This window comes from Microcoleus sp. N9_B4 (assembly GCF_036701635.1).
Taxonomy (GTDB): domain Bacteria; phylum Cyanobacteriota; class Cyanobacteriia; order Cyanobacteriales; family Microcoleaceae; genus Microcoleus.
In genome coordinates, this window is record NZ_JAUBRC010000026.1 from 19,776 (window position 1) to 77,446 (window position 57,671).

Sequence of the window (57,671 nt, forward strand, 5' to 3'; positions counted from 1 at the left end):
TGTAGCCGCGAATTTATTCGCCGGGATTGGTTTTCTTCAGTCCGCGAAGGCGGACTTTGCCTGTGTAGCCGCGAATTTATTCGCCGGGATTGGTTTTCTTCAGTCCGCGAAGGCGGACTTTGCCTGTGTAGCCGCGAATTCATTCGCCGGGAATATACGCCGGGGATTGGTTATCCGCCAGGGCTTTATTACCCTCTTTTTTTAGCCCGCAGAGGCAGACGATATCCTGTGCCACCGCGACTTACAATCGCCGGGGATTGGTGCGAATTGGCACAGGATAATTGAGCAATGCAGATTATCAATTCCACACCTCCTAGATATGAGAATTTCCTATCTACACACACCTTAACAACTTGACAGAGAAGCGGCAACAATTTTTAATAAATCTTCCGCAACACTTCTTTACAATTTTATCATACTGCCGATTTCCAAGTGCCGTGAAAGCCCAAAGGTATGACACCGGGCAATTCTAGCTGGCAAACAGGGGAATCAGAAAGTCCGTCGCTGTCAAATATCCAGACTTCGCTGCTATCAGAATTACCGTCATAAATAACTGTTACTATCCAACCTTTCTCCGAGGAAATATCTGGAACGTAGATGGGCTCTGTGGGATAGCGATTTTCGCCCAAGTCGGCAATTGTGAGATTGCGGCTTTGCGTGTCCAAACGGGCGATCGCACCGAAACGTTCCGGTACAATATCAACGTCAGGGCGATACATTGCCAGATAAATATATCGTGAGTCTTGCCCTAATTCTGAAGCAGGTACTACGGGAAATTCGCAAGGTTGATCCAGCAATTCTTCGGCTGCTGTCACTTTGCCAGTTTGAGGATTGAGATGCACCCGCCACAGAGTCCCCTCCGCATCAGTGCGAGTTTCACCTGCCGCTACTTCTTTGAGCCGCTGATTAGTTTGAAAGTCAGCGAAGCGCACAAAATCTACAGCCACCGAACTATCTTCCTTGACAAAACCATTAGCGAAATGCCACTGAAACCAAGGTTCGGTTTCCCCGCGACTAACTAAAGATAGAGTTTCTGAGTCAATAACTAATATCTGGGTTCCTAACTCCGGTTTCCATTCAAAAGACTCGCTGTAACTGCTAATTCCAGCTAACACTGGTAAAACTTTTAGTCGCATCGGCGGTACAAAAAATATTAAATACTTCCCAGCTAAAACAAAATCGTGGATCATGGAAATTCCATCTAAAGCCACAGTTGCTTTTTGCAGAATTTTGCCTGTAGCATCGCTTTTATAGAGATTCAACTTTGTAGTAGCACCAATGGTAACTCCAAAGTTGTAAATATTGCCCGTCATGGGATCGCATTTGCCGTGAGCAGAATAGGGAAATTCTCCTGCTGAATTTCCTAAATTATCGATGCCAATAGTTTCTAAAGTTTGCAAATCGAGGCTGTGAGGCGGGCCGGCTTCCCACAATGCTAAAAGTCGATCGGGCAAAGCTAAAACAGAAGTATTGGCAACATTTTTAACAGGTTTGCTCCAGCGCAGCCACACAGGCCCCGGTGCTGTCATGCCGTAATTAGGGTAGAGAAATTTATTAGCTTTTTCCTCAGCTTGATATCCCGCTGTCTGCACGTAGCGATAAACAGCAGCAGCACCGACATCGGTAAAATGTACTGCCAAAATTGCACCATCGCCGTCAAACCAATGTCCCGCATTCATGCCGCCGCGTTCCAAACGCCCGGGCCCGTTGCGGTAGAGAGTGCCGCGCAATCCTGCGGGAATTTTACCGCTTTTAACCAATAGCTGAGTCAGCGGAAACTCTGCAGCCGGACGGGCTAAAGCTTGAGCCCAAGATTTTTTAGCTGAGATTTTAGTGTCTGTTTTCATTGGAAAATGGCAATTTTTAACTGATCTGACAGAATTTTTGCTATACAATTATAGCAAAAATTAACTAACAGCTATGACTCTCCGCCGCCGTGTTCTGATCAGAACTTTTGGGCTGACTGCTATTGGTACTCAGCTTTTGCCACTCGCCCAAACCAACGTATCTCCCAAAACTGCGATCGAGCCGCGCCGCCTGCAAGTCGGCGATACTGTAGCTTTAATCAATCCTGCCGCTTTCAACTACGAAAAAGAAGTGCAGCCATTTTTTAAAGTTCTGGATAACCTGGGTTTAAAAGTTAAATTGGGAGAGCATTTTTATGACCGCTACGGCTATTTAGCAGGCAAGGATGCCGATCGCGCCGCCGATGTCAACGCAGCCTTTGCCGATGACTCAGTGCGAGCTATTTTTACCGGGATGGGCGGCTGGGGCTGCGGTCGGATCTTGCCACTCCTGGATTACAATATTATCCGCAACAATCCCAAAATTATTATGGGATTCAGCGATATTACGGCGCTGTTATTGGCGATTTATGCTAAAACTAATATAGTTACTTTTCACGGCCCTTTAGGTGTGTCAACTTGGAGCCCATTGACAGTAAATTACGTCAAAAAAGTTTTGTTTGAGGGAGGCTCTATAACCATGCAAAACTCCAAAAGCGTGCAAGTTCAAACAATTGAACCCGGAACAGCTAGGGGAAAACTAATCGGTGGCAATTTATCAGTAATCGCAGCAATGGTGGGTTCTGCATATTTACCGACATGGGAAAACAGTATTTTGTTTGTTGAGGAAGTTGGCGAAGAGGTTTATCGCATCGATAGAATGTTGACGCAGCTTAAATTAGCGGGGATTCTTGATCAAATATCAGGTTTTATTTTCGGGCAGTGTACCAAGTGCGAAGCTGAAAAACCCCAAGAGTCCCTAACCTTGCCTCAAGTCTTGTCCGACCACATTCGCCCTTTGAAGATTCCAGCGTGGTATGGTTCAATGGTGGGACACATTCGGGAGCAGTTCACTTTGCCGATCGGCAAACAAGTCGAAATTGACGCAAATTCTGGTACAATCAGATTGTTAGAATCCGCTGTCAATTAAGTCTTGAAGTCTTGTGGATATTACCGAGGCAGAGCCTCTGGATCTGCGTTCCCAGGCAGAGCCAGGGAACGAGAAATAAATTTAAACACAAAATCAGAAATATCGTGAAAAAAACAGAACAATTAATTAAACCCTTAACATTAATAATCTTCGCAATAATTTGCCTGTTGCCGCTCAATGCCTGTGCAGCAGCAAGTAAAACCGCCAACAGCGACTCCATTTATCAGCAGCGAACTGTCCACAATCCCGACGGAATCGGCAAATTTTACATGGGTCGAGAAATTGCCCAAGTCATGGGATATCAAGGGGCTAGTTGGCTGGAAAGACCGTCTCGCGGCATGGAAGAAAAATCTGCTCGATTAGTCAACAATCTCGATTTAAAATCAACCGATATTGTAGCCGACATTGGAGCAGGAACGGGATATTTTAGCTTTCGCATCGCTCCCTTAGTTCCAGAAGGAAAGGTTTTGGCAGTTGACGTGCAGCCGGAAATGATTAATTTTATTAAATTGAATAAACAAGAAAAAAATATCGCTAACGTTGAGCCAGTTTTGGGAAGTATCGACAATCCGAATTTACCGGAAAACAGCGTGGATTTAGTTGTGATGGTCGATGCTTATCACGAATTTGCATATCCCAGAGAAATGATGCAAGGAATTGTGAAAGCACTTAAACCGGGAGGCCGCACGGTATCGATCGAGTATCGGGGCGAAAACCCGCTGATTCCCATTAAAGGTTTGCACAAAATGACGCAGAAGCAGGTGAAAAAAGAAATGGCCGCCGTCGGTTTAGTATGGAAAGAGACAAAAGATATGTTGCCCCAGCAGCATTTGATGGTGTTTGAGAAAAAATCTCAAATTTAGCAGCCAAATAGAGCGATTATTTACCATTTTTACTGAATTTTGTCAAGGTACAAAAGACGTATTTTTGAGGCGCGCAGGCGATCGGTCAAAAATTCTAAGCCTTAAGTAACCCTTAAGAGAGACATTTTACTAAAAATACCATTTACAATTAAAAATTGATAACCCAGAGGCGCTTCCTTCATTTTTCAAGCGAAGAAGTGTCGCTATTAAGAAGTACCAGCGTGAACATTCCAAGTTCCATCCTCACCATGCTCGCAGGCATCGTAGTGACTCTGATCAGTCTCTGGTACGGGCAGAATCACGGTTTGATGCCGATCGCCGCCTCTGACGAAGCATCCGACATAGACGCACTTTTCAATACAATGATGACCATTTCCACTGGACTATTTATCATGGTCCAGGGAATTCTCATCTTTGCTGCAATTAAATATCGCCGCCGTCAAGGAGACAACACAGACGGGCCACCTTGGCATGACAACTTTCCCTTAGAAATTCTTTGGACAGCCGTGCCGGCGGTGATTATTTTAGGAATCGGAGTCTACAGTTTTGAGATTTACAACTCAATGGGAGGCCTCGATCCGATGGGCAATCACGACCACGGCACCATGCAAGCGCACTCTAAGATGCGAGGAAGTGCGATCGCAGCCACACTCTCAGATACACCCCAAAACGCCCCTCAAATTCCGTCTCAAAAACTCGTTGCTTTAGGCGTAGGCGCTTCCCCAGAAAATGAAGACAAACCAGCAGACTTAGTTGTAAATGTCACAGGTTTGCAGTACGCCTGGATTTTTAGCTATCCAGAAAGCGGCGTTAGTTCCGGCGAACTGCATATGCCAGCCAACCGCGACGTACAGCTAAATATCTCAGCTCAAGACGTGCTGCACGCATTTTGGCTGCCGGAATTTCGCCTCAAACAAGATGCAATTCCCGGCCGGCCGAGCGAACTGAGATTTACACCAACTAAAACCGGCGAATACCGGGTTGTTTGTGCTGAATTGTGCGGCGCTTATCACGGAGCGATGAAAGCTGTAGCAGTCGTTCATACGCCCGAAGAATTCGACAGTTGGCTGCAAGAACAGCAAGTTGCTAGCAGTCAAAACTTAGAGCAAGCAGTTGCAGTCAATCCTGGGGAATTGTCAGACGGAGAATTTTTGGCTCCCTACGTCAGGGAAATAAAAATTAATTCCGAAACCCTAGAACAACTTCACCCAACTCATCACTAAAAATAGTCATTAGTTCCGGCCACTGGGTATTTTATCCTTAGCTAATAACTAATGACTAATAACTAATGACTAATAACTATGACACAAGCACAGTTCCAAGAAAGTGCAAACACTGAGGCTCGCGGAACAGCGCCCGCCGATAGACATTGGCGCGACTACTTCACTTTTAATACCGACCACAAAGTCATCGGTATTCAATACCTGGTCACAACATTTATTTTCTATTTAATCGGCGGCGTGATGGCAACTTTGGTGCGAACAGAACTCGCCACCCCCGACTCCGATTTTGTCACCCCCGAACTCTACAACAGTTTATTTACTGTTCACGCGACGGTGATGATATTCCTGTGGATTGTGCCCGCCGGAGCCGGATTTGCTAACTTTTTGATCCCCTTAATGATTGGGGCCAAAGACATGGCATTTCCCAGGCTGAATGCCGTTGCCTTTTGGCTGATTCCCGTAGGCGGCGTGTTGCTGTTGAGCAGTTTTTTGGTAGGAGCTCCGCAGGCGGGTTGGACTTCCTATCCCCCTTTGAGCTTAGTTACTGCTCAAGCCGGGGAAGAAATTTGGATTCTGAGCGTTTTGATTCTCGGAACTTCTTCGATTTTGGGGGCGGTAAATTTTGCCGTTACCATCTTTACCATGCGCGTTCCGAGCATGAGTCTCAATGAAATGCCTTTGTTTTGCTGGGCGATGATTGCGACTTCAGCGCTGACTTTGATTGCTACTCCAGTCTTAGCCGCAGCTTTGATTTTGCTGTCGTTTGACTTGTTAGCAGGGACGGCATTTTTTAACCCGACAGGCAACGGCGATCCCATCGTCTACCAGCATTTATTCTGGTTTTATTCGCACCCGGCAGTTTACATTATGATTATGCCCTTTTTCGGGGTGATTTCAGAAGTTTTGCCAGTGCATTCCCGCAAACCAATTTTTGGTTATTTGGCGATCGCCTATTCTAGTCTCGCGATCAGCTTTTTGGGCTTGATCGTGTGGGCGCACCATATGTTTACCAGCGGTACTCCCGGCTGGCTGCGGATGTTTTTTATGATCACGACTATGATCATCGCCGTACCAACTGGGATTAAAATATTTAGCTGGTTGGCAACTATTTGGGGAGGCAAACTCCGGCTTGTTAGCGCCATGCTATTTGGGATGGGTTTTATCTCAACATTTGTCCTCGGTGGCATCACCGGGATCATGGTAGCTTCCGTACCTTTCGACATTCACGTTCACGACACTTATTTTGTCGTCGCTCACCTACACTACGTGCTGTTTGGTGGCTCAGTGTTTGGCATTTACGCTGCTTTTTACCACTGGTTCCCCAAAATGACGGGGCGGATGATTAATGAATTTTGGGGTAGAGTTCACTTTGTTTTAACCTATGTTGGCTTTACTGTAACTTTCCTGCCGATGCACGCTTTGGGGATGCAAGGAATGCCCCGGCGGGTGGCAATGTACGACCCGAAATTTACCACAATTAATGTCATTTGTACTGTCGGTGCTTATATGCTGGCAGTGTCTACAATCCCGTTTATCATTAATGTGATTTGGAGCTGGAGGTACGGCCCGAAAGCAGGTGACAATCCTTGGCAAGCTTTGAGTTTGGAATGGATGACGACTTCGCCACCCCCCATCGAAAATTTTGAAGGAGTGCCGGTATTGGCAACGGGGCCTTACGATTACGGCATGGAAAAAATTCAGCATACAGGGGAACGTCTCAGGCTCAAGCTGAGGGAAAATGCCACCCGCAACGCCCAGAAAACAGGTATTCCTATTGCGGAGGCTCAAGCTTCAACTTTCTTTGGCGGTACTGCCACTTTGGTCGCTCCTGAATCAGAGATAAATGTTGATTCTCCTGCTGATGAAAGTCAAGATGGCGAATAGTTATTAGTCATCAGTCATCAGTCATTGGGCATTGTTGACTGTTGACTGTTGACTGTTAACGGTTGACTGTTAACTAATGACTGATGACTAATGCCAACTGCCCACTGCCCACGGACAACTGACAACTGACTTCTTCATTACCAATTTCTTATGCAAATTCCCGCGATCGATCCGACAAAAACAGCCCTAAATTACCACCACGAGGGCGAAGTAGAAGCACACGGTGTCGAGCATCCCGACCACCGAATGTTAGGTGTAATTGTGTTCCTGTGCGCTGAAGGCATGATATTTTTCGGTATGTTTGCCGCGTATTTGATTTATCGGGCGATGGCCCCCGTGTGGCCTCCTGAAGGTACGCCGGGACGAGAGTTATTGCTGCCGGGAATTAATACGGTGATTTTGATTGCTAGCAGTTTTGTGATTCACAATGCTGATACTGCAATTAAAAAGAATGATGCCGCCGGAATGCGGAATTGGTTGCTCGTAACTATTGCTATGGGCGCAGTTTTCTTGGCAGGTCAGGTTTACGAATACACTCATTTAGAGTTTGGCTTGACGACTAATTTGTATGCCAGTTGCTTTTACGTTTTGACTGCTTTTCACGGCTTGCACGTTACGTTTGGAGTGCTGCTGATGGCAGGGGTGGTGTGGCGATCGCGCGTGCAAGGTCACTATTCTAGCGAGCACCACTTCGGCATCGAAGCGACTGAGATTTACTGGCACTTTGTGGATGTGATTTGGATTGTTTTGTTTCTGTTACTGTATATTTTGTGATCCCAGAGGCTTTTCAACCTCTGCCACAAGAGATTTGTATGACCCCCTATTGGGGGTTTTTTTATTGTTTGGAGAGTGCGATCGCCTTTCATTCACATCCTCAAAGCCGATCGCGCTAAACTAAAAGTAGCAATTCCCCTATCCAGGAGTATTGAGAAAATTATGCAGTGCGAATTGTGCGATCGACAAATGGAAGCATTAACCGCCCATCACCTCATCCCCAAACAAAACACCAAGCGCAAAAACGAAGATCCCAGCCCGACAATCGACATTTGCTCAGCCTGTCACCGCCAGATTCACTCTCTATTTGACAACAAACACCTCGCCCAAGATCTCAACACCCTGGAAAAGCTCAAAAATGACCCTGAACTCCAGAAATTTCTCTCTTGGATTAAGAAACAAAAAACCGACAAACGCATTCAAGTACGCGGCAAAAAAGCTTGATCGCAGGGCCAGAAATTAGGTATATACTCCTGGACGCAGTTACTGTCTGATGCCCGGTTTCTTCATTAATTTTTCGTTCCATAACCCAAAATTTTACAAATAGAACCCCGGTTTGTTTGCGTAAATCCTAGTATAGTGATTTACTTATTCGTAACAAGCTGCCAACTATTATCATGAACCTCACCTCCCTCGAACTCGCAAAAGACCGAGCCCGCATCTACAAAAACTACCTCCAAATGGAAATAGATGCCCAAGCTAACATAAACAAACTAGCTTTTTTAGACCGGGGCATTGAAAAATCCCCTTACCAACAACACATTAAAAACTATCCCGATTATCTCAAACAGAAACCCGACGGCTTAAAGGTAATTAGCTATATTCCCGGACCCAATAATCCCCTCAAACTTACCCCGTTTCCCAGCCTGGGAGAAGTACCTCAAATTAACTCTCAAGCTTTAAATTTTCTCCACGAAGACATCAAAGAAGCCTGCGTTTGCATTGGTAGTTTTGTAGACGGCAAAATTCAGGCGCAGTGGCTGGGGAAAAACGCCCTTACCAATGCTGAGCAGTGGAGTGCTACTAAAATTATCCCGCTCCTTAATATCGTCAGTCAAGTAAATAGCAAATATCCCGACTGCGACATAGACAACTGCGTTGTTAGAGATGGCAACGGGCAAAAACACGATTATTATTTTTACGATTTAGCAAAAGACATGATTAGCTATGCCTCAAATATAGCAAGTTCAAACTCCTTAGCCGCGATGTTCAAACGCTTCGATACTCGCATAGGACTAGAGCAATGGCTGAAGAGCGCTACTGGCAATAATGACCTAATTTTTCGCGGCGATTACGGGGAAAATCCTTATCACAACAACCCAAAAATATTCGACCTTACCAAAAAACAAGTGGTTTTAAGTGCCGCATTAAACAGTACCAAACAAAGTAATTCCGTATCTGCTTATGACTTGACCAGGCTGATTTCCATGTTAGGATGGCACTTCCACATCGAACAGCGATCGCGCCTGAAAGCATCTCAGTGGAACAGCTTAGAAAGCATTGTCAGAGCAATGGGACATGACAGCGCTCGATATGTGGACGTAGCAATTAAAACTTTGGGGATGGATGGCCTGATCACTTCTCCAGTAATTATCTCAAAATTGGGTTACGGACTGAGCTCGATCAGGGGAACCCTAGAAACAGTTTATGTGGCTTTAGTGCGGTTTGTTGACGAGCGACCGAAGGCGGCGGGAAAGCCGGCAAAACTCAGAACTTTAGCCATGAGTTTGCGGGCAGAAAAACCTGTAGGCGGTTCCAATGTCGATCGCTTGGCGATCGAACTCGACGCCAGATTTTGCGCCGAAGTCACGGAAATTCTCCGCCGGTTGTTTGCCGAAGAATTTTGAACGCGGGCGATCGACTAATGAGAAAGTCGGTGAAACTTGCGATAAAGCATCCTCTCTATCGGCTTTCCTCCCCGCAAATGTTGCTCTGTTATTGCCGCAACTTCCTCCTGACAAACACCGCTGTACCAAACCTCTTCTGGCAGCACCAACACCATCGGCCCGTTGCCGCACTGTCCCAAACAACTGCTAGCAACAACTTCAACTTCTGATGGCGACAATTTCTGAAAAGCTGCCAGTACCTTTGCTGAATTTTGCTTGCGACAAGTGCGGTTTTGGCAAACAAGAACTTGCCTAGAAGATTCTGTGATTTTCATGTTTTTTTACTTGACAATCTGCTACATATATGCTATTTTTGTATCATGGGAATAGGTGCGCGCATATATGCCCAGATTTTATATATACCCAGATTTTAAGGTGCGCCGCAACGCACCCTACGGTTAATCTGGTGACAAACCTTTGGAAGCCAACCATTGTCGATCGAACAAACGCGACTGATACCGAGCCCCGCCGTCGCAGAGTACCGTAACAATCGTATGTCCAGGCCCCATTTGCTTCGCTAAAGCCACCGCCGCCCCCACATTAATCCCCACAGAACCGCCCATAAACAGCCCTTCTTTCCTCAGCAGTTGGTAAATCACCCGGACAGCTTCAGTATCGTCAATTTGGATGGCGTCGTCTACCGGGGCATTCTCCATATTTCCAGTCACGCGAGTGGTGCCAATTCCCTCAGTAATCGAACTACCTTCAGTCTTAATTTCCCCTGTTTTGAAATAACTGTAAAGTCCGCTGCCCATCGGGTCTGCCAAGACAATTCTAATAGCCGGATTTTTTTCTTTCAAAAACATTCCTACCCCAGCAAAAGTGCCGCCGGTACCCGTTGCGGCTACCCAAGCATCAATTTTACCGTTTGTTTGTTCCCAGATTTCCGGGCCAGTTGTCTCGTAATGGGCTCGGCGATTGGCTAAATTGTCAAACTGATTTGCCCAGACTGCATTCTCCATTTCCGCAGCCAATCTTCCAGACAATTTGACATAATTATTTGGGTCTTTGTAAGGAACAGCGGGAACAGTCCGAACTTCAGCGCCCAAGGTTTTCAAAGCATCGATTTTTTCTTGAGATTGGTTATCGGGAATCACAATCAAACATTTGTAACCTTTAGCGTTGCAAATGTGGGCTAAACCGATGCCAGTATTGCCCGCAGTGCCTTCAACAACGGTACCGCCCGGTTTCAGCAAGCCTTTTTCTTCTGCGTCTTTGATGATGTATAAAGCAGCCCTATCTTTAACGGAACCGCCGGGATTGAGAAACTCTGCTTTACCGAGAATTTCGCAGCCAGTTTCATCGCTGAAGCTGTTTAAGCGAATTAGTGGTGTGTTGCCGATTGTGCCTACAAAGCCGTTTTTAATATCCATATTTTTTGCGTGTTTGCATCCTATTATTAATTTTTACAATAAGTTGATATTTATTGCTACCACTTTTACCAAATCCGGGTCATATTGAGTACAAATCCCGGCAAAACGGGGTCGCCGCTAACGGTAGCCGGATTCTCCAAACATTCTTCTGGCAAACCAGGACGGTAAATATAAACTCGGCGATTTTTGCGGTCAATTAACCAGCCTAACTGCACTCCTGGTTCTCTCATATATTCTTGCATTTTTTCTTGCAATGGCTTGAGATTGTCAGAAGCCGACCTGAGTTCTACTACAAAATCCGGGCAAATCGGGGCAAACTTTTGCTTTTGTTCGGGTGACAAAGCATTCCATCTTTCCAATTTTATCCAAGCAGCATCCGGCGACCTTTCTGCACCAGTTGACAGAGTAAATCCTGTACTCGAAGTAAACGTTAAACCAGTACCATTTTGTTCTGCCCAAACCCACAGCGGCCCAAATATATTACCTTCTCGGTTTCCCGTCTCCGAACCAGTAGGAGGCATAATTAGCAATTCTCCCGATTTGTTGCGTTCAATTCGTAATTCACTATTGATTTGACAGAACTCGAAAAACTCGTCGTCTGTCATTTGCAATTTGGGCGGTATTCGCAACACAATTGTTGATGACAGCATTTTGCCTTTCCTCAAATCTAAAGTGTTTACACAAGATTGCACAATTTATTTTTTTGTAGTGAGGACTAAAGTCCTCAAAAATCAGGATTAAGGACTCAAGTCCTAACTACAAGCTGGTTTGACGCGGGAATTATAGAGGTAAGGTGTGCACTGCACACCTTACATAATTAGGTTCTGCGTCCAGGAATGCTAAACCTATTTATTCGGCTGAGGAGTCATCCGCAAATAAGGCTTAACCGGCGTGTAGCCTTTGGGAAATTTCTCTGCCAATTCTGCGGGGTCGGTAATCGAAGGTACGATTACGCAATCGTCGCCATCTTTCCAATCAACCGGAGTCGCAACGCTGTATTTATCCGTAAGTTGCAAGGAATCAATTACTCGCAAAATTTCATTAAAATTCCGACCTGTGCTAGCCGGATAAGTAATGCTCAAACGCAATTTCTTTTCCGGGTCAATCACAAAAACTGTGCGGATTGTTAAGTTGTTTAGCGAGTTGGGATGGATCATGTCGTAAATGTCGGAAACTTTACGATCGCCATCTGCTAAAATCGGATAATTGAGGGTGACATTTTGCGTTTCCTCAATATCTTTAATCCAGCCCATGTGAGAATCCACATCATCGACGCTGAGGGCAATGGTTTTGACGCCCCGCTTGTCAAATTCAGACTTGAGACGGGCCACTGCACCGAGTTCTGTGGTGCACACTGGAGTGTAGTCTTTCGGGTGGGAAAATAACACGACCCAGCTATCGCCAGCCCAGTCGTAGAAATTGATTTCCCCTTCAGACGAAGCTTGGGTAAAGTTGGGAACTGTATCGCCTAATCGCAGAGTCATAACTGATTTCCTCTAATTTTATTTAAGGACTGTTCCTTATCATGCCATAATTCCCCGGTTTCTCGATCGAGCTGTAAAGGATTCTAAACTTTTTGGCCGATCGATCAGCAATTCCACTACTCTAATGTATGTGTGGCTTCTAACGCTAAATTTTCTTGCTATGCTTGACTTTTTGCTTAAGGCAATACAGCCTGTTTTAGTCCCGCTGTGTTTTGTCTCCGCCTGGGGTTTAGTTTTTTTGCTATGTTTGAGTGTCGGGCGTACTGTCACCGACTCCCTGCGTCGAGCTCAGAGGATGCACCAAATTCCTTGTGCTAACTGCGTATTTTTCACCGGCGACTACCACCTCAAGTGTCCCGTTCAGCCTACAATAGCTTTATCTGAAGATGCGATCGACTGTCCTGATTATCGATCGCATTCGGGAACTTACGGTTAAAAAAATCGGCCGCCACTTTACATATTTCTTAACATCTCTGGCTCTTTCAATTAAACTTAAGTTGTGGTAAAGAGATTTTCAGGAGATGGGAAAGAATGCTAATTCAAAAGCTAAATGACTGCGACGAGTTTATTGCTGGCGACGGTACTCAACTGCGAGAATTGCTGCATCCCGACAAACAATCTGTCGAGTTGCGTTACAGTTTAGCCCATGCCACTTTGCCAGCGGGACAAACTTCTGCGCTGCACTCCCTGACAACTTCTGAAGTTTACTATATCCTCAGCGGCGTTGGGGAGATGCACATCGACGACGAAAATCAATTTGTAGAAGCCGGAGATGCAGTTTACATTCCCCCAAACGCCAAGCAGTTTATTTACAACTGCGGCACAGAGCCGCTAATATTTATTTGTATCGTCGATCCCGCGTGGCGGAAGGAAGACGAGACAATTTTCCAGTAATTTTCTAGTTTTTCTCCTTGTATGCTCGTTACCCGGTTCTGCCCGGTAACGCATATCTAAAGGCTCTGCCTTTACTGAAAAAAACATCATATCATGTCCGATCAATCGCCCCTAATACAATTGCCGGGGCGGGTTTGTGAGATTGTCCGTTTTTGGCAAATATTATTGGTGAACCCGCCCCTACAGGAATCAGGGTAATAGACCTGACATGATATCACAAACCGAAAATTTATTTTAACAACAACAGCACCCAGCCATATGTACCGAGTGATTTCCTCGTTTTTCAACTTCGATGTGGAGTTGCAATAATCCTCAGATTCATTTGCATTGCTCCCCTCTCATTAGTTGAGGAAGTATCAGCTTTGTTGGTGGGTGCTGCTATTGGTTTTTAATGAGACAGATGTGAGATTAAACAGCGTTTTTACTCCTTAGATTCTATTGTGAACGTCGCTGTGGTATCTGTCAGAGAAGCTTTTTGTTTGCTTCATATTATTAATTTATCACCTTCTTCTAGAAGCGCAAGTACCTGCAACTAAACTTTACAAAAGAGGGAAGAAGGAAGAAGGAAGAGGGAAGAAGGAAGAAGGAAGAAGGAAGAGGGAAGAGGGAAGAGGGAAGAGGGAAGAGGGAAAAGGGAAGAGAGAAGACAATCCTCTATGGATATAGATAATTATAACTAATTATGAAGTTAAATTAAGCATTGAGCTTTCTAAGTGCTCAGCTAAAATAGTAGAGTTCGGCTGTGCTTGCTGCTGCGAGAAACGGCATAATATTTGTATGAAAACAACCAAACTCATCAAACTGTGCGCCTTATCGCTCAGCATCTTTCTGCTGTGCAGCAGTGTAGTGACAGCGCAAACGACGGCGAACCCTCAACCTCCGCAAACTTACACTAACCAAGAGATTCTGCAACAGTTGGTGAAGGCAAAAGTCGTGTATCTGGGAGAAACCCACGATAGCGCGGAAGACCACCAAGCTCAACTAAAGATTATCCGAGAAATGCAGCGGCAAAATCGGAAAATTGCGATCGCGATGGAAATGTTTCAGCGTCCCTTTCAAAGCGTGATCGACAACTACTTAGCAGGTAAACTGACTGAACAGCAATTAGTCGAGCAAACAGAGTACGATCACAGATGGCGCTTTCCCTGGGAATCTTACGCCCCCATTTTGCGGTTTGCCAAAGAAAATCAACTACCCGTCCTCGCCTTAAATACACCATCCGAAGTAACGAGAAAAGTTGCCCGTCAAGGTTTAGAAAGCCTCACAGCAGAGGAAAAAAAGCACATACCGCCAATATCCGAAATTCGCACCGACAACGCCGAATATCGGCAACTGCTGCTAGAAGTTTACCAGCAACACCAAAAGGCAGAACAGGGAAATAGTACGGCTTTTGAAAGATTCTTGCAAGCCCAAGTTTTGTGGGACGAAACTATGGCGGAAAAAATAGCTGAATTTGTCAAAGCAAACCCCGACTATCAAGTTGTGGTGTTGGCGGGGAAAGGACACATTATTTACGGTTACGGCATTCCCAGTCGCGTCGAGAGGCGTTTGGGAGTCGGGAAGGTAAAAGTGCGATCGATCTTATTCAATTCCAGTGACAATCCTGTTTTGTCGGCAGATAGACCCATTGCTGACTTTGTTTGGAAGCATTGATTTGATATGATCTCAAAAATATAACCCACTCAGCCAGAGGGAGAACCAAATCGTGAAAGTCAAGCGTCTAAAAATGAACTCATTCCGAGGCATCAGCGATTTGACCCTGGAGTTTGATACCGATGAGCCGACTGTGTTTATCGGTATCAACGGTGTGGGAAAATCCAGCATACTTGAGTGTTTGGCTATTCTTCTATCCTGGCTGACAAAGCGAATTCAAACTCCCAATAGTTCTGGACGTTTTTTCCACGAAGATGATATCAAAAAAGGATGCAAAGAAACTCACAACGAAATTACAATTTCAATCCATGACTGGCCGGAAGTGGTATGGTCTTTAACCAAGGTCAGTAAAGGGCGAAGCAAGGATACTAGCAGCAACCTTGGGGACTTAAAAACAGTTGTTGATCGCATACACAGTCAGTTAGATGCTAATTCTTACGCAGCATTGCCTCTGGCTGTTTACTACCCAACTAACCGTGCTGTACTTGATATTCCTTTGAAGATTAGGACGAAACATTCGTTTGAGCAGATAACTGCTTATGACGAGGTTCTCACGGGAGGGCAGATCGATTTTAGGCGCTTTTTTGAATGGTTTAGAGATCGGGAAGATTTAGAAAACGAAATACGACTAAATGATTCCGATCAGTATCGCGATCGGGAACTAGAAGCAGTCAGATATGCGATCGCTAACTTACTAGACGGCTTTTCAAATTTACGGGTTAGGCGATCGCCTTTGCGAATGACGGCAGACAAACAAGGTGATGAACTGATCGTCAATCAACTATCCGATGGTGAAAAATGCTTGTTAGCACTAGCAGGAGATTTAGCAAGGCGTTTGGCGATCGCAAATCCGAATCCAGATTGCAATCCGCTTGAGGGTTCCGGCGTTGTTTTGATTGACGAGATTGAGCTACACTTGCACCCAAAATGGCAACGGGCGATTATTCCGAATCTGAAAAAAACATTCCCAAATTGCCAGTTTATAATTACGACTCATTCGCCACAGGTAATCAGCGATCTCAAATGGGTTCATCTTTTGAGGTCAACATCTGAAGGAATTGCGATCGAGCGAGTACCATCCTATGGGAAAGATAGTAATCGAATTCTAGAAACGCTTATGGGAACCCCAGAACGTCCGCAGGAAATTCTAGAATCTTTACGCGAACTGTTTCGTTTCATAGACAAGGGGGAACTCGACAACGCACGGCGATTGCGCCAAGAATTAGCACACAGAATGGGAGAAGAAGATCCTGAATTTGTGAGAGCAGATTGGCTAATTCAACGCAAGGAAATTCTCAATAAATGAAATATATTCAAAAGGGGAAAGAGCCTCAAAATTTTTCCGACTGGAAGGCTACACAGAAGTCTCTCGGTTACAACTATGATTACAAATGTCTTCTCAACCCTGAGAGAGGATCGGTACACATTTCTTTGCTAAGTGAACAAGGCTATATTTGCTGCTACTGCTGTAATAGTGTTGACCAAAGTAATAGCCATATTGAACATCTAGCCCCTCAGAGCAAAACAGATTTAGAATTATCTGTTGATTACACAAATATGCTAGCTTCTTGTGGCAGATATCCAAATTGGCCAGAGTATTGTGGCAATAAGAAGCAGAATCTTGCGATCGGGGTTTCGCCACTACAAGCCAACTGTGAAGAATTTTTTGATTACTCTAGCAGTGGTGAGATACTGCCAACTGCAAATAATTTAGCTCATCAAAAAGATGCTCAAACAACCATTAAAGTTTTGGGACTCAATCATTTTGACTTAACAGAGGGACGAAAGCAAGCATTTGAAGCACTGGAAGGAATAACACAGGAAGAGGCAGAATTATTAGCTCAAGTTTGTCAACAAATGAATGGGGAAGGGCGATACCAGCCTTTTTGTAATGCTGTTTTGTATTATCTCAAAAATTATTTTGGTGTTTCTTAAGTTTAATGTTACCCAAAGATGGCGCGAGCGACGATCGGACTTAATATAAACTTTACCCCACCGCATCACCCGATCGCACAAAATTCAATAGCACGATCGCAGATTCCAGAAACTCGATGCACCAAGGCACACTTTACATATCGGTCATCGGTCGGTTATATTTACTACAAACAAACCGCGCGCCCGGTGTGGGAGACTCCTCCGTCACGCCTGCCCGTTTTTTTTTTGGTGACAATTTATTTAACTAATATATCTTAAGGAAAGAGACAGCGCGCGCCTTCCTTTGCTAAAATTTAGCTTGGAAATGTCAAGATTATCTTGTCAAAATATCAGGAAATACCGTGAACAATAGACCAAAAATACTCGCATTTGCCGGGAGTACCCGCGAAGCATCCTACAACAAACTGCTGGTAAAAGTTGCGGCGGCTGGGGCTACGGCGGCGGGTGCAGAAGTTACTTATGTAGATTTGCGCGATTTGCCGATGCCGCTATTTGATGAAGATTTGGAAGCCAAAGAGGGAATGCCAGAAAATGCTCGGCACTTGAAGGAATTGATGGTAGCGCATGACGGGTTTTTGATAGCTTCCCCTGAGTATAACAGTTCAATTACGCCTGTGTTGAAAAATGCGATCGATTGGGTATCGCGCCCAGCACCGGGTGAACCGGGATTGGTGGCATTTACTGGCAAAGTAGCGGTAATTATGAGTGCTTCCCCAGGCGGAATTGGGGGTTTGCGGGGATTGGTGCATTTGCGATCGATCCTGGGGAATATTAACGTATTGGTACTCCCCGATCAGAAAGCAATTCCCCAAGCTTTTGAAGCATTTAATGCTGACGGTACGATGAAAGATCCCAAACAGCAGGACTCTGTTGAGAATCTCGGTGCTAAGTTGTCTAATGTGCTGTCGAAATTAATCGCCTGAAGCAATAAATTCATTTTGCAGTAGGGACACAGCAATGTTGTGTCCCTAATCCCAGCATCTGTTATTTTGCTGGCTGCATCAAGTGCGATTCATAGAATAAAAGCCTTGAAACGGCATTGTTAAAATGCCCAAAATCCGACTAATTTCATTAATAAAAAAGTCTCGCTTGTCAATAAAAATTGTGCTGTTACTCAATTTAAGAAACTTCCAATCAGTACCCGTAGTAACAGCCCCATAAATGCTTTCAATTTGCTCTCCGCTGCGCTGATTAAATAATTGGGCGGCTACCATTTCTGCAATACACTGCCCTAAACCGGATTTAATACTTTCATTCTTAGCCTCTGTGAGAGTAATTACGGGGGCGCGAATTTCATAGGAATCCTTCGATGCAGTGAGAATATAATCGCAATACCCGTTTAAGCCCGCTTCTACATCTACATTGAATTCTGAACCAGAGAAAAAACCAACTTGAAAATTAAATTGCCGCCTGACTTCCAATAATATTGGAGCAATAATTAATTCAGCGCGAGCCTTTTCTGTATTAATTGCAGTAGCTAAGGACAGGTTTTCAGTTAAAGTAGTTTGCAAATAGGAACTTGGCTGTACCTCTGGGATATCACCAAACAAATCTAAAGGTTCTTCTACGGTTAAATTAAAAGATTCTCTAACTTTCGCTAAAGTTGTAAAGTCGCTGTATGCCACAGGTTAACCTCCTTGCTCGATTTTGGCGATCGCATTCTCAAATTGCTACAATTATAATTGATTGCCTGTTATTCTCACCCCCAAATTAACATGACATTCACCGGAGATCCCGACTCAGCACCTGCTTTGCCGACAGCAGCAGAAGCAGCGGTTGCCAAAACCAGCAGCCGCGCTTTAGAATCGCACTTGCAAAATCATCCATCTGGCGAATCCCTCAAATTGATATTAAACGAAAAAGAGGGAAAGACAATTGACATACCTGCCGCAGCATTGCCCCTGCTATTAGCGATTTTGCAACAGACAAGCAGCGGCAATACTGTCAAGCTAACTCCAATTACTAAAGAACTTCATATTTATCAAGCGGCAGACATCCTGGGAGTTTCAGATAAATATATGCGGGAGTTGCTGGAGGCGGGCAAAATCCCTTACAAGACAGTCAGGAACAGTCGCCGGATACGTTACGAAGATTTAATGGACTATAAGAAACAAAGTTACGAAGAAAGCAGTAAAATTATGGATAGGCTTGTATCTGAATCAGAAGCACTCGGTTTGTACCATTAAAGCATGGCAATTTTAACTGTTGTTTACGATGCTAATGTTTTGTATTCGGCATCTCTTCGTGACTTGTTTGTAGAGTTGGCAACTACCGACATAGTTGAGGCACGTTGGACTGAAGAAATTCACGACGAGTGGATGAGAAATGTACTTATAAACCGTCCCGATATAAGATTTGAACAGCTTGCCAGAACCAAAAGATTAATGAATGCAAGTGTTGAAAATTGCTTGGTGCAAGGCTATGAGACAATTATACAAGAGTTAGAACTTCCCGATCCCGGCGATCGTCATATCCTCGCTGCTGCAATTCACTCTCGTTCTAAGTTTATTATTACTTTCAATCTCAGAGATTTTCCTGAAGAAGCTCTTGCACCTTACTACATTTTAGCGCAGCATCCAGATGATTTTATTTTAGACTTGCTTGACCTCAACTGGCAAACAGTATGCAAAGCAGCCGAGAAACAAAGAATCAGGCTCAAGAATCCGCCAAAAACGCCTGACGAGTATTTACAAACGCTGCTAGAATTGGGACTGCCGCTGTCAGCAAATCGGATGCGAGAATTGTGCTATCGAGATTAGTGCGATCGCAAACCGCAGACTTTTCCGAGTTTCTTCCCCGGTGTATTATTGTATCTTCCCACAGGCTAACTCTTCGACATAGCCAACATACCACTCATCTGCTTTTGCCAACACCGCTGTAAATCTATTTTCCCTTGTGCCTATACTGGAAAACGGGTGTAATTTTATTTCCTAGAGATAATAGCTCGTGAAAACATTACCACAAATTGTACCAGCACCGCCTCACCCGATCGACGTAAAACAAAACCACCCGATCGCAGATTGGCAGAAATAGACAAGAGTAGACATACTTAAACCATCGGTCATCGGTCGGTATATTTCTTCCAAACAGCACGGCAGACGTGGGAGACTCCTCCGTCACGCCTGCCCTGCAGTTTTATTTAATAATTGTTCGATTTCCTACGGGATAGCTTCGATTCACCTAAATTACCCCATTTTTTTCTTCTTCCAAGCCTCCACAAACGGCAAAAACACCGACACCAACTCCTGCCGATTCATCACCAAAGTCGGATAAGAAATCCTCCCGTAATTCTTCCCAACTTCCAGGGGAAAAATCGCCTGGGATTCCAGCGGCAGCCAAACCGCACCCGCAGCCTTCACAATTACCCAACTCCCCGCAATATCCCAAATTTTCGGAGTCGCTTCCACCCCTCCCATAGCCACACCCGAAGCCACAGTCAAAAAATTGTAACTAGCCATGCCCAACATCCGAATTTTACTGGGAAGATGAGGCCCGATTCCCACACTCCGGGAACACAAATTAAAAATATGATTCCCGCTCATCTTATCAGCAGTCGGACAAATCGGTTGATTGTTCAAAAAAGCACCTTGAGGCATATTTGCCAATACATTGTCGCCCGCCAACTCCCCTGCATAAAAACCGTGAAAAAACTGATTCACCGGCGGCAAATGCACGCAGCCAAAAACCGGAGTTCCGCGATACAATAAACCCAAAGAAATGCCCCAAATCGGAATTCCCCGAGCAAAATTAGTCGTAGCATCCAGAGGATCGACAACCCAACACCATTCCGTATCTGGGAAAACGTGTTCTCCTTCCTCGCTCAAAATTCCGTGACTGGGAAAAGTAGATGCGATCGCACTTCTAATCTCCGCATCCGCCCAATTGTCAGACTGCGTAACCAAACTCCCATCATCCTTCTCATCCGCTTGTGCAGAACCGAAATCTTTCAAAAACTGCTGGCCGACTGTCTTGACAGTAGTCTGAGAAAAACTTAAAATAGAATCCCAAAAATTAGTCATTAGTTATTGGTTATTGGTTGTTGGTTATTCGTTGTTGGTTATTCGTTATTGCAATAAGCTGTTACGCATTTAAACCATTAACGCTCTAGGTAAGGTGCGTCAGCTAGAACACTGACTATACATGGGAAACGCTTATTACTGACGCACCCTACTATCCTCCTTTAAATGCCGAACAGCTTAACAACTGACAACTAACAACTAACAACTGCCAACTGCCAACTGCCAACTGACAACTGCCAAACCTCAGTCTAATTCATTTTGAAGAATAGTGGCGATCGCACTTTTAGCATTATCCTGAAACTCCCGAACATCCACCCTACCCAACAGCCAAACAGCCAGAATCATACCCGCCGCCGGCACAGCAAAAACTAAACCGTAAGCCAACATCGGCACCCCAAACAAACTTCTGCCCAAATCCAAAATAGCACCGCCACTAATCGTCGCCACACCACGCGCCATCGCCTGCGACAAACCCCAAGCGCCAATAAAAGTCCCAGCAGTTTCTGCAGCAGTCAAATCCAACATCAAACTCAGCGCACCCGTCGTGGTAATTCCCGAAGCTAACCCAAACAACATTAAAGCTGACTTAAACACAATTGGATTGCCCGTAAATCCAGATAAAATAATTAAAACAAAACAAGCCGCCACCGACAAACAACCTAATCTAATCGTATTTTGCTTGCCAATGCGCGGCACAATTAAAAAACCAGTTGCGCTCAAACCCAAAAGCACACCAGTACCATAAATAGCATTCAACTGAGTAGTTTGCGAAATCGACATCTTAAAAATTTCCCCGCCGTAAGGTTCCAAAACCGCATCCTGCATAAACAAACTAATTGTCATAATCAGCAGGAAAGTAAAAAACAAACCGGTTTGGCGGCTAGCAGTCAAAATCCGCAGCGCACTTCCCAGAGTAATTTTATCTTCTCGATTCACTGCGGACGATCGCACCCCGTAGCGCGAATACTTTTTCTCAACCCCAAAAGTCGCAATTCCCACCAACAGCAAAACCAGCGCCGGCACCTTCACAAACAAACCATTAATAGAAGCCTGCAACACTTCCCGCGGCACATCCCCATCAATTTGCTTCAGCAAACCGCTGCTAACAATCGCCCCAATAATAATACCAACCATCAGCATCGACCACACCACACCCACCAACTTCGATCGATCCTCCTCATCGGAAACATCCACCAACAAAGCAGCAAAAGGAGTCGAACTCGAACAAATAGCAATACCGTAAAGTGCAAAAATCAAACCCAACAAACCCACCCAACCGTAAGTAGGAGTCGTCCAACCCACAGCCTCCAAACTAGCGCCTAAGCCCCACATCACCTGCACCGCCAAAAAAGCAGAAATCACAAATAAAACGCTTCCTACCCACACATAACCCGTGCGGTGATGGCCAAACAAAGGCTTAGCATCAGACATTTGCCCAAACCACACCCTAGCCGGGGCGACAAACTGGTGCATGGCCAGCGTACCAGCGACCACAGTAGCCGGAATCGCCAACTCCTTAATCATGACGCGATTGAGTACCCCCAGCGTCAAAATCGACATCATGCCCAATCCCATCTGAAACAAACCCAACCGGAACATAGTCAGCAGGGTAACTCTTTTGATAGCAGGAGTCGCGGAATCTGTTAATCTTGAATCTGGCAAACGGTCGATCGACATAGCTACTCAAATAAACACAGCATGACTCATTTATAGTAACTGAGATACCCGCCACCAGCCGCCATTCCTCCCCAGGCTAGAAGCTCGATCGCGACTATTTATAGAAAAATAATAGACAATAAAGAATTGTGGATTTACCAACCGTGACAACCATTACCTTGGGACAAAATGGCCCAGCCGTCATTCCCCTGTGCGTCGGAACTTGGGCTTGGGGCGACAAACTATTTTGGAACTACGGCAGCAACTACGGCGCCGCCGAAGTCGAAGCAGCATTCAAAACATCCCTAGACAGCGGAGTCAACTTTTTCGACACAGCCGAAGTCTACGGTAACGGCTTGTCAGAAGAATTACTGGGGCAGTTTCTCAAAAAAACCACCCAACCCGTGCAAATAGCCACCAAATTCGGCCCCGTACCTTGGCGGATTACAGGAAAATCAGTTTCCGACGCTTTGAGTGCCAGCTTAAAACGCTTGCAAGTAGAACAAATAGCCCTCTACCAAGTGCACTGGCCCTTCACTTTTTTGCTGAGTCAAGAAACCCTAATGAACGCCTTAGCCGAGGAAGTCAAACAAGGCAGAATTCAAGCAGTAGGAGTCAGCAACTATTCCGTCGAACAGATGCGCCAAGCCCACAAAATACTAGCAGCCAGAGGCGTTCCCCTAGCAACAAATCAAGTCCGGTACTCATTGCTGTCGCGGCAAGTAGAAAAACAAGGAATTTTGAGTGCAGCCCGCGAATTGGGAGTTACAATTTTAGCGTACAGCCCCTTAGCCCAAGGATTGCTGACCGGCAAATACACAGCCCAAGAACCACCTACAGGAGCCCGCAAAATGGACTCCCGCTTCAGCCAAAGCGGCCTCGAAAAAATTGAATTAGTCATGTCCACGCTGCGAAAAATGGGCCGAAAGCGCGATCGAACTCCCGCCCAAGTTGCCCTAAACTGGTTGATATGCCAAAACGGAGTCATCCCCATTCCCGGCGCCAAAACCGCAAAACAAGCCCAAGAAAATGCAGGCGCATTAGGCTGGAGTTTAAGCCAAGATGAAGTCAACCAACTAGAATTAATGACACGTCCTTGGCGAGAATAAATTTGTTAATTGTTGACTGTTGACTTTTGACTGTTCGCTGTTCGCTGTTCGCCGTAGGTTGGGTTTTAGTTCAGTCTACCCAACTTACAGTTCACTTTCTTCTCCCCTTTTCCCTCTTCCTTCCATCCGTTACATCCGTTACAAAATCCGTTGCCGAACTTCGTCTTACTATGAAAATTTTAACTGACTGGGGCTTCACGCCCCAAGGCTGGCGCAATAACAGCCGCGGCGAATATTTAGTCCTGCTTCAAGGAGCATTGCTCACAGGATTTGCAATCTTACCAGTTTATCAACTGCCCGGATTAAAAATTGAATCAACTCAATTACTTTATATTATCTGGTTTATGGCCAGTATTCTCGGCTTAAGCGGATTAATTTTCATCATCAAAGGATTGATAGACTTAGGAAAAAACCTCACGCCTTTACCGTATCCCATAGAAAACGGACAATTAGTCCAAACAGGCATTTACGGAATAGTGAGGCATCCATTATACAGTGGCTTAATTTTCGTCGCTTTCGGCTGGGCACTTTTTCACCTCAGTATATCCCACTTAATAGCCAGCGCAATTTTACTAATATTTTTCGACATTAAAGCCAATCGCGAAGAAACATGGCTACTAGAGAAATATCCCGACTATTCAGATTACCGCCAGCGAGTCAAAAAACTAATTCCGGGCATTTATTAAAAGCTCGATCGCCCCTAAAAAAAACCGAGCGAAGTTAACAGATTGACATGAATTGTGATTTATGCTAGAAATGGCGTAATTAATTATGATTTTTAACAGCCATGCTACGTTTAAATATCAAACTGTTAAAAACAGCATTCCCCTTCGCAGCTTTATCATTATTGCTCAGCAGTTACGCTACCAACACAAACCCTTCTCAAACACCTAAAAATCTCTTTCACTTTACCAACTCTCAGACCACTACCTCACCTAGAAAACAAAAACCAAATTTAGTCGTAGCTGATGTCAACAGTGAAAAAGCAGCACTTGAATCAGTTGTCATATTAAATCTGAAAGCTTTGAATGAAGAAAATATAGAAGCTTATATGGCGACAATAGACCCAAAGTCTCCAGGATTTGAACTAACAAAAAATGCGATTGCACAAAGTTTTTCGATCTACGATTTAAATTATGTAATGAACAAATTTGATGTGGCAACCATTTCAGGCAATACAGCGATAGTTACAGTAGATCAAACGACAACAAAAATTAGAGGCCCGCAGTTCAGAAATAATAGAATGGTGTTAAGGCACCAATTCAACAAATATAATGGAAAATGGAAAATGTTTAGCTCTGAAATTCAGAAAGTTGAGTATTTAAACTAGACAATTAAGACTAACGCACGAGAAGGGTAAATTGCAATTGTCTAGACCAGGCAGAGCCGAATTAAAGACGACTAATGACTATTATTCATGCCGCCTACCATCAGGCATAATCGCCCCCTTTAAATTCGCTCCTCTCAACTGGCTACTAACCAGCAAAGCATTTCTCAGATTAGCACCCTTCAAATTAGCACTTTCCAGATTAGCCATCCACAGATTAGCACCCTCCAAATTCGCCCCTTCCAAATCAGCGTTAACGAGAAAAATACCTTTCATAAAAGCACCTCTTAAGTTAGCAGTTCTCAAATTACTGCCTCCCAAATAAGCATCCTCTAAAAACGCATTTTCTAGATTGCTTCCCTCCAAATTTGACCCAGCCAAATTGCTGCTTATCAGGTAAACCCCAGCCAAATTTGCCTGTTTCAAGTTAGCCTTTACCAAATGCGCGCTCCACAAATTCGCATCTTTCAGGTTGGCTTTTTCTAAATTGACGCCTTCCAGAAAAACTTCGCTCAAATTCGCCCCGGAAAGATTGCAACCTTGACATTCCCTCGCTGTCAGCAATTGCCGGACTTGATGCTTGACTGACGAACGGTTCGCTGCGAAAATTATTAAACCTGTAGTTGCTAAGGCAATAATACTAAAAGTTGCCAACCCGATCGCACTTACAATCTTCCTTTGTCCCGCACCTCGAAACATCCGCTTGCCGTCCCTAAAAATATTTCGATAATTGTTAGTATTTATAACCTAGTTCCTTCCTTCCCCTGCCCCTATGAAAAAACAGTTAAAATTTAAATTCCTGACGATCGCACTTATTGTAAGCTTAGCAATAATCGGTGTCGGATGCGATCGCCTTTTCAAAAAACCCTTTCAACTTCCCGCCTCAGCCAAACAAGAACCCTGGCCCATTCAAACAGGCCTCCGATCAGCCATCGTCCGCGAAAATATACCAACAGTCAACCGCGTAGTTTTAGTACCCGACGAAGCCACATTTTTAGCAGCCATCCAAAAATGGAATCTCAAAGGAAACTGGCCTATTCTCATCGAAGACAAAAAATATACGCCCATGTTTGTGCAGCGCTTTAAACCCGAAGAAATAGTCCGTTTGCCAAGCATCAAACAGCAACTGCCAAAAAATCAAAAACTCCAACAATTAATGCTGAACGCCGCCGCAGCAGCCTGGAATGCCACCGATACTCCAACCTTAAAAGCAAAATGGACACAACTCGGCTGGGAACCCCCAGGAGTAGTAATCACATCAGAAAACGACCCCGCACGCTCAGCAGCAGTGGCCTTAGCAGCCGCTCACGGCCAACCTTTAGTATTTCTAGAAGGCAACTTCGGCAAACCCAACGATACCCTCAATAACACACAGTGGAAAAATCTGCAAATAGAAATTAAAAAAGCCGTCGAATCAACCGGATATTTTTACTCTCAACTCGCAGACCCGATCGACACAATAACCATTGTACGCCAACTAGCAGTCAAATATCAATCTCCTGAAAAACCAGACGAACAACTAGCCGTTACCGACGGTTTGGGAAGGCACCCCAACGGCGAACGTTGGGCGGCTGTTGGCTGGATTTACGGCTCGGAAGTACGATCGATCTATCAAGCCATGTGTGCCATATTTCTAGACAGCCAAACAGCAATGCTTTATGACAGTTATCCCAAGGAAGGAAATTGGGCAAAATATGAAATGGAGGAAGCAGCTAGCGGACTAAAAACCATAGGTTTGAATGTTGAATTAGTGCAGAAACCCGAATCTAGCCTGGAAAAGTGGAGGAGTTTAGCCTCAAAACCGTGGACATTTGACTTAATATTAATGAATTCCAAAGGCTATCCAAAATCATTCCAAGTCGGCAACGGCGACGCTTCAGTTGAAGACATCCCAAAACTCCAATTCCCCGCAGCAATCCACATGATCCACAGTTGGTCAGCAGCAGCGCCAGATGACACAAACACCGTTGCCGGAAGGTGGCTAGAAAATGGTGCTTACGCATATATTGGCAGCGTCAACGAACCTTTTTTATCTGCCTTTATTCCACCTAAATTAATGGTCGATCGCCTAAAGCGAGGAGCACCCTTTTTAATCGCAGCACGCCAGCTAGAATCCCCTGCGTGGAAAGTCACCACCATCGGCGATCCGCTAATGTCGATCGCCAAACCCAGACCAAGAATCCCGCCCACTCAACAACCGATGTGATTGTATGCGCGAGCGAGGGATTTAAAATTGGAGATTTGAGATTTGTGGTTTGAGATTTGTGGTTGTAAGGTAAAATCTCCAATCGCCAATTCTTTAATTTGAAAGTTGTTTTGCACTGAGTTATATGATAGGGCTAGTTCACTGATGCGATCGGCATAACCACCCACACGATAAATATAGTTAATTAGCATTATTGCCAGAGTCTATCTAAGTTTGAATGTAACTGAGCATACAATCACGCCAAATCCGCCGCTCCTCAGAATCAGTCATTCCAGCCCAGCAGCCAGCCCCAAAAATTTACCCTAAAATACGCCTTAATTAAGTTGTCAATTCCCCTAAAATCACTCAAAATGAAAATAAGAAATAAATTGTAATATTTATATAACTTCTCACCGAAGAATTAACCGCTAAATGAGAGCCATCCCTCCTGTGGATCTGCCGCCACCCGGGCCAACCGCAGCAACTCCCCAAGCCTCCCGACTAAGCCCGCTATTCAACCGCCTGCATCCGAGTCCTGAAACCCTCCTGCTCATCCTCTCCCTAGTCATCGGGGGAGTTACGGGCGCAGGCGTCGTCACTTTTCACTACCTCATCCACTTCATCCACAGCCTGATGCTGGAAGACTTCATGGGGGCGATCGCGTCGAAAGGCTCTTGGACGCTAGCCTGCATTCCCACCCTCGGCGGAGTCATCATCGGGCTGATGCGGTGGCGGTTTCGGGACTTTGGCCCGAATATGTCTTCCTTAATTGCAGCCACCCGCGGCCTGCAAGAACTCTCTCCCCTCAAACCCATCACCAAAATGATGGCAGCCTCAGTTTCCCTCGGCACCGGAGCCTCCCTCGGCCCGGAAGCCCCCAGCGTCGAAATCGGCGCTAATTTTGGAATGCTGCTGGCTCAAGTCTTGCAGCTTTCCCCAGAACGGCAGCGCTTGCTCCTCGGCGCCGGAGCTGCTGCAGGTTTATCCGCCGGGTTTAACTCTCCCATCGCCGGAGTGTTCTTTGCCTTAGAAGTCGTGCTCGGCAGCACCTTCGCCACTTCGTCAGTCAGCGTTGTCTTGCTCTCCGCCGTAGTTTCCGCGCTCATCGCTCAAATCTGCTTGGGAGCTCAGCCGGCCTTTTCTTTGCCAGTCTACGATGTCCGCAGCCCCCTAGAACTGCCTCTGTACATGGGATTGGGACTTTTAGCGAGCGGAGTGTCTCTAGCCTACACAGAAGCAATTCAATTAGCCGATCGCTGTTTTCAAGGAAAAGTCCGAGGATTTGCTTGGCTCGGACGACTGCCCCGGCCGCTTCACCCGATCATCGGCGGGGCCGGAGTCGGCTTAGTCGCCCTACAATTGCCTCAAATTTTGGGTGTCGGCTACGAAACAGTCCAAGCAATGCTCCAAGATGTTAAATTTTCCTTGCCTTTGCTGTTGCTGCTGCTGTTTGTCAAACTGGCGATGACCGCAATCAGCCTCGGTAGCGGTTTAGTGGGCGGCATCTTTGCTCCGGCGATGTTTTTGGGAGCTTCCCTGGGTTCGGCTTACGGCCTCTTTTTGGAAATGCTGCCGGCAATGAGCGATCGAGTCGCTGGCCCTGCCGCCTACGCAATGGTGGGAATGGCCGCCGTCCTCGCCGGGAGCGCCCGAGCACCGCTGACAGCCATCCTCTTGATGTTTGAATTAACCCGCGATTATCGGATTGTCTTGCCTTTGATGGCAGCAGTCGGATTGAGCGTTTGGCTGGTGGAGTGGGTCAACCGCCGATCGACAGCCCACAGCCTCAACCTTCAGCAAATGGGCGTAGACGTGGCTGTCAATACACCGATCAAAGCCAGAGAACAGTTGCAAGATTGGGAAGATGTTCTGGGCGATCGCATCGTCACAGAACTGATTTCTTGCCAACTCCCCACCGACGGCGAACACAGTATCGAGGAGCCTGTGCTGGCGATCGCCAATGCACATTTGCCGGAAAATGTCAAACCATTGCCTGAAACAAAATCAGCCGTTTGACCGATCTCAAATCCCGTTGTTTCCCTACCAAACCGATCGCCTTAAAGCTAAATCTGACAACTATGATATTTATCAACCCTAAAACGGATTATGCCTTCAAAAAAATATTCGGTTCCTCAGAAAGCAAAGAGATTCTAATTAGCTTTCTCAACGCCTTAATTTATGAAGGAAATCCCACCATTCAAGACTTAGAAATTATCAACCAGAATCTGCCGAGGCAACTTGAAAGTTTAAAAGATACTTACCTCGATGTCACAGCCCAACTAGACGATGGCACCTTAGTCATTATTGAAATTCTAGTTCTCAACGTTCAATATTCTGGCAATCGGGTGTTGTACAATGCAGCCACAACCTACGCATTTCAATTGCAAAGAGGAGAAGGCTATCGAATGCTCAAGCCATTAATAGCTTTAACCATTACAGATTTTGAAATGTTTCGCAACAGCCCTAACTTAATTTCGAGATTTGTGTATAAAGAAGTTAAAAGCAATTTAAACTATCCCGAAGATGCCATGAATTTAGTGTTTATAGAATTACCTAAATTCCATAAAGAAGCAAGTCAACTAGAAACTTTGACAGATAAATGGATATATTTCATGAAATATGCCAGAATTCTCTCAGAAGTTCCCGAAACAATCGATAGCGTACCGGAAATCCACAAAGCATTCGATCTTGCCAATCAAGCCCGGTTAAGTCGGGAAGAAGTAGAAGTTTTGGAACGCAGGGAACAGTTTATTCACGATCAACAGGGGGTAATTATTAAAGCTGTTGAAGAAGCAAGACAGGCAGCAAGACAGGAAAGAATACGAAAAGAAACGCTAGCGATCGCCCGACAATTACTTTCACAGCTAGATAATGCCACGATCGCCCAAGTTACGGGGCTTAGCGTTGAAGATGTGCAGAATTTGCGCTCGACCAATTCATAGTTTAAAGTAATTGGCTACAGGAAGTGGAGCTAAACAGAGTGATGAACGATTTTTGATTATGGATTATAGGAAAAAACTATTGATTCTCGATATTGATGAAACTTTAATTTATGCTAGCGAAGCATCTCTACCTCGGCAAGCTGACTTTTTAGTAGATCCATATCACATTTACAAACGACCGTTTCTTGATGTCTTTTTGAAAAATTGCTTAGACTGGTTTGAGGTTGCAGTTTGGACATCTTCTACGCCGTCTTATGCGATCGCAATTGTGTCAGCCATCTTTGAAAATCCTAAAACTTTATCGTTTGTGTGGGCAAGCGATCGCTGCACAGTTGCTTACGATATGGAATGCTTGGAATATTACAATCGCAAAAATCTAAAAAAGGTCAAGCGCAAAGGGTATCATCTAGAGTCAATCATTGCAGTGGATGATACACCTCAAAAGTGGGAGCGCAGCTATGGCAATCTGGTGCGAGTAAACCCCTTTGAGGGGGAGGAGACGGATGATGAATTGAAGTATTTGCTGCTTTACTTGGATCAACTCAGAGAGGAAGAAAATATCCGCAGTGTCGAGAAAAGGTTCTGGCGAAATCGGCTTACCCGATCGATCGGTGAGTCCGATATCTCAAACACTTCGTCAAGTCCCATAACAAATCGATGAAGCGGACGGCATGAATATCTTGGTGCTGAGTTTGATGTTACTTGCCGTTGCCGATCGCCCACCCTCAGCCCCTCGACATCGCAGACAGTGGCGCTACCCTCAAATCTGCTCTAAAATAATCAAAAATTATAAACAACAAGCCCAGAGGCGCTGAGGTGACTCCTAACGAGGGAACGGCAAACAGCAAAAGTCAGAAAATACCCGGCAAAACCCCCTTGGGTTCTAGTTACTACGGCTTGTTAGGGCTGCATCCTTCCGCATCGCCGATCGAAATTCGGCGATCGTACCGGGAACTGAGCAAACTCTACCATCCCGATACCACCGAGCTGCCACCCGCAGTCGCCACCGCCAAATTTCAGCAGCTCAACAACGCCTACGCCACCCTCAGCAACCCAGAACGTCGCCTCGCCTACGACCTCACAATAGGCTATTCTCGCCTGAACGTGATTGGGCCACCCCCAGGCTTCAATACTCCGGTTTCGGGATCGGGCAAAAAAACTTCCAACTCCGCTTACCTAGATCCCACGGATCGACCTCTTTCCCCCGGAGAAATGTTCGCTCTGTTTATCATGGGAGCTAGCTTAATCGGATGTTTGGTACTGGCGATCGCGATCGGCTTAATTCGCGGCAATTAAAGCCTCAAATCCCAAATCTCCAATCTAAAATCGGAAATTCTCAATCCGAAATCCCCAATCTAAAATCTAAAATCTAAAATCTAAAATCCCATGACTCTTCCTTCGGCTGACACTCCTTTGTACAACCATCCACTCCCGGAAATCGAGCAGTGGCTAAAAAGCCGCGGCTGCCAGCAAGATCGGCGAGAACTCCACTGCTGGCAGATCGAGCAACTTACATGGAAAGCAGAACTCTCCCTCGATATCGACCAACTCACCGTCCGCTACATCGATGCTGGAGCCGACGGCCAAGACATTCAGCGAGCATTCAAATACTCCCTCTCACGTCAGGACATTGAAGCGGCCGTTTTCTCCGGCCCCTAATTTAATTTTAGATTTTAGATTTTAGATTTTAGATTTGTCCTCCAATCTAAAATCTAAAATCGTTATGTTGAGCAGGAGATGACCTACTTGGAAACTGAAAAATCAACCAAAAAATCTAAAATCTAAAATCCCAAATCCAAAATCGTTAGACTTTGCCAAATCGGCGGCTGCGCTTCTGATAATCAGACAAAGCGCGGTGAAACTCCGATCGATCAAAATCCGGCCACAGCGTCTCAGTAATGTAAATTTCCGAATAAGCCATTTGCCATAGCAGAAAATTGCTCAACCGCATTTCCCCACTCGTCCGGATCAGCAAATCCGGGTCACAAACATCAGCAGTATACAAATAGCGTTTAAATAAAACCTCATCAATCTCCTCCGGCTGCAACTTGCCCTCTTTCACCTGAGTGGCGATCGCCCGACAAGCTTGTACAATCTCCTGACGCCCCCCGTAATTCGTCGCCACCGTAAACAAAATCCCCTGATTGTGCTGAGTGGCCGTCACAGAACGCTCGATTTCCGCCTGCAAAGACTTCGGCAAAGCCTGCAAATTCCCCATAAATTGAATTTGCACGTCCTCGTCCACCATCTCGCGCAATTCTTGTCGCAGCTTTCCCTCAAACAAACTCATTAAAAAATCCACTTCCCCGGCCGGCCGCCCCCAATTCTCCGTCGAAAAAGCATAGGCCGTTAAAGCTGGAATCCCCCAATCTTTGCAGCAGCGCAGCAGTTCCTTGAGAGTGCTAGCTCCTCGGCGGTGTCCCGCAATCCGCGGCAACCCCTTCTTCTTAGCCCAGCGCCCGTTCCCGTCCATAATCACTGCTATGTGCTTAGGCAGTAGTTCTTGTTGCAGATCCTCCGGCAACTTTTCCAAGCAAACTCCTTGACTCATGATTTCTCCCGATTACCCGACTAACGGCGCAGTATCCGTTTTAATAGCGTCACTCCCTTCAATCCTATCTGGCGTCCGAGATTGCCGATCGGAATTGGAGCCACAACTCTTTCTCCCTCCGACGGAAACAGCTTTGCTTCCAGCAATTCCTTAAGTTTGCTGCTAGTCAAAGGTCGATTTAAAAGTCCCATCTGGGCTAAAGAAATAGAACCCGTTTCCTCGGACACCACCACGCACAGGCAAGCTTGCACCCGTTCCGTAATCCCCATCGCCGCCCGGTGGCGGGTTCCCAACTGCCGCGACGCAGTGCGATCGGACAAAGGCAAAATTACCCCCGCCGACACGATCCGCGAACCTCGAATCAAAACAGCTCCGTCGTGCAGCAAAGTTTGCGGCTGAAAGATAGTCTGCAACAATTCTTTAGAAACTTCAGCATTTAGCTTTAATCCCGGCACAGAAAAATCCCGATCGTCGATCGGAGAATCTGTTTCTATAATTAGTAAAGCGCCCGTGCGGTTTTGCGAAAGTTCTTTTACTGCGTCCACAATTTCATCTATTACGCTGTCCGGTTCGGGATTGGGTCGGCGATCGCGTCCAAACAATTGCCGAAATTCCCCCCGACCCAATTGTTCCAGAAATCGGCGAAACTCCGACTGCAATATTACCGCCATTGCCACAGCCGAACCAGTCACCAAGCTATTGAGGGCAACGTGCAACAGCCTCAATCCTGCCCAGTTGCTCACCGCCGCCGCCAGCATCAAAATGATAAATCCCCTTACCATCCACAGCGTTCTGCGCTCGCCAACAATGACGAGCACCAAATACGCAAGGGCAAAAACCAGTCCAATATCGATCCCTTGAATCAATAAGGACTGAACGAGGGCCAAGTCAAAGCCAGATTGTTGATTGTTCATGGTTCATCGAACGCTACCGCCTGTGAACCGCGAACCGTGATGCACTCGAACCCGTGAACCATGAACAGTTGTTATAAGGAATACGCTGAAAATCCCCGTGTTTTTAGAGCGGGGAGTGTCAATCCAATCGTGTGACTGAACAAGGCAAAAGTTAAAAGTGAAAAGGCAATCATCACTAAGTAAACATGGATTGTCTTTCTTTTAACTTTTAACTTTTAACTTCTAAGTTTTTACTTTTGAGCTCCGAGTCGTTCAGGAAGGCGGTCAAGCCTCAGCAAATCCTGGTAAGTTTCCCGCTGTATAATCGTGTTAACTTCCCCATTTCTCACTAAAACCGCTGCCGGTCTGGGTACTCGGTTATAGTTAGAAGCCATACTGTAATTGTATGCCCCTGTGGCCGTAACCGCGAGGACATCTCCGGTCTGACACTCGGGCAATTTGGCATCTTTAATCAGAACATCGCCTGATTCGCAGTGTTTCCCAGCAATTGTCACTGTTTCCGTTAAGGGAGCAGACATTTTACCGGCTGCGAGGACTCGATAAACTGATTGATAGGTAATAGGACGCGGATTGTCGGACATCCCTCCATCCACAGCTAAATAAGTCCGCATTCCCGGAATGACTTTTTGAGAGCCAACGGTATAAGCAGTGACGCAGGCTGTACCGACGAGCGATCGACCCGGTTCGCAAAGCAATTTTGGTAATGGCAATTGCTGCCGCTCGCAAGCTGCTACCACTGCGGAGCAAATTGTACGAGCCCAATCTTCAATGCTGGGAGGATCGTCCGCTTCAGTATAGCGAATGCCCAACCCGCCGCCAATATTAATTTCTGTCGCTGGCAAATCATAACTCTGTGCTTTAGTCAAGGCCTGAACTATGACTTCGGCTAAATCGTCATGGGGTTGCAGTTCAAAAATCTGAGAGCCGATGTGAGCGTGTACTCCCACGCAAAATAACGACGATTGTTGGCTGATGAATTTAAATACTCGATCGAGTGAATTAGGATCAAAGCCAAATTTACTATCGATTTGACCCGTCTGAATGTACTCGTGGGTGTGACACTCAATTCCAGGAGTAAACCGCACCATAACTCGTGTCGGCCCACCTGTGAGGCTGCTGACACCCAATTCTCCCAACTCTGCTAGAGTCTCTAAATCCCGCCAATTGTCGGCTACGGTAATGCAGCCGCTTTCGACAGCTAGCTGTAGTTCCTCGCGGGACTTGTTATTACCGTGGAAGTAGATTTTGTCGGGACTGACGCCGGCTTGCAGTGCAGTGTGGATTTCCCCGGCGGATACGACATCTATGCCTAAACCTTCGGAAGCTGCGATCGCGCAAACTGCCAAACAACTCCAAGCTTTAGAAGCATAGAGCACTTGAGATTCGCCCGGATAGTAACGCTTAAAAGCATCCCGGTACTGGGTGCAAGCCGCCCGCAGCGTTTCTTCGTCTAAAATGTACAACGGCGAGCCAAATTGCTCCACCAAAGCTGTCACCTCGCAGCCTCCGATTTCCAACCGATCGCTACTGTTAACACTGGCTGTCAGCGGTAACAGTTCTTGATTGGGCGATCGAGTTTGCAGGGCTTGTTGAGACTCAGACAGATACTTAAGTCCCGATTCCACCCCGAAAGATTGAGTTGATACCATCGCGCAATAACTATCCTTACGGTCTTTCCCAGTGTACAATTGACGGCAAGCAATTGGGTCATAAGCGCCCAGATTGATGCTTTTGAGTAATTTTAAAATCTAAAATCTAAAATCTAAAATCCCCTGTGCGTTTTATAGAAATTAAACATCTCGCCCCAGAACACCTGCCTGACGCCGTAGAACTCGATCGACTTTGTTTTGGGGGACTTTGGGCGATCGAAGGCTACAGGCGCGAATTAGACAGTCCTAACAGCGATTTATTAGGTCTTTGGACGTGGGAAACTGAGGACTGTGAATCAGGTCAACATGGGGCGGACACGCACCCCGTACAAAACCGCGCGGGCACGCACCATCCACCGCCCCTACAGATTCCGCCAACTCTCATTGGTATCGGTTGTTTGTGGGCGATTTTAGAAGAAGCTCACATTATAATGCTGGCAATTCATCCTCAGTTTCAAGGTCAGGGTTTGGGACAAGCTCTGCTTTTGGCTTTGCTAAAATCGGCTTGCGACAGACAATTAGAACGATCGACTTTAGAAGTGCGGGACTCGAATTTAGCGGCAGTTTACCTGTACAAAAAATTTGGTTTTAAAGAGGCTGGACGGCGCAAGCGATACTACGAAGACACGGGAGAAGATGCTCTGGTGATGTGGCGCAGCGGTCAGGAAAAACCGGAATTTCAGCGATATTTGGCGGTTGAGAAAGTGCAGATGTGCGATCGGCTTCATCAGAAAAACTGGCATTTGGCGATCGATAGTTGTGAGTTTTGAATGTAATTTATTGCGCCTTTAAGTTGTATTGACGAATAATTGGTTACTCCATATCAATTTAGTTTAAAATCCTCATAGGGAATCAACCTCAGCATGGGAAGAAACATCAGCCTGCCCGGCCATACTTACCGCTTTGCTTCGCGCTTCGATAATTTGACCGATCTCGCGCCCCAAGCTTGGTTGACGTTCAATCATCGTATTTACAGGATCTGAGTCGATGACAAGAACTTGCAAATCGTCAACGGCAGCGATGGATAGCGGACTCGGTTCCCCACTAAACAGTGCCCTCTCGCCAAAAAACTCACCGCCCAAGATAGTCATTATCTCATGCCCCCCAGCCAGGGAGACTGAATGAACATAGCAGCGAGGATTAGCAATCCACTTAAGGGGTTGTTGACGAAAATGACCTGACTAATTCCCCGGAAAGTGGCGTTGATGAAATCCAGCAGGGGTTGATTGGCAAGGCGCTGATTGAGGGCTTGCATCGTACCCAGTCCCGATAGAAGTCCCTTCGGCTTCTGGAGGGAGGGTTCCGGTGCCAAAATCCGCGAAATAAGTTCGTGTAAGGGTAATGGCTCGTCGGTTGTGGTGGCCATAGAATGAGGCTTGCTCATGGGTTTGTCGGTTTTGAGCAAATAAATTAAGGGGGTTTTCCGCCTAAATGCAGCGGTTTAAGGCGCAATCTTTAAATTTGCCAAATTCCACTCAAATTACAGATAACGCAATATAAACCCTAGCATAAGACTGGCCCGCGCTCGCAAACGTAACGAATGATGTTGTACTATAACGAACCCGGTTGATAACCCATAAATTCTGTCTGGGACTAAGCCATTTTTTCAGATTCGGCTTCAGTCATGAAACTGCTGCGCTCCACTTCGTATTTGCCATATATCTTGTCATTTTTCGACCCTTCTTTTCTCCAGCTTTGTGAGAAATCCCGGCCTATAACCCTAAAGTTCGTCCAGCTTCAGATCGTCAATATAAAGCAAGAAGAAACCACCAAACACTGATAGTACGGCCCGCAAAAATGGTTGCATCGGAATTTTGTAAAAGAAACCCCATACACCGCACCAACATAAGATGATTGCAATAAGAGTATAAATAGTAGACAAGCTGGGATACTTATTTTTGAATTTATGAAATACTTTCTCCCTAAAATTCATAGCCTCGAAAGGTTTTTCTGAAGGAGTTTTTCTCCCAAATAACAACTCCTTCAAGGATAGGTCGTCTAAGAGAAGCATTATCATGCCAAGCGCTAACAAACTAAGATAGTGCAGAATAACTTCTGTAGAAAATTCAGGGGCGCGTGTTTCTAACAAATTTTCTCCACCAGCCCATGAGTCTAATATAGTGAAAGAGCCAGTCCAGATAGCAATGATGTTGAAAAATACGTAGAAAATGTGAAAATTGGGATATTTTTCCTTGAGGTAATCGAAAAACCTCTCTCGCCTGCCGGAACGACGAGGACGCTTTTTTTGCAAGTCTTCAACGGCGGCTTGAACGGGTCTTTGAGGTTGCATATTAGGTTCTTCCATGATAGTCAGTTTGTAAGGATAAATTTTTCGCGATACAACATATTCTGAATAGATTCTGCCTGATTCTGTTGGTTCATCTTTTTTTAAATTGCGTTAGGTTTCAATGATTTTCAGATGCTCCTCAAAAAGGGGGCCCAAGAGTAGAGGGTATAGATATGTTGAGATGTAGTCATGGTTTTAACATTTTTGGTAGTTGATAATGACAGAACTTACAAACAGAATGAGAACGAATCAGAATCTTTTTCCGTAGTCATCCATAATGTAGAGGAGATTAGTTTCAGTGTCAATGTTGCTATTTTCCTTCTTGTCACGAGCAGCACTTCAATGAAACGATTCCAGGTCAACGGCTGTCCTCTCATGCGATCGCATTTCAGTAAGCCAAAGCTTTTCTCCCCAAGAGGTCATCACCATTTTAGTAGAAAAGCAGACCTCAAGGTCATAAAAAAGTTGGCATCTATTTATTTATTTGTGACCCCATCTTCCAGAGACTTATACTTCGACCCATCAGGCATAACAGCACCTGCGAGCAAAGCACCACTCAGGTCAGAAATGCTAACTTTAGCACCTTTGAGATTTGCACCACTTAGGTAGGCACTATTCAGATTAATACCACTCAAACTAGCATTCGTCAAATTGACGCCGCTCATATTTGCGTTACTCAAGTCCGCACAAATTAAATTAGCGTCACTGAGGTTGGCGCTACTGAGATTAACCTGACTCAAGCGAGCAAAACTCAGGTTGGCATGACTGAGATTAGCACCACTCAATTTAGCCTGACTGAGGTTAGCATTATTCAGGTTAGCATGGCTCAGATTGGCACTACTGAGGTCGGATTCACTCAATTTGGATTCACTCAGATTTGCATTAGGGAGATTGATTGCTACCAACTCTGCACCAATAGCATCTACGCCTCTGAGAGAAACACCATCTTCATTCAAATCTTGGAGTGCCAGAATTCTTGCATAGCTAACTTTTACGCCGTGTGCTGCATCAACCGTACTCCAAGCTTGGTAATGAAATTGCTTCCGGCGATCGGGAGCTTCCTTAATGAATAAAATTAAAGCAACGACCATACTAAGAGCATCAACACTCTGCAAAATCTCTCCAATCAAAGAATTGTCGTCTGCCGCCACATAAATTATGATGAATAGAACTGCTGAAACAATAGCGACTAACCAGGCAGGTTGTGCCCAAAAATTATCAATGAATTTTCCTAAAATTCCTTTGAGAACTTCACCCAAGCGCTGAATGAGTGATTGACCCTGAAATTGCTGATAACTATCAGTTATTTTCGAGAGCATTTTTTGGATAACTTCACCATCCAACTGAATTGATACTAAAGGCTTTTTTTCTTCCTCGGTTGGTGGCGCGATCGGCTTAGATTCGTTCAGTAATTGTGTCTGTGATTCTTGTGGCTGATGGTGGATGACATCTTTTTTATCTGCGACAACATTTGGTGAAGAATCTGCACCTGCGCCTTTTAACATCAAACCTGTAATTGCTCTGTAGGCATCTGTCCACGCCAGCTTTACTTCGGGAGTCCAATCTTCTTGGAGATACTGCTCAAAAGCCATCAGCAGTGCGTCTCCAACTGGCCCATAATATTTGGGGATTACCCCATAGCCGATGTGTCTGCCTCCCAAAGCATTGAGAACAGGCCCTAAAGCTTCTGGAGAGCGGAGATTTTCTACTACCAATACCAAAGCATTTATGAGCTTTTTCTGTTGTTTTTCTAGCTCAATATTGGCAAAGAGTGGTTTAAATTCAGGGTGAGCGATGAACAGGTTTTCGTAGAAGCTAGCGGCAAATTCATCAGCACGAGGTTTGACTTTCTCAAAACTGCTTTCCAGTACCTCTACGGCTAATTTGGGTTCTTTTTCTGGAACTGACTCTAGTTGGTGATGAGCTGATATAGTTACCTGTTTTTTTGGAATTATCTCTGTTTCTAATTGAACTTTTTCTGGTGTAGAAACTACACCTGCGCCTTTTAACATCAAAGCAGTAATTGCTCTGTAGGCATCTGTCCACGCCAGCTTTACTTCGGAAGTCCAATCTTGCTGGAGACACTGCTCAAAAGCACTCAGCAGTGCGTCTCCAACTGGACCGTAATATTTGGGAATTACTCCATAACCGATGTGTCTGCCTCCCAGTGCGTTGAGAACTGGCCCTAAAGCCTCTGGAGAACGGAGATTTTCTACTACTAAAACCAGAGCACTTATGAGCTTTTTCTGTTGCTTTTCCATATCAGTTTTGGCAAACAGCGGTTTCAACTCTGGGTGAGTGGTAAACAAATTTTCGTAGAAGCTAGCAGCAAATTCATCAGCACGAGGTTTGATTTTCTCGAAACTTTGCTCTAAAAGTTCAACATTTAAAGACATATTTTTGTTTTTCTGTTGAAAGTTGACGATCCCTTGTCTTTAGACAGGGTTTTTTAACTATCCACCTGTGATGAATGCTTTTGATAGAGTGTTGAGAACCTAAGAGTTTTTTGCTGACGGCAGGGCCCGACATTACAAACTTAAATTTTCCAACTCTTGCCACAGGGTAGCCATAAACTCCTCTGCATCGTTGATGCCCATTTCTCCTAAAGCTTTCCACTCTTCACTGGTGTAATCTAAATCGAGTCCCATCACGTCTTGAGTCCAATAGGGCAAATTAGATGGGTTTTCCATTAGGTCACAGGTTATTTTTAAGATGTCTGTTCCGGTCGTCTTTTGTCTAGCTTTTGTCGCTAAGCAAAAGGAGAGCAATTTGGCCAAATTACTTTGTGGTGGAATGGCTATTAAAAATGCCATGTTTTGTGCTAGTACAAACTTGTCTAATTTCATTGGTGTATTTTCCTTGGTTAATCTTTAGGGCTATCTGAAAGCAAACTTGCCGGACGATGCACAGACGTTTCCGAAACTATATGGGGAATTTTGCCGTTAGTATCATCTTCTCGTCCGATTTCAATACCTTTGGGAATAGCAGCAAGTTTGATGCCTTCTGTGTCAAACCGTCCCTGAATCATGCGGATAATGTCTGAGTGAACTGTCCAAAAATCCTCTTTGTTTACCCACCCATCGGCCTTGACACTGATGTAATAGTCTTCAATGCTCCACACTTGGGTGTTGGGGGCTGGAGCTGCCAAAACTTTGGGATGCGATTTAATAATTTCTACTAGCAATTGCTCTACCTTCGCCAGGTTTTCCTCAAAGTCAATCCGCAACCAGTGTGTAAATTTACGAATTCGATCGTGACTCAGGTTTTCGATAGTCTCGCCCCAAACTGTGTTGTTGGGAACGTTAAACATCTGACCGTCAAGACCTTTAATTTTCGTGTTAGCTAAGGTGATAGACTCTACCCACCCCCAAAGTTCGCCGAGTTTGATTTCGTCACCGACATCGAAGGGCTTGTAAGCCATAATCATCAAGCCGCTGGCTATGTTACCCAGGTTGCTTTGCAGCGCGAACGCCAAAATGAAACTCAAACCCCCAACCAGGGCTAAAACTGGACCGAGGCTGACTTCCAGCGCTGTCAGAGCCACTAGAAACCCGATAACCACCCCGCCCCGCTTGACGAGCATGACGATAAATTTACGCATGATTCTCGATGTGCCGCCGAATAGCGCCAGCAGTCGGTTGAGGATGGCGCCGAGGATTTGAGAGACAATGACGGAAACAATCACAATCCCGACGAACTTCCCTGCATTTCCCGCCCAGCGCAGCCCACCTTCTTCTGCTTTGGCCCAAGCCAGAAGCCGCACGCCCAAACCTTGGGTATCTTTGGTATCCACGTCGATACTCATAACTGCTTTAGTGTACTGGCGGTAGGGCTTGGGATCGCCACCTTTTTTCTCCAGTTCTTCTAAGATGGCGTTAAAGCGATCGTTGATCGCCGTTAGCTGCGACTGAAGTTCGGTAACAGTCACTACGAGTTGGTTCTTTGCCTTGGACTCAGCATCGGTACTCTTTTGCAAATTATCGGTGGTTTTTTTGAGATCCTGTTGTTTTTGTTGGAGGTTCTGTTGGTTGTTGACGACTCCTGGGGAACCTGCAACTTTTTCCTCCCCGTTGTTTTTAATTTCGGTGTTTTCAACCGAGGCTGTGGCGTTGTCGAGTTCCTGGGACGATTTCTCTGTACCAGCCCCAAGCTCTTTGAGCAGTTGTTTGATGGCTTCGTGTGCTTTTTCGACCTGCTGGGTGGCTTGCTCGGATTCGGGTGAATCGGGCTTGGCACCTGTTTGAGCTTTTTGGGCATCCTCGAATTCTTTGAGCGCTGCTTCTAGTTTTTCGATCGTTTTGGTAGCCTCTTGATAAGCTGGAGATCCAGCAACGGTCTTATCTCGATCGGCCTTTATCTTATCGAGAGTTTGTTTGGCTGTTTCTAGGTCGCCTGTTTTTTGAGCTTTTTCCAGCGTCTTACTGGATGTCTCGTCTTGTTTTAATTCGGCTTTGGTTGTTTTCGCTTTCTCGACTGCTGACTGGGCTTTTTTGAGGCTTTCTTTGGCTTCTTCTACTTTTTTCGTTCCTTCTAGATATTGCGGTGAACCAGGAGCAGCACCTTTTTGAGCTTGCTCGGCTGCTTCGAGGGCTTTTTTGGCTTGGACTAGGGCATCAGTGCCTTCTTGTTGTTGGCTGATGGCTTGATTCTCGCGCTTGATGGTAACTTCAGCTTCGCTGATTTCGTGGGCTTTTTTTTGGAGTACAAGCATCCACGCCGCTGCCTCGTCTCGGAGTTCTTCCAGAGTTAGCGGCTTAACGAGGATTTTCAGTTCATCAACGGGAATATTCAGGTCTTTGGTAGTTGTTGCTGCTTTGGGGTCGGCTGGTTTCTCTGGTTCAACTTGTTCCAGCTTTGGAGTGTTAGCATCTTTAGCTTGCTCTTGCTCTTGCTCCTGCGATCGCACTGGAGTCGTCCATACCACGCCAACACAAACGACTGCTGTCAGGATAATTGCTCGAATTTTATAACGTGACATTTGCTACATTCTCCCAATTTTGAAATTTAACAATTTGATTGCAGAACTAGGTTTTTAAATATAAAAATTGACGAACAGGGGGTCAACTGAATCAACTGTAAATTGCTCCTCTATTGAACTTGGAGCTGACAAAATTTACAAAAATTCTGTCAGCTCCATATTAGTATCAACTCCGGGCGATCACCACTTATCCTCCAACTGGGGATGCAATAGCAGAGACGACGTTCAGGTTGGCAACCAACCCATACGTTGATACATACTCTTCTAACTCTGCTAAATCAACAGTGCCATTTTTATCGCTGTCAAGAATGTTGAAAAGATAATCAGTGACGTAGCTTCTGACTTCTTCTGAGCTACGTTCGCCTGTTGTCATATCTTCGATTAGCCCTAACAACTCCATAATCTCAGTTCGATCGAGCGCCTTACTTCCATCCGTATCCAATTGCAGGAAAAGCTTTTTGATATCTTCTGTTGCCACTCTCGAAGAACGCAGTGTTTCTCTCAATATGTCATTGCCAAATGAGTTCATGAACAATATCTGTTCGATGAGTGGTATGCAGAAGAACCCCAGCGCTGCCCAAAAAATTGCATATTTTACGGCTTCGGGATTTGCTGTTGAACTAACTCCGATGAAAAGAGCCGCCCAAAGGAAAAAGTTTGGATTCACAAGCAGGATATAAGCATCCCGAGCTTCTGCCTTACTTAGCTTGCCCTTTGTCACTACTGAGGTTAATGTAGCTACCACGCGCATCGAGACAAAGACCAAAGTTGCCAATGCTAGCTGCTGCAAACAAGCTAGCGAGCGATTCGGATCGGTTGAAGAAAATAGATCCGAAATGAAGGTTGATGGAGTGAACTGAAACCCTGTTGCCAAGGCCATGAATGCAACAGCCAGGACTCCGATAAATTTCCAGTTTTTACTGTGGTGGTTTGATTCAACCGGAGATTTGTCACGCCAAAATTGGGCGATCGCTCCGGGTATTGCCAGACCTAGAATTAGAATGACACCGAAGAAGATCAGACTGTCAACATTAATGGGTAAATTGGCAACCTTCAATGTAGCCAGCAGCGCGAGTGGAGCAACGATTGATAGCGTTCTTGACAAGAGAGCCGACGGATAAAGATTACCGCCCCAAAGCACGGATAAAACTGGGGAAGTAAGGGCTGGTGGAACCATCCAAAACAGCACCCACAAAACTTTGTACAAATCGGCTTCGCTCTGATACAATATTCCCGAAAATATTAAGAACAGCCCAACTGCCCATCGCACGGCCATCCACCCGTAAACGAGATACTTCACAGTAGAGGTTACTTTGCGTTTACTCGCTGCAAAGTCAATGTCTAGGTAGGTATAAAACGTTGAGGCGGCAAGACACGCAACGATTATCGATCGAAATAGGACTGACGGAATCCCTGCTTCTGAGGTGCTGATTGCCCTTGCCAAGCTTCCCAGCAAGAAGGCGGCTGCATAGATCAAAATCGCCCACATAATGGAAAGGTCGTTGATCTCTTTCCGCACCGAAGCGGCACCGCCGGATTCCTTGTCGCGAAACTTGACGAGATCCACACCGCTGAGAGCTTTACCATTGGGAAGTTTCAGGTGTTTATAAGCTGTCGGCGGTAGACCGCTTAAATAAAGTGCTAGAGGCTCCAACACATATTGGTGGCACACTACTAGAACTGTTTCACCGCGTTCTAAGTGCGGTACAACTTTATCTTCGTAGAAACGGGCAGCGCGAGAGTAAACTTGGGCAATCTTTTCGCCCGCCGGGGGTGATTCGTTGTGCGAGTGCAACATTTCCTCGAAGCCTTCGTAGCCCAGGGCTAGACGCAGCAAATTTAGGTTGCGACCCGCAAAAATGCCAAAGGATTTTTCGCTAATTCTATGGTCTATCTCAACGGGGGTATTTGGCGACTTTAGTGCTTGACTTTCAGCAAGGGCGATTTCACAGGTTTGCCTAGCGCGTCTCATGTGGGAGACATATACTGCGTCAAACTTTGTACCTTTTTTCTTCAGGTCAACACCTGCACGGCGTGCCTGCAGCCTGCCAAATGATGTGAGATCGACATCCAGAACTCCTGCAAAAATATTGCGTTCGTTACTGGTACTTTCACCGTGCCGAATAAAGTAGACACGTCCTAGCTGTTCTGCATTGAATTCTTTGTGTGAAGCCACAGAAGTTGTTGTGGCTGCATCGTGGAATTCACCTGTAACTTCGATCGATCCATTGTCGGTACTTTCTACCCGATCATCTAAGTTTCTAGTGTTCATTATTTACTTTCACTACGCCTTAAACAGGATTTAGATTCTTTTCCAAAATTGAAGTTTCAAACTTTTAAGTCACACGAGTTAACGACCAAAGCACTCTGCTACGAAAACAAGGTCTTGAACCGTGCTGAGTATAGTCTGAGCCAAACTCCTCGGAGTGTAGCAACGCTCACTAATTGCTCAGGAGCGATCGCACAATTGACAACATGAAGACTAACCAAATGCCCAACGGATCGGGGGCAAAATTTTAGATAAAAAAGCCCAGTTCGCTCTCGCTCTCCTACACCAACAGATTCTTGAGTATGGCAGCAGCTTAAGGGTGAGTTTAGGGGATCGATCGCACAACTGACAATAACTTTTGTAAAAAAACAGCCGTACACTTCGATAATTATCACTTTTGCGCCTGCATGACAGCCAAAAAGATTATGCTAGAATCCATCAATACGCAGTCGTAGGTTGGGCACGGGCCGAGAAGAGCAATCTTCTTGCAGTCTAGGGGAGGTTGTAGGTCAGCCACCATTTGGGTCTTCCCAGTTGAAAGCCACCCTGCAACATGAGCCTGGAATCTGCAACCGCAGCCGAGTGCGGCAGATAGGTTGGGAGTGTCGCGCTAGAATAAGCAGTACGAGTTAACACTCGAACACAAACGCTCGTTGTGCGAGCGTGACCTCGAAACGGGCACATAGCAGCAGGTGATGGGAATAAATCATGTTTGAACGCTTCACAGAAAAAGCAATAAAAGTAATCATGTTGGCCCAGGAAGAAGCTCGCCGCCTGGGTCACAACTTCGTAGGGACAGAACAGATCCTCCTGGGTCTGATCGGAGAAGGAACCGGGGTTGCAGCGAAAGTCCTCAAATCAATGGGGGTCAACCTCAAAGACGCGCGGATTGAAGTGGAAAAAATCATCGGGCGCGGTTCCGGCTTCGTAGCAGTCGAAATTCCGTTCACTCCCCGCGCCAAGCGGGTTCTAGAACTATCCCTAGAAGAAGCTCGCCAACTCGGACACAACTATATAGGTACTGAACACCTGCTGCTGGGCCTGATCCGCGAAGGTGAAGGAGTAGCGGCCAGAGTCTTGGAAAACCTGGGAGTAGACTTGTCGAAAGTCCGCACCCAAGTGATTCGGATGCTGGGAGAAACCGCAGAAGTCGCAGCCACTGGCGGCGGCGCCCGCACCAAAACCCCAACCCTCGATGAGTTCGGAGCCAACTTAACTCAAATGGCGGTCGATGGCAAGCTAGACCCAGTAGTCGGACGCCAAAAAGAAATCGAACGGGTAATTCAAATCCTCGGTCGCCGCACCAAAAATAACCCGGTGCTCATCGGGGAACCCGGAGTCGGCAAAACCGCGATCGCCGAAGGTCTGGCCCAGCGCATCGCTAACAACGATATTCCAGATATTCTCGAAGACAAGCGCGTCGTCACCCTCGACATCGGCTTGCTCGTCGCCGGCACCAAATACCGGGGCGAATTTGAAGAACGCCTCAAAAAAATCATGGACGAAATCCGCACTGCGGGTAACGTGATTTTGGTGATTGACGAAGTGCACACTTTGATCGGTGCAGGTGCGGCGGAAGGGGCGATCGACGCAGCGAACATCCTCAAGCCGGCTCTGGCAAGAGGCGAACTCCAATGTATCGGCGCTACCACCCTCGACGAGTACCGCAAGCACATCGAGCGCGACGCAGCCTTAGAGCGGCGCTTCCAGCCCGTCATGGTCGGCGAACCCACCGTTGACGAGACGATCGAGATTCTTTTCGGTCTGCGGGAACGCTACGAACAGCACCACAAGCTGAAAATTTTGGACACGGCCCTGGAAGCTGCAGCCAAACTCTCTCACCGATACATCTCCGATCGCTTCCTCCCAGACAAAGCAATTGACTTGGTAGACGAAGCTGGTTCTAGAGTCCGCTTGATCAACTCCCAACTGCCCCCCGCAGCCAAAGAACTTGACAAAGAACTGCGCCAAGTCCTCAAAGATAAAGACGAAGCGGTACGTTCTCAAGACTTTGACAAAGCCGGCGAATTGCGCGATCGGGAAATGACGATCAAAGCCGAAATTCGCGCTATTTCCCAAGCCAAAAAAACCGACTCGGCCCGCACCGGCGAAACCGACCCATCGCCAGTTGTCACCGAAGAAGATATCGCTCAAATCGTGGCAAGCTGGACGGGCGTCCCGGTAAACAAACTGACCGAATCCGAATCCGAAAAGCTGCTGCACATGGAAGATACCTTGCACCAGCGCTTGATCGGCCAGGAAGAAGCAGTGAAAGCCGTTTCCCGCGCCATCCGTCGCGCTCGCGTTGGCTTGAAAAATCCCAATCGCCCGATCGCCAGTTTCATCTTCTCCGGGCCCACCGGCGTCGGCAAAACCGAACTCACCAAAGCCCTAGCCGGCTACTTCTTCGGTTCCGAAGACGCGATGATTCGGCTGGATATGTCCGAATACATGGAACGGCACACCGTCTCCAAACTCATCGGTTCCCCTCCCGGCTACGTCGGCTACAACGAAGGCGGCCAACTCACAGAAGCAGTCCGCCGCCGTCCTTACACCGTGGTGCTGTTCGACGAAATCGAAAAAGCCCACCCCGATGTCTTCAATATGCTGTTGCAAATATTGGAAGACGGCCGCTTAACAGATGCCAAAGGTCGCACCGTGGACTTCAAAAACACGCTGCTGATTATGACCTCAAACATTGGTTCTAAGGTGATTGAAAAAGGTGGCGGTGGTCTCGGTTTCGAGTTCAGCGACAACCAAGCCGATGCTAATTACAACCGCATTCGTTCTTTGGTTAACGAAGAACTCAAAAACTACTTCCGCCCCGAATTCCTCAACCGACTCGACGAAATTATCGTCTTCCGCCAGTTGAACAAGGAAGAAGTCAAGGAAATCGCGGTCATCATGCTCAAAGAAGTGTTCGGTCGTTTGACAGAACAGGGAATCACTCTGGAAGTGACCGAAAAATTCAAAGAACGGCTGGTAGAAGAAGGCTACAACCCCAGCTACGGAGCCCGACCCCTGCGCCGCGCCATTATGCGCTTGTTGGAAGACAGCTTGGCTGAGGAAATCCTTTCTGGCCGCATCAAAGACGGCGACACCGCTGTTGTGGATGTGGGCGAGGACGGAATTGTTAAGGTGCTGCAAGGTCAAAAGCGGGAATTGCTGCCCCAAGGCGCTGAGTAAGTTTGAGTTGTGTGCGATCGCGATTAAAGTTTTGAAATAACCAATCTCGTAATCGCAAACAACTCAAAATCCTCAAATAAAAAAGGTAGAGAATTTAAATTCTCTGCCTTTTTTATGAGTTAATATCAAGAGGAGAGTTATTGTATAAATCTTTGATTGATAGGGAAACCGCAGATGCAACGCAGATGCAACGCAGATGCTTTTCAAGATTGCTTGCAAATGCCTGCACTTCACGTCTAGTAATTAACAGCGACATACTTCAATGGTAAGCTGTACTGCATTTAAATTGTATATTTTGGACTGGTTCGCGTGTGCAGCTAGTCAGGGTTTGATTATTTCTGGAGATGCAATTTAAATGCTAAGCGAGCTTAATCAAATAATTAGTGGCAACTATTTAGCGAGGACTTTCATGACATCTGAAAAAAAGAATTTGGGTACAAAAGTAGCAGAAAATCCGCCGGAAAGCTGGTGGCAGAAAGCGTGGAAGTCGCAGCGAGAAAATCTTCAGATAGTGATTATTGCTTTGAGTTTAGCAATAGTGATTCGAGCCTTGGTCGCCGAACCGCGCTACATACCCTCAGATTCTATGGTACCCACTTTGCACGTGGGCGATCGGGTCGTAGTGGAAAAAATCTCCTACTACCTCGAAACTCCCAAAACTGGCGACATCGTAGTATTTGCCCCGCCCGAAAAGTTGCAAGAACAAGGCTTTACCCAAGACCAAGCATTCATCAAGCGGGTAATTGGCTTACCGGGTCAAACCGTCGCCGTTAAAAAAGGTTTAGTTTATCTCAACGACAAACCCCTGGTCGAAAAATATATTGCCGAACCTCCTAAATACCAGTGGGGGCCTTATCGCGTCCCAGAAAATGAATACTTTGTGATGGGAGACAACCGCAACAACAGCAACGACTCCAGCAGGTGGGGATTTTTACCTAAGCAGAATATCATCGGCCGCGCTGTAGTGCGGTTTTGGCCTCTAGAACGCATCGGGCAAGTTTGAAGAAGTCATTAGTCATCAGTCATCAGTCATTAGTTATTGGTTATTGGTTGGTTGTTAGTTTGAATAACCAATAACCAATGCCCGATGCCCAATGCCCGATGCCCGATGCCCGATGCCCAATGCCCAATGCCCAATGCCCAATGCCCAATGCCCAATGCCCGATGCCTCTCCTGTACGGAAATTTCTACTAATTCTTGTACCTTCAGGGGTAGGGACTTCCTCCGGCAACTGATAAAATAGTACAAAAAGCAGCGGGATTTCTCGCCTCGATCAAAATTAGTTGAATATTAAAAAATTAGGAAAGCTATGGGATTTTTTGATTCAGAAATTGTTCAGCAAGAAGCCAAACTGTTGTTTGAAGACTATCAATCTCTCATCAAACTAGGTGGCAATTACGGCAAATTCGATCGCGAAGGCAAGAAAATGTTCATCGCTCAGATGGAATCAATGATGGAGCGCTACCGTATTTTTATGAAGCGCTTTGAGCTGTCTGAGGACTTCATGGCTCAGATGACTGTAGAGCAGTTAAAAACACAGCTCAATCAATTTGGCATCACGCCCCAGCAGATGTTTGAGCAAATGAACTCAACGCTGGAGCGGATGAAATCTGAGCTGGAAAAACAATCCTAGTGAGCAGAAGGAAGTTCGGCAACGGATTCTGTAACGGATGTAACGGATGTAACGGATGTAACGGATGTAACGGATGTAACGGATGTCAGGAAGAAGGAAGAAGGAAGAAAAAGAAAGTATTCCCAATGCCCAATGCCCAATGCCCAATGCCCAATTACTAATGACTGATAATTAAGGCCGCTCAAAAGATGAAGCAGGTTTGAAACTTTCTGCGGGAACTCCCTGCAAAGCTTGGCTCATAAAATCACGCCAAACAGGGGCGACAATCCCACCACCAGTAGCACCGTAGCTCATCGGTCTATAATTATCGTTGCCCATCCAAACAGCCACCGACAACTGCGGCACGTAACCCACAAACCAGATATCCCGTTCTGAGGAAGTTGTACCAGTTTTCCCAGCAGCCGGTCGGCCAAGTTGAGCTGCCCTTGCCGTTCCGCTGGTAATTACCCCTTGCAGGGCGCTGTTGACAGATGCTGCTGCCCAGGAATTGAGAACTAATTTGGGTTTGGGCGTATTGTCGAGCAAGACGTTGCCACTGCTGTCAGTGACTTGCACGATAAACGTGGTGTCAGAATGCCAGCCGTTGTTGGCGAAGGTAGCAAAAGCTCCGGCCATTTCTAAAGGAGTGAGGTCAACGGCACCCAAGGGCAAAGAAATCACCGGTTCCATCGGACTTCTGATGCCTAGCACGCGGCAAATCTCAATCACTTTATTCAATCCGACTTCTTGGCCAAGCTTGACGGCGGGAATGTTCAGAGATACTTCCAAAGCTCTGCGGATGCTGACGGCACCGGAGAACCCGCCGCCGTAGTTTTGAGGGTAGTAGTAGCCGTCGCCGTCGCGGTAGCCGACAGGGGAGTCGTAGACAACTGAATCCGGGGTGTATTTGCCACTAGCAAAGGCAGCGTAGTAGATAAAAGGTTTAAAAGAAGATCCGGGCTGGCGACGTGCTTGAATGGCGCGGTTGAACTGACTCTTTTCGTAATCGACGCCGCCAACCATTGCTTTGACGAAGTGGGTGCGGGGATCGACGGCGGCTAGGGCAATTTGACCTTCATCGCGATCGTAAAACAGCCCTTGGTAGTAAAGCCGATTGTGCCACGCTTTGACGGTTTCTTCGGCTATGCGCTGCATTTTGAGGTCGATCGTGGTTTGAACGCGCATTCCTCCCTTAACCACGGCATCTCGCCCGAAACGCCTTGTCAGTTCCTGGACTACGGCTTGTGTTACGTAAGGAACTTGAGAGCCGCCAAAAGAGGTAATTTTACCTAGCTTAATTTTTTCCTGGCGGGCTGCAGTTTCTTGGGCCGGCGTAATCCATTTAAGATCCTTCATGCGGCCTAAAACGAGGGTTTGCCGCTCTTTTGCCAACTTGTAATTGACGAAAGGACTGTATTCTTCGGGCGCAGAAATTAAGCCGGCCAGCATCGCTGCTTCTGAAAGAGTCAAATTACTTGCTGATTTGTTGAAATAGCTTCGAGAGGCTGTCTCTACGCCGTACAAGTTGTGACCTAAGTAGATTTGATTCAGGTATAGTTGCAGAATTTGGTCTTTGTTGAGAATTTGCTCCAAGCGGATAGACATTACCGCTTCAGCTACCTTGCGACTAAATTTTGACTGGGGAGAAAGAAACAGGTTCTTGACTAGCTGCATAGTCATAGTCGAGCCGCCTTCAACGGTTCTCCCTTTTTCTAGGTTGACTATCAGAGCTCGGGCTATCCCGCCGGGGTTGATACCTTTGTGGGTGAAAAAGTTGCTATCTTCGATCGCCAGAACAGCTCGTTTCAGGTTCGGGGAGATTTGGTCAAGGGGTACGACATCCCGGTTGGCTTCGTCGTGGATGCTGGCTAGCGGCTTGCCGTTGATGTCGTAAATGTGGGTAGTTTCTGTGGGAGAGTAGGTTTGCAAGATCCGAACATCTGGCAAATTGCGGAAGCTGATCGCTAAGCCAACCAGTCCACCAGCGACTACGGAACTGGCAAGCATTGTCATGCTGAGTATGGTTCCGGCGGTCACTTTACTGACTGACTGAACAAACTCGAATACGGGGGCTGAGTTTTCCGTGTTATTGCGGACTGCGTTGGTTGACACGTGGATTTCACTTCCTCACTCGATTTGGGGTTTAAGACTTTTAATTTTAGATGCGAAACCTAGAGACTGTCAGTCGATTTTAGATTTGAGATTTTAGATTTTAGATTTATTCCACAGATGAATCTGGGAGTTTGAACAAGAGTCTAAAATTTGGGGATCTCCACGACTGTTGTCGGGGGCTGGTATCCGTTTTTGGGCGGGGTCAGCTAATGAAAGCCGGTCAGCTTTCGGATTATAGTAGCGTGATAGTTATGTTTTTATGTGTCAACCAGTGAGTGTAACTAATTCTGCTGCACTTTGGCAAAATATGATGGACGATCGCTCCCCGATGATAACTCCTAACCTTTCAGCGCTTTACCGCGGCGTCAGCGAGATTTTTCCCGATCGACCTGATTCTAGCAACTCTGACGAAAATTTAGCCCAACTCCTGGCAAAAGTCGATCGACCGTTGCGAGTCAAACTGGGAATCGACGCCACAGGGGCGGATATTCACTTGGGACACAGCATTTGCTTCCGCAAGCTGCGAGCTTTTCAGGATGCAGGCCACACGGCGGTACTGGTCATCGGAGATTTTACCGCAAGAATTGGCGATCCGACTGGAAAATCGGAGACGCGCGCTCAGTTGACGGCCGAACAAGTCGCCGAAAATGCCAAGACTTATTTAGAGCAAGTGCGTCCAATTCTAGATTTTGACACGCCCGGACGCTTGGAAATTCGCTATAACTCCGAGTGGTTGTCAAAATTGGACATGGCGAAGATTTTGGAACTGCTAGGCACGATGACGGTGCAGCAAATGCTCGCTAAAGAGGGATTTGATAACAGGATGCAGCAGGAAAATGCGATTTTCCTGCACGAGTTTCTGTATCCAGTCATGCAGGGCTACGATTCCGTAGTCTTGGAAGCCGATGTAGAGTTGGGGGGAACTGACCAAAAGTTTAATATTGCTGTCGGGCGAGATTTTCAGCGGCATTTTGGGATGAAGCCACAGTTTGGTTTGCTGATGCCGATTTTGATCGGGACTGACGGCGTGCAGAAGATGTCGAAGTCTTTGAATAATTATGTGGGTTTGTCGGAAGACCCGCTGACGATGTATTCTAAGTTGGAGAAAATTGCTGATAGTTCGATCGCGCAATATTTTGAACTATTGACAGATTTGCCACTTGATGAATTGCCAGAAAATCCGCGAGAAAAACAGAAACTTTTGGCTTTGGATGTGGTGCGCCAGTATCGGGGGAAGGAAGCGGCGGAACGCGCACAACAAGATGCAATTGCGCTGGTTAAAGGTGCTGCGGGACAAGCTGATGCTGTGGCGGAGTTTTCTTTGGCAAACGTGCAGTTTCCGGCTAAGTTGTTTTATATTCTAAGTGCTAGCGGGCTTTGTAAAAGCAGCGGTGATGCGCGGAAGTTGATGCAGGGCGGCGGGGTGAAGTTGGAGGGCGATCGGGTTTCTGATGTTAATCTTACTTTTGAATCACCTGCTGATTTATGCGGTAAGGTTTTGCAGGTTGGGAAGAATAAGTTTGTGCGATTGGTGTCTTGAATCTCTTTTTTAACCGCAGATGAATACTGAAGATGAACGCTGATGAATGCTGATAATCGAATTATTGTTGCTTTGGATGTTTCGAGTCAAGAAGAGGCGATCGCGCTTCTTGACAAACTGCCTGATGTATCTTTCTGGAAAGTGGGTTTGGAACTGTTTGTGAGTTCCGGGCCGGGGATTTTGGAAATTTTAAAACAGCGGGGAAAGCGGATTTTTCTCGATTTGAAGTTTCACGATATCCCGAATACTGTGGCTGGTGCTTGTCGGGCTGCTGCTAAGTACAATGTGGATTTATTGACTATCCATTCTACTTGTGGTAAAGATGCTTTGAAAGCGGCACAGTTGGCTTTGACTGAAGGGGCGGCGGCTGTGGCTCAACCGACTCCTAAGTTGATTGCAATTACTCTATTGACGAGTTTGAATTCGCGACAGTTGGCTTTTGAGTTGAAAATACCTTTGGAGTTGCCGGAATATGCTTTGCACATGGCATTGTTGGCTAAGGAAACGGGTTTAGCTGGGGCTGTTTGTTCTCCGCAAGAGGTGGAACAGTTAAGAATGAGTTGCGGGGATGATTTTGTGTTAGTTTGTCCTGGTGTGCGTCCGAAATGGGCCGATGGAGGCGATCAAAAGCGATCGATGACTCCAAAGGCTGCTTTGAAAGCTGGTGCGGATTATCTGGTGATTGGGCGCCCGATTACTGCTGCGTATGATCCGGTGGCGGCTTTTGCGCGTATTTGTGAAGAGTTGGGATAACAATAGGAATGTTGTTTTTTACCGCCGATAAAAGCCGATGAACGCCAATAAAATTTTATCTGCGTTCATCTGTGTTTATCTGCTGATATCTGCGGTGGCCACTCCGACTATTGCGGTTAATTTTGTGACCAATCATGGTCACAGTATAAATGCCAGTCGGTATGAGTTGTTAGTGCGATCGCCCTGTCCCGCTGATTTAGAAACTTTGGTCGATCGCCTGTTGCAAGATTTGCCGAGTTATGCTAATCGCGTAATTGTGCGATCGCACTTTTCTCCTAACACTAACACACCGCCCGGTTACGCGCTGCCTCAAATAATTTTAGCCGGCCGCCCGGAGTTTGAACCGCTACCTTTAAATTCTGGGGATGCACTTCCTGACAATGCTAGTCAAGTTTTTATTACTACTTTGGAACGGCAGTATCGCGGGGGAAAACCAGTCGAAATTCAGCAATATCATTGGTTGTTTTTCACTAAAACGGAGAAGGGCTGGGAGTTGGCAAAAATCTTTTCTCGGTTTGGTACTTCGGCGGATATTCGTCCTTTATTAGGTCAAGATAGTGAAAGCGAAATTGCTGAGGCTATTCGTTTGTGGTTGCGCGATTGTCAGGCAAAGCCATAACTTTCGCTGGTTCCGATGATTTTTTTTACACTTAAAAATAGCCTCTTGACAGCACGTCATCTTCGTCTAGTTCATCTTTACCAATCATCCCTTCAATCTCACTTAAAAATCTCATAAAAACTTCCGGTGCAAAGGGGTTGTTATCGAGATGGTTGACAAAATAATCTTTATTTTTCTTTCTTCCCTCTACCTTACTAAAAGCACTTCTTATATTAGACGATAAGCGTTTTGCTTTTCTCAAAATTAGTATCTCATCAATAGCTGTAAGTGATGAGCTAATCGGCGACATATCAAGCCACTCACATAGCAAGAAATACTTGGCTCCTGGTACACTCAATTTTACATCCAGGGCAGTTGCTGCGCCCTCTTGAAACATGGTTTTATCAAGATTTGTTTTACACTCAGCCGCAACATAAGCAATATTTGCCTCGCGGGAGGTAGTCTCCTTAAAATCTTGGTTATGAGAGGCTTTTAGAAATATTTTTCTACTAATCGCAAAATCTTGATCCTTGGCTCGAATACTCATCCCACCGCCTTTTGGACTGAGTTTTAAACTTGACTCAAATCGTAGTGATGAAAAACACTGTGTTGGGCCAAAGGATAATTCTTTGTCCTTTAATGAAGCTGCAAAGACGGTTGTAACTAAGATAGGTATAAATTCTTCAATAATTGAGTTGTCAAGTTTTAATTGCCCTTTTTGACGGTACAAAAAATCATTGTCACTGTCAAAAATTAGTTCAACGTCAATGTATCGCTTATAGGAGGTTAGATGGGATACCATCTCTGGAACAACTTTCAGATCATCCCCCCTGATGTTTTTAAGCGTTTCCAACCATTTTTTATAGTATTCGATTGCTTGATTAACACGCCGTTTATCTGTAGGAGGTAATTTCACGTTATCAAGTAATGCTGCTAGTTTGTCCCCATGTGGTTGAGCTAAATTAAACATAATTTTCTTCTTTTGGGTTGAGTATTTCAATGGTTTTCCGTGAACGCTGCAGATCGAAATAAGGTGAGCGCTGTACTGTGGCAACCTTATCGATAGCATCCTTGATTTCATATTTTACTTGTTCATTCGCTACGGAATAAGCAGATATTAAGGCTTCTATAGAAAGAGCTCTGGCTTGATGTATGGCAAAATAATACTGTAAGTCTTCTCTTTTTGTAAAGTGTAGTATATCTTCTTTGATAATTTTTCCATAACGATTTACAAAACTTCTTTCTTGACGCATATCTAAGCTAATCCCCAATACTTGACGAGCAACTTCTGCAACTAACTCCCCGTTTGAAAAAGGCGTCCCTCTAATATTTGATTCTTTACCTACTACAAATATTATTCTACTGTTAGGGCTGCATATTCTTAACAATTCTTGCAAAGTATAGGCGATGTCTAAGCAATATTGAATGACAGTTAGAAATCTATTACTTCTATGCTTGCGATTAGAACCAAACTCTGATTTTGCCACCTCTAAAATTTTCCAGTTTAGTGCTTCAGTAGAACCGCGATACTGCTGATGATAGTTAAATACATTGATATAAGGGGGGGAGGTAATCACAAGATTGACGCTGGAGTTTTGTAAGGGAACGTGTCTTGCATCGGCATTGTAGGCATTTATCGGCTTTTTACTATAGGGTAGTTTAAGGACAAAACTAGCGATATTTTCCGCAATTGTAAAAACTCTTGATTTGGTAAGTTTTTTGTTTTCTAAGTCTAGCAATATCACTAATACTTCATGTAGAATATTAAGGAACTTTTCTTCATCATCAACTGCTACGTCTACAATTTTATCTATTAAATCACTGGGTGTAAGTTCTTTATGGATTGTTTGGAAGAGTGGCATTCTCTCCCATATCTCTGTTTTTAGTTGAGTGAGAAAACAATTGATACATTTTTCACGCTTTCTTGGTGAAAGAGTGATGAATTTATAAGTGTTAGCTAGGATTAAAGCTGCTGGATTGATTTCTGTTCCGCAGGCTTCCAGTCCGAATCTTCCTGCCTCATATAAAACTGTTCCACTACCTAAAAATGGATCAAAAATCACACTATTTTTATGGGCATACTTATCAATCAAAGTTTCGATAAACTGGGGTGAGAATTGCCCTTTCCAGGGAAGTGGATTAGTACGTTGTTTATCTTCAATGTCTAATAGTTCTTGAGGAATTTCTTGTCTGTTGATAGGAGTTTCACTAAAAATACTAGAGACAACCATAATTCGGATTTTTACTACGGGGCGTGACTTTATGAATGGAAAGCGGGAACTTGTTTTGTTGATAGCAGGTAAAAATCAGAGATTGTTGGTGAAACCAGCCCCCTACCAATTGCGAATGAAAATTAATTATAATTTGTCGGTGGGTCGGGGCGGGTTTTAAGATTGTGGGTAAAAATCAGAGATTGTTGGTGAAACCCGCCCCGACAAATCAACAAGAAAAATTGATTATAATTGCTCTTTTAATTCGTCTAGTTTAGCCTTGATAGCTTGCATATCCTGCCACATAAACCATTTCGGAGTTTCCGGTTCACGGGAGGGATTTCGCAACAAGTATGATGGGTGAAAAATCGGCATACACAAACGATTTTCCCATTCAATCCATTGACCTCTGATTTTACTAATGGGCCGCTTGTCGCTTAGCAAACCTTTGAGGGCTGTTGCACCGGTTAATAAAATAATTTTGGGGTCTAAGATGCGTATTTGCTCGATCAAGTAAGGTTTGCAAGCTTCGATTTCTTTTGCTGTCGGAGGGCGGTTGTTGGGAGGGCGACATTTGATGACGTTGGCAATGAATACGTCGGTTTCTGCACTCAATCCCACAGATTCTAAAATCTTATCTAACAGTTTGCCCGATCGCCCGACGAAGGGTAATCCGGTTTCGTCTTCGTTTTGTCCGGGGGCTTCTCCCACAATCAAAATTGAGGCTTGAGGATTGCCGCGCCCGATGACGGCGTGAGTGCGGCTGTTGCCCAATTCGCAGCGGTGACAGCGGTTGCAGTGCTCGCCGATTTGTTCCATATTTTGATAAGTGCCGGGAGGAATGGGAATTTTGGCATTTGCTGGTATTGAG

55 protein-coding genes (1 of these 55 only partly in view) are annotated in these 57,671 nt (G+C 45.7%); 32 read left to right on the top strand and 23 right to left on the bottom strand.

The window, feature by feature from the left end:
- A partial coding sequence (locus QUA43_RS18025; RefSeq protein WP_333375692.1) for a hypothetical protein occupies positions 1-205 on the top strand: 205 nt, incomplete at its 5' end.
- A 208-nt stretch (positions 206-413) separates the two neighbouring features.
- On the opposite strand, the gene QUA43_RS18030 is transcribed toward QUA43_RS18025, so the two are convergent.
- Entirely contained in the window at positions 414-1,847 is a 1,434-nt protein-coding gene (locus QUA43_RS18030; protein WP_333375694.1) for a carotenoid oxygenase family protein, read from the bottom strand.
- A 73-nt stretch (positions 1,848-1,920) separates the two neighbouring features.
- Here QUA43_RS18030 and QUA43_RS18035 point away from each other — a divergent pair, with 73 nt between their 5' ends.
- From QUA43_RS18035 to QUA43_RS18065, 7 genes are all read left to right on the top strand, one after another.
- The gene (locus QUA43_RS18035) at positions 1,921-2,934 is read left to right on the top strand and encodes an LD-carboxypeptidase (RefSeq protein WP_333375695.1); all 1,014 of its coding nucleotides are present in this window, start codon (positions 1,921-1,923) and stop codon (positions 2,932-2,934) included.
- Positions 2,935-3,038: 104 nt separating this feature from the next.
- Positions 3,039-3,797, top strand: a complete 759-nt coding sequence (locus QUA43_RS18040; RefSeq protein ID WP_333375697.1) for a class I SAM-dependent methyltransferase — start codon at positions 3,039-3,041, stop codon at positions 3,795-3,797.
- Positions 3,798-4,018: 221 nt separating this feature from the next.
- The gene (locus QUA43_RS18045) at positions 4,019-5,020 is read left to right on the top strand and encodes a cytochrome c oxidase subunit II (RefSeq protein WP_333375698.1); all 1,002 of its coding nucleotides are present in this window, start codon (positions 4,019-4,021) and stop codon (positions 5,018-5,020) included.
- 78 nt (positions 5,021-5,098) lie between these two features.
- Entirely contained in the window at positions 5,099-6,904 is a 1,806-nt protein-coding gene (gene ctaD, locus QUA43_RS18050; RefSeq protein WP_333375700.1) for a cytochrome c oxidase subunit I, read from the top strand.
- Between the two features lie 150 nt (positions 6,905-7,054).
- Positions 7,055-7,678 carry a heme-copper oxidase subunit III gene (locus tag QUA43_RS18055; protein ID WP_333375701.1) on the top strand — a complete coding sequence of 208 codons (624 nt, stop codon included), beginning with the start codon at positions 7,055-7,057 and terminating at the stop codon, positions 7,676-7,678.
- 75 nt (positions 7,679-7,753) lie between these two features.
- The gene (locus tag QUA43_RS18060; RefSeq protein WP_333375703.1) at positions 7,754-8,122 is read left to right on the top strand and encodes an HNH endonuclease; all 369 of its coding nucleotides are present in this window, start codon (positions 7,754-7,756) and stop codon (positions 8,120-8,122) included.
- Between the two features lie 173 nt (positions 8,123-8,295).
- Positions 8,296-9,525: a hypothetical protein gene (locus QUA43_RS18065; RefSeq protein ID WP_333375704.1), complete on the top strand. Its 1,230-nt coding sequence runs from the start codon at positions 8,296-8,298 to the stop codon at positions 9,523-9,525.
- Positions 9,526-9,539: 14 nt separating this feature from the next.
- Here QUA43_RS18065 and QUA43_RS18070 read toward each other — a convergent pair whose 3' ends face one another.
- The 4 genes from QUA43_RS18070 to QUA43_RS18085 form a co-directional block, all read right to left on the bottom strand.
- The gene (locus QUA43_RS18070) at positions 9,540-9,839 is read right to left on the bottom strand and encodes a (2Fe-2S) ferredoxin domain-containing protein (RefSeq protein ID WP_333375706.1); all 300 of its coding nucleotides are present in this window, start codon (positions 9,837-9,839) and stop codon (positions 9,540-9,542) included.
- A 123-nt stretch (positions 9,840-9,962) separates the two neighbouring features.
- Positions 9,963-10,937, bottom strand: a complete 975-nt coding sequence (locus QUA43_RS18075) for a cysteine synthase A (protein ID WP_333375708.1) — start codon at positions 10,935-10,937, stop codon at positions 9,963-9,965.
- Between the two features lie 65 nt (positions 10,938-11,002).
- A complete protein-coding gene (locus tag QUA43_RS18080) occupies positions 11,003-11,587 on the bottom strand; it encodes a Uma2 family endonuclease (protein ID WP_333375710.1) in 585 nt (194 codons plus the stop codon).
- Positions 11,588-11,782: 195 nt separating this feature from the next.
- The gene (locus tag QUA43_RS18085; protein ID WP_333151366.1) at positions 11,783-12,421 is read right to left on the bottom strand and encodes a peroxiredoxin; all 639 of its coding nucleotides are present in this window, start codon (positions 12,419-12,421) and stop codon (positions 11,783-11,785) included.
- Between the two features lie 160 nt (positions 12,422-12,581).
- Between QUA43_RS18085 and QUA43_RS18090 the strand changes: the two genes are divergently transcribed.
- The 6 genes from QUA43_RS18090 to QUA43_RS18115 all read left to right on the top strand — a co-directional run bounded on the left by QUA43_RS18090 (position 12,582) and on the right by QUA43_RS18115 (position 17,826).
- Positions 12,582-12,857 carry a hypothetical protein gene (locus QUA43_RS18090; protein ID WP_333375711.1) on the top strand — a complete coding sequence of 92 codons (276 nt, stop codon included), beginning with the start codon at positions 12,582-12,584 and terminating at the stop codon, positions 12,855-12,857.
- Between the two features lie 95 nt (positions 12,858-12,952).
- Positions 12,953-13,315 (top strand): cupin domain-containing protein, encoded by a 363-nt coding sequence (locus QUA43_RS18095; RefSeq protein ID WP_333375713.1) that lies wholly within the window; start codon positions 12,953-12,955, stop codon positions 13,313-13,315.
- 777 nt (positions 13,316-14,092) lie between these two features.
- Positions 14,093-14,968 carry a ChaN family lipoprotein gene (locus QUA43_RS18100; RefSeq protein WP_333375715.1) on the top strand — a complete coding sequence of 292 codons (876 nt, stop codon included), beginning with the start codon at positions 14,093-14,095 and terminating at the stop codon, positions 14,966-14,968.
- 52 nt (positions 14,969-15,020) lie between these two features.
- Positions 15,021-16,274 (top strand): AAA family ATPase, encoded by a 1,254-nt coding sequence (locus QUA43_RS18105; protein ID WP_333375716.1) that lies wholly within the window; start codon positions 15,021-15,023, stop codon positions 16,272-16,274.
- A complete protein-coding gene (locus QUA43_RS18110) occupies positions 16,271-16,903 on the top strand; it encodes a retron system putative HNH endonuclease (RefSeq protein ID WP_333375718.1) in 633 nt (210 codons plus the stop codon). The genes QUA43_RS18105 and QUA43_RS18110 overlap by 4 nt, the downstream gene beginning before the upstream one ends.
- A 341-nt stretch (positions 16,904-17,244) precedes the next feature.
- Positions 17,245-17,826, top strand: coding sequence for an NAD(P)H-dependent oxidoreductase (locus QUA43_RS18115; protein ID WP_333375719.1), 582 nt, complete (start codon positions 17,245-17,247; stop codon positions 17,824-17,826).
- Between the two features lie 78 nt (positions 17,827-17,904).
- Here QUA43_RS18115 and QUA43_RS18120 read toward each other — a convergent pair whose 3' ends face one another.
- Positions 17,905-18,528 carry a hypothetical protein gene (locus QUA43_RS18120; protein ID WP_333375721.1) on the bottom strand — a complete coding sequence of 208 codons (624 nt, stop codon included), beginning with the start codon at positions 18,526-18,528 and terminating at the stop codon, positions 17,905-17,907.
- 90 nt (positions 18,529-18,618) lie between these two features.
- On the opposite strand from QUA43_RS18120, the gene QUA43_RS18125 reads away from it, so the two are divergent.
- Both QUA43_RS18125 and QUA43_RS18130 read left to right on the top strand, forming a co-directional pair.
- Complete coding sequence (locus QUA43_RS18125) at positions 18,619-19,089, top strand: helix-turn-helix domain-containing protein (RefSeq protein WP_333375723.1); 471 nt, start codon at positions 18,619-18,621, stop codon at positions 19,087-19,089.
- 3 nt (positions 19,090-19,092) lie between these two features.
- Positions 19,093-19,662 (top strand): PIN domain-containing protein, encoded by a 570-nt coding sequence (locus tag QUA43_RS18130; protein ID WP_333375725.1) that lies wholly within the window; start codon positions 19,093-19,095, stop codon positions 19,660-19,662.
- Between the two features lie 426 nt (positions 19,663-20,088).
- Here QUA43_RS18130 and QUA43_RS18135 read toward each other — a convergent pair whose 3' ends face one another.
- Positions 20,089-20,922 carry an inositol monophosphatase family protein gene (locus QUA43_RS18135; RefSeq protein ID WP_333375726.1) on the bottom strand — a complete coding sequence of 278 codons (834 nt, stop codon included), beginning with the start codon at positions 20,920-20,922 and terminating at the stop codon, positions 20,089-20,091.
- 243 nt (positions 20,923-21,165) lie between these two features.
- Positions 21,166-22,599: a BCD family MFS transporter gene (locus QUA43_RS18140; protein ID WP_333375727.1), complete on the bottom strand. Its 1,434-nt coding sequence runs from the start codon at positions 22,597-22,599 to the stop codon at positions 21,166-21,168.
- A gap of 143 nt (positions 22,600-22,742) precedes the next feature.
- Between QUA43_RS18140 and QUA43_RS18145 the strand changes: the two genes are divergently transcribed.
- From QUA43_RS18145 to QUA43_RS18155, 3 genes are all read left to right on the top strand, one after another.
- The gene (locus tag QUA43_RS18145; RefSeq protein WP_333375776.1) at positions 22,743-23,687 is read left to right on the top strand and encodes an aldo/keto reductase; all 945 of its coding nucleotides are present in this window, start codon (positions 22,743-22,745) and stop codon (positions 23,685-23,687) included.
- A gap of 170 nt (positions 23,688-23,857) precedes the next feature.
- Positions 23,858-24,373, top strand: coding sequence for an isoprenylcysteine carboxylmethyltransferase family protein (locus QUA43_RS18150; protein WP_333375728.1), 516 nt, complete (start codon positions 23,858-23,860; stop codon positions 24,371-24,373).
- Between the two features lie 101 nt (positions 24,374-24,474).
- Positions 24,475-25,017 carry a hypothetical protein gene (locus QUA43_RS18155; protein WP_333375729.1) on the top strand — a complete coding sequence of 181 codons (543 nt, stop codon included), beginning with the start codon at positions 24,475-24,477 and terminating at the stop codon, positions 25,015-25,017.
- Positions 25,018-25,098: 81 nt separating this feature from the next.
- Here QUA43_RS18155 and QUA43_RS18160 read toward each other — a convergent pair whose 3' ends face one another.
- On the bottom strand, positions 25,099-25,713 hold the full coding sequence (locus QUA43_RS18160) for a pentapeptide repeat-containing protein (protein WP_333375730.1): 615 nt from the start codon (positions 25,711-25,713) through the stop codon (positions 25,099-25,101).
- Positions 25,714-25,786: 73 nt separating this feature from the next.
- Here QUA43_RS18160 and QUA43_RS18165 point away from each other — a divergent pair, with 73 nt between their 5' ends.
- The 6 genes from QUA43_RS18165 (at position 25,787) to QUA43_RS18190 (ending at position 31,800) form a co-directional block, all read left to right on the top strand.
- On the top strand, positions 25,787-27,220 hold the full coding sequence (locus tag QUA43_RS18165) for a hypothetical protein (RefSeq protein ID WP_333375731.1): 1,434 nt from the start codon (positions 25,787-25,789) through the stop codon (positions 27,218-27,220).
- 411 nt (positions 27,221-27,631) lie between these two features.
- Positions 27,632-29,215, top strand: a complete 1,584-nt coding sequence (locus QUA43_RS18170) for a chloride channel protein (RefSeq protein ID WP_333375732.1) — start codon at positions 27,632-27,634, stop codon at positions 29,213-29,215.
- Positions 29,216-29,277: 62 nt separating this feature from the next.
- Positions 29,278-30,141 carry an Rpn family recombination-promoting nuclease/putative transposase gene (locus QUA43_RS18175; RefSeq protein WP_333375733.1) on the top strand — a complete coding sequence of 288 codons (864 nt, stop codon included), beginning with the start codon at positions 29,278-29,280 and terminating at the stop codon, positions 30,139-30,141.
- A gap of 58 nt (positions 30,142-30,199) precedes the next feature.
- Entirely contained in the window at positions 30,200-30,802 is a 603-nt protein-coding gene (locus tag QUA43_RS18180; protein WP_333375734.1) for an HAD family hydrolase, read from the top strand.
- Positions 30,803-30,957: 155 nt separating this feature from the next.
- Positions 30,958-31,437: a J domain-containing protein gene (locus QUA43_RS18185; RefSeq protein WP_333375735.1), complete on the top strand. Its 480-nt coding sequence runs from the start codon at positions 30,958-30,960 to the stop codon at positions 31,435-31,437.
- A 90-nt stretch (positions 31,438-31,527) separates the two neighbouring features.
- The gene (locus QUA43_RS18190; RefSeq protein ID WP_333039717.1) at positions 31,528-31,800 is read left to right on the top strand and encodes a DUF3143 domain-containing protein; all 273 of its coding nucleotides are present in this window, start codon (positions 31,528-31,530) and stop codon (positions 31,798-31,800) included.
- 145 nt (positions 31,801-31,945) lie between these two features.
- Here the strand turns inward: QUA43_RS18190 and QUA43_RS18195 are convergent, their stop codons facing one another.
- The 3 genes from QUA43_RS18195 to lysA form a co-directional block, all read right to left on the bottom strand.
- A complete protein-coding gene (locus QUA43_RS18195; protein ID WP_333375736.1) occupies positions 31,946-32,692 on the bottom strand; it encodes an isoprenyl transferase in 747 nt (248 codons plus the stop codon).
- Between the two features lie 20 nt (positions 32,693-32,712).
- Positions 32,713-33,606 (bottom strand): diadenylate cyclase CdaA, encoded by an 894-nt coding sequence (gene cdaA / locus QUA43_RS18200; RefSeq protein WP_333375737.1) that lies wholly within the window; start codon positions 33,604-33,606, stop codon positions 32,713-32,715.
- Positions 33,607-33,836: 230 nt separating this feature from the next.
- On the bottom strand, positions 33,837-35,255 hold the full coding sequence (lysA, locus tag QUA43_RS18205; protein WP_333375738.1) for a diaminopimelate decarboxylase: 1,419 nt from the start codon (positions 35,253-35,255) through the stop codon (positions 33,837-33,839).
- Positions 35,256-35,380: 125 nt separating this feature from the next.
- Here lysA and rimI point away from each other — a divergent pair, with 125 nt between their 5' ends.
- Positions 35,381-36,025, top strand: coding sequence for a ribosomal protein S18-alanine N-acetyltransferase (gene rimI, locus QUA43_RS18210; RefSeq protein WP_333375739.1), 645 nt, complete (start codon positions 35,381-35,383; stop codon positions 36,023-36,025).
- Positions 36,026-36,097: 72 nt separating this feature from the next.
- On the opposite strand, the gene QUA43_RS18215 is transcribed toward rimI, so the two are convergent.
- The 7 genes from QUA43_RS18215 to QUA43_RS18245 form a co-directional block, all read right to left on the bottom strand.
- On the bottom strand, positions 36,098-36,346 hold the full coding sequence (locus QUA43_RS18215) for a cyclic nucleotide-binding domain-containing protein (RefSeq protein ID WP_333375740.1): 249 nt from the start codon (positions 36,344-36,346) through the stop codon (positions 36,098-36,100).
- Positions 36,346-36,639, bottom strand: a complete 294-nt coding sequence (locus QUA43_RS18220) for an urea transporter (RefSeq protein WP_333375741.1) — start codon at positions 36,637-36,639, stop codon at positions 36,346-36,348. Before QUA43_RS18220 ends, QUA43_RS18215 begins: the two co-directional genes overlap by 1 nt.
- A gap of 336 nt (positions 36,640-36,975) precedes the next feature.
- Entirely contained in the window at positions 36,976-37,560 is a 585-nt protein-coding gene (locus QUA43_RS18225; RefSeq protein WP_333375742.1) for a hypothetical protein, read from the bottom strand.
- A 458-nt stretch (positions 37,561-38,018) separates the two neighbouring features.
- Complete coding sequence (locus QUA43_RS18230) at positions 38,019-39,938, bottom strand: globin domain-containing protein (RefSeq protein WP_333375743.1); 1,920 nt, start codon at positions 39,936-39,938, stop codon at positions 38,019-38,021.
- Positions 39,939-40,070: 132 nt separating this feature from the next.
- The gene (locus QUA43_RS18235) at positions 40,071-40,232 is read right to left on the bottom strand and encodes a hypothetical protein (protein ID WP_333375744.1); all 162 of its coding nucleotides are present in this window, start codon (positions 40,230-40,232) and stop codon (positions 40,071-40,073) included.
- Between the two features lie 173 nt (positions 40,233-40,405).
- Positions 40,406-42,520, bottom strand: coding sequence for a mechanosensitive ion channel domain-containing protein (locus tag QUA43_RS18240; protein ID WP_333375745.1), 2,115 nt, complete (start codon positions 42,518-42,520; stop codon positions 40,406-40,408).
- A 187-nt stretch (positions 42,521-42,707) separates the two neighbouring features.
- Entirely contained in the window at positions 42,708-44,792 is a 2,085-nt protein-coding gene (locus QUA43_RS18245; protein ID WP_333375746.1) for a histidine phosphatase family protein, read from the bottom strand.
- A 705-nt stretch (positions 44,793-45,497) separates the two neighbouring features.
- Between QUA43_RS18245 and QUA43_RS18250 the strand changes: the two genes are divergently transcribed.
- The 3 genes from QUA43_RS18250 to QUA43_RS18260 all read left to right on the top strand — a co-directional run bounded on the left by QUA43_RS18250 (position 45,498) and on the right by QUA43_RS18260 (position 49,608).
- Entirely contained in the window at positions 45,498-47,975 is a 2,478-nt protein-coding gene (locus tag QUA43_RS18250) for an ATP-dependent Clp protease ATP-binding subunit (RefSeq protein ID WP_190733781.1), read from the top strand.
- 409 nt (positions 47,976-48,384) lie between these two features.
- Entirely contained in the window at positions 48,385-48,978 is a 594-nt protein-coding gene (gene lepB / locus QUA43_RS18255) for a signal peptidase I (protein WP_333375747.1), read from the top strand.
- Positions 48,979-49,284: 306 nt separating this feature from the next.
- The gene (locus tag QUA43_RS18260; protein WP_006632589.1) at positions 49,285-49,608 is read left to right on the top strand and encodes a DUF1825 family protein; all 324 of its coding nucleotides are present in this window, start codon (positions 49,285-49,287) and stop codon (positions 49,606-49,608) included.
- Positions 49,609-49,779: 171 nt separating this feature from the next.
- Here QUA43_RS18260 and QUA43_RS18265 read toward each other — a convergent pair whose 3' ends face one another.
- On the bottom strand, positions 49,780-51,699 hold the full coding sequence (locus tag QUA43_RS18265) for a transglycosylase domain-containing protein (protein WP_333375748.1): 1,920 nt from the start codon (positions 51,697-51,699) through the stop codon (positions 49,780-49,782).
- A gap of 307 nt (positions 51,700-52,006) precedes the next feature.
- Here QUA43_RS18265 and tyrS point away from each other — a divergent pair, with 307 nt between their 5' ends.
- From tyrS to QUA43_RS18280, 3 genes are read left to right on the top strand one after another with little or no spacing between them, the layout of a single operon-like run.
- The gene (gene tyrS / locus QUA43_RS18270) at positions 52,007-53,239 is read left to right on the top strand and encodes a tyrosine--tRNA ligase (protein ID WP_333375777.1); all 1,233 of its coding nucleotides are present in this window, start codon (positions 52,007-52,009) and stop codon (positions 53,237-53,239) included.
- Between the two features lie 42 nt (positions 53,240-53,281).
- Positions 53,282-53,992: an orotidine-5'-phosphate decarboxylase gene (gene pyrF / locus QUA43_RS18275; RefSeq protein WP_333375749.1), complete on the top strand. Its 711-nt coding sequence runs from the start codon at positions 53,282-53,284 to the stop codon at positions 53,990-53,992.
- A 37-nt stretch (positions 53,993-54,029) separates the two neighbouring features.
- Positions 54,030-54,611: a hypothetical protein gene (locus QUA43_RS18280; protein ID WP_333375750.1), complete on the top strand. Its 582-nt coding sequence runs from the start codon at positions 54,030-54,032 to the stop codon at positions 54,609-54,611.
- Between the two features lie 31 nt (positions 54,612-54,642).
- On the opposite strand, the gene QUA43_RS18285 is transcribed toward QUA43_RS18280, so the two are convergent.
- The 3 genes from QUA43_RS18285 to QUA43_RS18295 form a co-directional block, all read right to left on the bottom strand.
- Positions 54,643-55,560, bottom strand: a complete 918-nt coding sequence (locus QUA43_RS18285; protein WP_333375751.1) for a Bpu10I family restriction endonuclease — start codon at positions 55,558-55,560, stop codon at positions 54,643-54,645.
- Positions 55,553-56,821: a DNA methyltransferase gene (locus QUA43_RS18290; RefSeq protein ID WP_333375752.1), complete on the bottom strand. Its 1,269-nt coding sequence runs from the start codon at positions 56,819-56,821 to the stop codon at positions 55,553-55,555. The genes QUA43_RS18285 and QUA43_RS18290 overlap by 8 nt, the downstream gene beginning before the upstream one ends.
- 225 nt (positions 56,822-57,046) lie before the next feature.
- Positions 57,047-57,671: the 3' portion of a uracil-DNA glycosylase gene (locus QUA43_RS18295; protein ID WP_333375753.1), read on the bottom strand. 62 nt of this gene lie beyond the right edge of the window; 625 of the gene's 687 nt are visible here — the last part of the coding sequence; the start codon falls outside the window, past its right edge; the stop codon is at positions 57,047-57,049.

Coding starts and splice junctions, on each gene's coding strand:
- QUA43_RS18100 (WP_333375715.1), top strand. CDS start 14,093: ATGAAAACAACCAAACTCATCAAACTGTGCGCCTTATCGCTCAGCATC.
- QUA43_RS18285 (WP_333375751.1), bottom strand. CDS start 55,560: ATGTTTAATTTAGCTCAACCACATGGGGACAAACTAGCAGCATTACTT.
- QUA43_RS18235 (WP_333375744.1), bottom strand. CDS start 40,232: ATGGAAAACCCATCTAATTTGCCCTATTGGACTCAAGACGTGATGGGA.
- QUA43_RS18070 (WP_333375706.1), bottom strand. CDS start 9,839: ATGAAAATCACAGAATCTTCTAGGCAAGTTCTTGTTTGCCAAAACCGC.
- tyrS (WP_333375777.1), top strand. CDS start 52,007: ATGATGGACGATCGCTCCCCGATGATAACTCCTAACCTTTCAGCGCTT.
- QUA43_RS18230 (WP_333375743.1), bottom strand. CDS start 39,938: ATGTCTTTAAATGTTGAACTTTTAGAGCAAAGTTTCGAGAAAATCAAA.
- QUA43_RS18225 (WP_333375742.1), bottom strand. CDS start 37,560: ATGGAAGAACCTAATATGCAACCTCAAAGACCCGTTCAAGCCGCCGTT.
- QUA43_RS18215 (WP_333375740.1), bottom strand. CDS start 36,346: ATGACTATCTTGGGCGGTGAGTTTTTTGGCGAGAGGGCACTGTTTAGT.
- QUA43_RS18240 (WP_333375745.1), bottom strand. CDS start 42,520: ATGTCACGTTATAAAATTCGAGCAATTATCCTGACAGCAGTCGTTTGT.
- QUA43_RS18035 (WP_333375695.1), top strand. CDS start 1,921: ATGACTCTCCGCCGCCGTGTTCTGATCAGAACTTTTGGGCTGACTGCT.
- QUA43_RS18250 (WP_190733781.1), top strand. CDS start 45,498: ATGTTTGAACGCTTCACAGAAAAAGCAATAAAAGTAATCATGTTGGCC.
- cdaA (WP_333375737.1), bottom strand. CDS start 33,606: ATGAACAATCAACAATCTGGCTTTGACTTGGCCCTCGTTCAGTCCTTA.
- QUA43_RS18220 (WP_333375741.1), bottom strand. CDS start 36,639: ATGAGCAAGCCTCATTCTATGGCCACCACAACCGACGAGCCATTACCC.
- QUA43_RS18175 (WP_333375733.1), top strand. CDS start 29,278: ATGATATTTATCAACCCTAAAACGGATTATGCCTTCAAAAAAATATTC.
- QUA43_RS18165 (WP_333375731.1), top strand. CDS start 25,787: ATGAAAAAACAGTTAAAATTTAAATTCCTGACGATCGCACTTATTGTA.
- QUA43_RS18160 (WP_333375730.1), bottom strand. CDS start 25,713: ATGTTTCGAGGTGCGGGACAAAGGAAGATTGTAAGTGCGATCGGGTTG.
- QUA43_RS18155 (WP_333375729.1), top strand. CDS start 24,475: ATGCTACGTTTAAATATCAAACTGTTAAAAACAGCATTCCCCTTCGCA.
- QUA43_RS18110 (WP_333375718.1), top strand. CDS start 16,271: ATGAAATATATTCAAAAGGGGAAAGAGCCTCAAAATTTTTCCGACTGG.
- lysA (WP_333375738.1), bottom strand. CDS start 35,255: ATGGTATCAACTCAATCTTTCGGGGTGGAATCGGGACTTAAGTATCTG.
- QUA43_RS18245 (WP_333375746.1), bottom strand. CDS start 44,792: ATGAACACTAGAAACTTAGATGATCGGGTAGAAAGTACCGACAATGGA.
- QUA43_RS18195 (WP_333375736.1), bottom strand. CDS start 32,692: ATGAGTCAAGGAGTTTGCTTGGAAAAGTTGCCGGAGGATCTGCAACAA.
- ctaD (WP_333375700.1), top strand. CDS start 5,099: ATGACACAAGCACAGTTCCAAGAAAGTGCAAACACTGAGGCTCGCGGA.
- QUA43_RS18135 (WP_333375726.1), bottom strand. CDS start 20,922: ATGACTAATTTTTGGGATTCTATTTTAAGTTTTTCTCAGACTACTGTC.
- lepB (WP_333375747.1), top strand. CDS start 48,385: ATGACATCTGAAAAAAAGAATTTGGGTACAAAAGTAGCAGAAAATCCG.
- QUA43_RS18280 (WP_333375750.1), top strand. CDS start 54,030: ATGAACGCCAATAAAATTTTATCTGCGTTCATCTGTGTTTATCTGCTG.
- QUA43_RS18090 (WP_333375711.1), top strand. CDS start 12,582: ATGCTTGACTTTTTGCTTAAGGCAATACAGCCTGTTTTAGTCCCGCTG.
- QUA43_RS18170 (WP_333375732.1), top strand. CDS start 27,632: ATGAGAGCCATCCCTCCTGTGGATCTGCCGCCACCCGGGCCAACCGCA.
- pyrF (WP_333375749.1), top strand. CDS start 53,282: ATGAATGCTGATAATCGAATTATTGTTGCTTTGGATGTTTCGAGTCAA.
- QUA43_RS18190 (WP_333039717.1), top strand. CDS start 31,528: ATGACTCTTCCTTCGGCTGACACTCCTTTGTACAACCATCCACTCCCG.
- QUA43_RS18095 (WP_333375713.1), top strand. CDS start 12,953: ATGCTAATTCAAAAGCTAAATGACTGCGACGAGTTTATTGCTGGCGAC.
- QUA43_RS18075 (WP_333375708.1), bottom strand. CDS start 10,937: ATGGATATTAAAAACGGCTTTGTAGGCACAATCGGCAACACACCACTA.
- QUA43_RS18085 (WP_333151366.1), bottom strand. CDS start 12,421: ATGACTCTGCGATTAGGCGATACAGTTCCCAACTTTACCCAAGCTTCG.
- QUA43_RS18080 (WP_333375710.1), bottom strand. CDS start 11,587: ATGCTGTCATCAACAATTGTGTTGCGAATACCGCCCAAATTGCAAATG.
- QUA43_RS18130 (WP_333375725.1), top strand. CDS start 19,093: ATGGCAATTTTAACTGTTGTTTACGATGCTAATGTTTTGTATTCGGCA.
- QUA43_RS18125 (WP_333375723.1), top strand. CDS start 18,619: ATGACATTCACCGGAGATCCCGACTCAGCACCTGCTTTGCCGACAGCA.
- QUA43_RS18140 (WP_333375727.1), bottom strand. CDS start 22,599: ATGTCGATCGACCGTTTGCCAGATTCAAGATTAACAGATTCCGCGACT.
- QUA43_RS18055 (WP_333375701.1), top strand. CDS start 7,055: ATGCAAATTCCCGCGATCGATCCGACAAAAACAGCCCTAAATTACCAC.
- QUA43_RS18030 (WP_333375694.1), bottom strand. CDS start 1,847: ATGAAAACAGACACTAAAATCTCAGCTAAAAAATCTTGGGCTCAAGCT.
- QUA43_RS18150 (WP_333375728.1), top strand. CDS start 23,858: ATGAAAATTTTAACTGACTGGGGCTTCACGCCCCAAGGCTGGCGCAAT.
- QUA43_RS18180 (WP_333375734.1), top strand. CDS start 30,200: ATGGATTATAGGAAAAAACTATTGATTCTCGATATTGATGAAACTTTA.
- QUA43_RS18260 (WP_006632589.1), top strand. CDS start 49,285: ATGGGATTTTTTGATTCAGAAATTGTTCAGCAAGAAGCCAAACTGTTG.
- QUA43_RS18290 (WP_333375752.1), bottom strand. CDS start 56,821: ATGGTTGTCTCTAGTATTTTTAGTGAAACTCCTATCAACAGACAAGAA.
- QUA43_RS18065 (WP_333375704.1), top strand. CDS start 8,296: ATGAACCTCACCTCCCTCGAACTCGCAAAAGACCGAGCCCGCATCTAC.